General features: G+C 60.5%; 51 protein-coding genes, 2 tRNA genes, 2 rRNA genes and 4 pseudogenes (1 of these 59 running past the window's edge). 35 read left to right on the top strand and 24 right to left on the bottom strand.

Features of this window, described 5'->3' with window-relative positions:
* On the top strand, nucleotides 1-438 hold the end of the coding sequence (locus ABIE16_RS00295; RefSeq protein ID WP_057713328.1) for a uracil-xanthine permease family protein. 837 nt of this gene lie to the left of the window's left edge; the window shows 438 of its 1275 coding nt (coding positions 838-1275); its start codon lies off the left edge, out of view; its stop codon occupies nucleotides 436-438.
* A 178-nt stretch (nucleotides 439-616) separates the two neighbouring features.
* On the opposite strand, the gene hemH is transcribed toward ABIE16_RS00295, so the two are convergent.
* Entirely contained in the window at nucleotides 617-1639 is a 1023-nt protein-coding gene (gene hemH / locus ABIE16_RS00290) for a ferrochelatase (protein ID WP_429520372.1), read from the bottom strand.
* 13 nt (nucleotides 1640-1652) lie between these two features.
* Complete coding sequence (locus ABIE16_RS00285; RefSeq protein WP_429520371.1) at nucleotides 1653-2555, bottom strand: TIGR01777 family oxidoreductase; 903 nt, start codon at nucleotides 2553-2555, stop codon at nucleotides 1653-1655.
* Between the two features lie 196 nt (nucleotides 2556-2751).
* On the opposite strand from ABIE16_RS00285, the gene ABIE16_RS00280 reads away from it, so the two are divergent.
* From ABIE16_RS00280 to ABIE16_RS00250, 7 genes and pseudogenes are all read left to right on the top strand, one after another.
* Nucleotides 2752-3738, top strand: a complete 987-nt coding sequence (locus ABIE16_RS00280) for an NAD(P)/FAD-dependent oxidoreductase (protein ID WP_057713325.1) — start codon at nucleotides 2752-2754, stop codon at nucleotides 3736-3738.
* Between the two features lie 153 nt (nucleotides 3739-3891).
* On the top strand, nucleotides 3892-4851 hold the full coding sequence (locus ABIE16_RS00275; protein ID WP_429520370.1) for a YbgA family protein: 960 nt from the start codon (nucleotides 3892-3894) through the stop codon (nucleotides 4849-4851).
* Nucleotides 4851-5792, top strand: coding sequence for a MerR family transcriptional regulator (locus ABIE16_RS00270; protein WP_057713323.1), 942 nt, complete (start codon nucleotides 4851-4853; stop codon nucleotides 5790-5792). Before ABIE16_RS00275 ends, ABIE16_RS00270 begins: the two co-directional genes overlap by 1 nt.
* 21 nt (nucleotides 5793-5813) lie before the next feature.
* Nucleotides 5814-7256 (top strand): deoxyribodipyrimidine photo-lyase, encoded by a 1443-nt coding sequence (phrB, locus tag ABIE16_RS00265; RefSeq protein WP_429520369.1) that lies wholly within the window; start codon nucleotides 5814-5816, stop codon nucleotides 7254-7256.
* A gap of 2 nt (nucleotides 7257-7258) precedes the next feature.
* Nucleotides 7259-7358 (top strand): annotated as a pseudogene (locus ABIE16_RS00260) (nuclear transport factor 2 family protein); the annotation flags it as partial.
* Nucleotides 7355-8137, top strand: coding sequence for an SDR family NAD(P)-dependent oxidoreductase (locus ABIE16_RS00255; RefSeq protein WP_349736489.1), 783 nt, complete (start codon nucleotides 7355-7357; stop codon nucleotides 8135-8137). The pseudogene ABIE16_RS00260 and the gene ABIE16_RS00255, both read left to right, overlap by 4 nt.
* A gap of 99 nt (nucleotides 8138-8236) precedes the next feature.
* On the top strand, nucleotides 8237-8542 hold the full coding sequence (locus ABIE16_RS00250) for a YkgJ family cysteine cluster protein (protein WP_007981864.1): 306 nt from the start codon (nucleotides 8237-8239) through the stop codon (nucleotides 8540-8542).
* Between the two features lie 147 nt (nucleotides 8543-8689).
* Here the strand turns inward: ABIE16_RS00250 and ABIE16_RS00245 are convergent, their stop codons facing one another.
* From ABIE16_RS00245 to hemA, 6 genes are all read right to left on the bottom strand, one after another.
* Entirely contained in the window at nucleotides 8690-9208 is a 519-nt protein-coding gene (locus ABIE16_RS00245; protein WP_429520368.1) for an acyloxyacyl hydrolase, read from the bottom strand.
* A gap of 123 nt (nucleotides 9209-9331) precedes the next feature.
* The gene (gene murI / locus ABIE16_RS00240) at nucleotides 9332-10123 is read right to left on the bottom strand and encodes a glutamate racemase (protein WP_150814906.1); all 792 of its coding nucleotides are present in this window, start codon (nucleotides 10121-10123) and stop codon (nucleotides 9332-9334) included.
* Nucleotides 10116-10871 carry a molybdopterin-synthase adenylyltransferase MoeB gene (locus ABIE16_RS00235; protein WP_429520367.1) on the bottom strand — a complete coding sequence of 252 codons (756 nt, stop codon included), beginning with the start codon at nucleotides 10869-10871 and terminating at the stop codon, nucleotides 10116-10118. The genes murI and ABIE16_RS00235 overlap by 8 nt, the downstream gene beginning before the upstream one ends.
* A complete protein-coding gene (gene prmC / locus ABIE16_RS00230) occupies nucleotides 10865-11695 on the bottom strand; it encodes a peptide chain release factor N(5)-glutamine methyltransferase (protein WP_429520366.1) in 831 nt (276 codons plus the stop codon). The genes ABIE16_RS00235 and prmC overlap by 7 nt, the downstream gene beginning before the upstream one ends.
* Complete coding sequence (gene prfA / locus ABIE16_RS00225) at nucleotides 11696-12778, bottom strand: peptide chain release factor 1 (RefSeq protein WP_007981853.1); 1083 nt, start codon at nucleotides 12776-12778, stop codon at nucleotides 11696-11698.
* Nucleotides 12775-14064 carry a glutamyl-tRNA reductase gene (gene hemA, locus ABIE16_RS00220; protein ID WP_057713317.1) on the bottom strand — a complete coding sequence of 430 codons (1290 nt, stop codon included), beginning with the start codon at nucleotides 14062-14064 and terminating at the stop codon, nucleotides 12775-12777. Before hemA ends, prfA begins: the two co-directional genes overlap by 4 nt.
* 235 nt (nucleotides 14065-14299) lie before the next feature.
* On the opposite strand from hemA, the gene ABIE16_RS00215 reads away from it, so the two are divergent.
* The 8 genes from ABIE16_RS00215 (at nucleotide 14300) to ychF (ending at nucleotide 21217) form a co-directional block, all read left to right on the top strand.
* Nucleotides 14300-16024: a tetratricopeptide repeat protein gene (locus ABIE16_RS00215; protein WP_429520365.1), complete on the top strand. Its 1725-nt coding sequence runs from the start codon at nucleotides 14300-14302 to the stop codon at nucleotides 16022-16024.
* A 4-nt stretch (nucleotides 16025-16028) separates the two neighbouring features.
* On the top strand, nucleotides 16029-16646 hold the full coding sequence (lolB, locus tag ABIE16_RS00210) for a lipoprotein insertase outer membrane protein LolB (RefSeq protein ID WP_349736494.1): 618 nt from the start codon (nucleotides 16029-16031) through the stop codon (nucleotides 16644-16646).
* 1 nt (nucleotide 16647) lies between these two features.
* A complete protein-coding gene (ispE, locus tag ABIE16_RS00205; protein WP_057713314.1) occupies nucleotides 16648-17499 on the top strand; it encodes a 4-(cytidine 5'-diphospho)-2-C-methyl-D-erythritol kinase in 852 nt (283 codons plus the stop codon).
* 36 nt (nucleotides 17500-17535) lie between these two features.
* Nucleotides 17536-17610, top strand: a tRNA-Gln gene (locus ABIE16_RS00200).
* A gap of 46 nt (nucleotides 17611-17656) precedes the next feature.
* Entirely contained in the window at nucleotides 17657-18598 is a 942-nt protein-coding gene (locus tag ABIE16_RS00195; protein WP_003171603.1) for a ribose-phosphate pyrophosphokinase, read from the top strand.
* Nucleotides 18599-18740: 142 nt separating this feature from the next.
* Entirely contained in the window at nucleotides 18741-19340 is a 600-nt protein-coding gene (locus ABIE16_RS00190) for a 50S ribosomal protein L25/general stress protein Ctc (RefSeq protein ID WP_007973891.1), read from the top strand.
* A gap of 169 nt (nucleotides 19341-19509) precedes the next feature.
* Entirely contained in the window at nucleotides 19510-20094 is a 585-nt protein-coding gene (gene pth, locus ABIE16_RS00185) for an aminoacyl-tRNA hydrolase (RefSeq protein ID WP_007973893.1), read from the top strand.
* 22 nt (nucleotides 20095-20116) lie between these two features.
* Entirely contained in the window at nucleotides 20117-21217 is a 1101-nt protein-coding gene (gene ychF / locus ABIE16_RS00180) for a redox-regulated ATPase YchF (RefSeq protein ID WP_007981836.1), read from the top strand.
* Between the two features lie 171 nt (nucleotides 21218-21388).
* Here the strand turns inward: ychF and ABIE16_RS00175 are convergent, their stop codons facing one another.
* The gene (locus tag ABIE16_RS00175) at nucleotides 21389-22606 is read right to left on the bottom strand and encodes an MFS transporter (protein WP_057713312.1); all 1218 of its coding nucleotides are present in this window, start codon (nucleotides 22604-22606) and stop codon (nucleotides 21389-21391) included.
* A 333-nt stretch (nucleotides 22607-22939) separates the two neighbouring features.
* On the opposite strand from ABIE16_RS00175, the gene ABIE16_RS00170 reads away from it, so the two are divergent.
* Nucleotides 22940-24997: a methyl-accepting chemotaxis protein gene (locus ABIE16_RS00170; protein ID WP_429520364.1), complete on the top strand. Its 2058-nt coding sequence runs from the start codon at nucleotides 22940-22942 to the stop codon at nucleotides 24995-24997.
* 15 nt (nucleotides 24998-25012) lie between these two features.
* Here ABIE16_RS00170 and ABIE16_RS00165 read toward each other — a convergent pair whose 3' ends face one another.
* Nucleotides 25013-25918, bottom strand: a complete 906-nt coding sequence (locus ABIE16_RS00165) for a LysR substrate-binding domain-containing protein (RefSeq protein ID WP_057713310.1) — start codon at nucleotides 25916-25918, stop codon at nucleotides 25013-25015.
* A gap of 228 nt (nucleotides 25919-26146) precedes the next feature.
* Here ABIE16_RS00165 and ABIE16_RS00160 point away from each other — a divergent pair, with 228 nt between their 5' ends.
* From ABIE16_RS00160 to ABIE16_RS00135, 6 genes are all read left to right on the top strand, one after another.
* Entirely contained in the window at nucleotides 26147-27265 is a 1119-nt protein-coding gene (locus tag ABIE16_RS00160; RefSeq protein WP_218494205.1) for an ABC transporter ATP-binding protein, read from the top strand.
* Nucleotides 27266-27280: 15 nt separating this feature from the next.
* The gene (locus tag ABIE16_RS00155) at nucleotides 27281-28201 is read left to right on the top strand and encodes an ABC transporter permease (protein ID WP_007981819.1); all 921 of its coding nucleotides are present in this window, start codon (nucleotides 27281-27283) and stop codon (nucleotides 28199-28201) included.
* Nucleotides 28201-29007, top strand: a complete 807-nt coding sequence (locus ABIE16_RS00150; protein ID WP_057713307.1) for an ABC transporter permease — start codon at nucleotides 28201-28203, stop codon at nucleotides 29005-29007. The genes ABIE16_RS00155 and ABIE16_RS00150 overlap by 1 nt, the downstream gene beginning before the upstream one ends.
* 27 nt (nucleotides 29008-29034) lie before the next feature.
* On the top strand, nucleotides 29035-30081 hold the full coding sequence (locus ABIE16_RS00145) for an extracellular solute-binding protein (protein WP_090457671.1): 1047 nt from the start codon (nucleotides 29035-29037) through the stop codon (nucleotides 30079-30081).
* 60 nt (nucleotides 30082-30141) lie between these two features.
* Complete coding sequence (locus ABIE16_RS00140; protein ID WP_429520363.1) at nucleotides 30142-31596, top strand: amidase; 1455 nt, start codon at nucleotides 30142-30144, stop codon at nucleotides 31594-31596.
* Between the two features lie 87 nt (nucleotides 31597-31683).
* A tRNA-Met gene (locus tag ABIE16_RS00135) sits at nucleotides 31684-31760 on the top strand.
* 98 nt (nucleotides 31761-31858) lie between these two features.
* On the opposite strand, the gene ABIE16_RS00130 is transcribed toward ABIE16_RS00135, so the two are convergent.
* Complete coding sequence (locus tag ABIE16_RS00130; RefSeq protein WP_429520362.1) at nucleotides 31859-32968, bottom strand: DUF2817 domain-containing protein; 1110 nt, start codon at nucleotides 32966-32968, stop codon at nucleotides 31859-31861.
* 166 nt (nucleotides 32969-33134) lie between these two features.
* Between ABIE16_RS00130 and ggt the strand changes: the two genes are divergently transcribed.
* The 3 genes and pseudogenes from ggt (at nucleotide 33135) to ABIE16_RS00115 (ending at nucleotide 35545) form a co-directional block, all read left to right on the top strand.
* Nucleotides 33135-34967 (top strand): gamma-glutamyltransferase, encoded by a 1833-nt coding sequence (gene ggt / locus ABIE16_RS00125; protein WP_429520361.1) that lies wholly within the window; start codon nucleotides 33135-33137, stop codon nucleotides 34965-34967.
* A 122-nt stretch (nucleotides 34968-35089) separates the two neighbouring features.
* Nucleotides 35090-35170, top strand: a pseudogene (locus ABIE16_RS00120) (type II toxin-antitoxin system HigB family toxin); the annotation flags it as partial.
* 3 nt (nucleotides 35171-35173) lie between these two features.
* Nucleotides 35174-35545 (top strand): helix-turn-helix domain-containing protein, encoded by a 372-nt coding sequence (locus ABIE16_RS00115; RefSeq protein ID WP_057398063.1) that lies wholly within the window; start codon nucleotides 35174-35176, stop codon nucleotides 35543-35545.
* Between the two features lie 57 nt (nucleotides 35546-35602).
* On the opposite strand, the gene ddlA is transcribed toward ABIE16_RS00115, so the two are convergent.
* Nucleotides 35603-36697, bottom strand: a complete 1095-nt coding sequence (ddlA, locus tag ABIE16_RS00110) for a D-alanine--D-alanine ligase (protein WP_429520360.1) — start codon at nucleotides 36695-36697, stop codon at nucleotides 35603-35605.
* Nucleotides 36698-36863: 166 nt separating this feature from the next.
* Between ddlA and ABIE16_RS00105 the strand changes: the two genes are divergently transcribed.
* Both ABIE16_RS00105 and ABIE16_RS00100 read left to right on the top strand, forming a co-directional pair.
* Complete coding sequence (locus ABIE16_RS00105; RefSeq protein WP_429520606.1) at nucleotides 36864-37673, top strand: AraC family transcriptional regulator; 810 nt, start codon at nucleotides 36864-36866, stop codon at nucleotides 37671-37673.
* Between the two features lie 75 nt (nucleotides 37674-37748).
* Nucleotides 37749-38117 carry a cupin domain-containing protein gene (locus ABIE16_RS00100; protein ID WP_057716562.1) on the top strand — a complete coding sequence of 123 codons (369 nt, stop codon included), beginning with the start codon at nucleotides 37749-37751 and terminating at the stop codon, nucleotides 38115-38117.
* 12 nt (nucleotides 38118-38129) lie between these two features.
* Here ABIE16_RS00100 and ABIE16_RS00095 read toward each other — a convergent pair whose 3' ends face one another.
* The 4 genes and pseudogenes from ABIE16_RS00095 to ABIE16_RS00080 all read right to left on the bottom strand — a co-directional run bounded on the left by ABIE16_RS00095 (nucleotide 38130) and on the right by ABIE16_RS00080 (nucleotide 41644).
* Entirely contained in the window at nucleotides 38130-38729 is a 600-nt protein-coding gene (locus tag ABIE16_RS00095; protein WP_340312899.1) for a flavin reductase family protein, read from the bottom strand.
* A 169-nt stretch (nucleotides 38730-38898) separates the two neighbouring features.
* Nucleotides 38899-39336 (bottom strand): annotated as a pseudogene (locus tag ABIE16_RS00090) (methyl-accepting chemotaxis protein); the annotation flags it as partial.
* A gap of 150 nt (nucleotides 39337-39486) precedes the next feature.
* Nucleotides 39487-40125 (bottom strand): annotated as a pseudogene (locus tag ABIE16_RS00085) (PAS domain-containing protein); the annotation flags it as partial.
* Between the two features lie 208 nt (nucleotides 40126-40333).
* Complete coding sequence (locus ABIE16_RS00080; protein WP_328587071.1) at nucleotides 40334-41644, bottom strand: MFS transporter; 1311 nt, start codon at nucleotides 41642-41644, stop codon at nucleotides 40334-40336.
* 201 nt (nucleotides 41645-41845) lie between these two features.
* Between ABIE16_RS00080 and ABIE16_RS00075 the strand changes: the two genes are divergently transcribed.
* From ABIE16_RS00075 to ABIE16_RS00065, 3 genes are all read left to right on the top strand, one after another.
* Complete coding sequence (locus ABIE16_RS00075) at nucleotides 41846-43264, top strand: short-chain fatty acid transporter (RefSeq protein WP_057713298.1); 1419 nt, start codon at nucleotides 41846-41848, stop codon at nucleotides 43262-43264.
* A gap of 249 nt (nucleotides 43265-43513) precedes the next feature.
* Nucleotides 43514-44686, top strand: coding sequence for a hypothetical protein (locus ABIE16_RS00070; protein WP_057713297.1), 1173 nt, complete (start codon nucleotides 43514-43516; stop codon nucleotides 44684-44686).
* 145 nt (nucleotides 44687-44831) lie between these two features.
* A complete protein-coding gene (locus ABIE16_RS00065) occupies nucleotides 44832-45356 on the top strand; it encodes a lysine methyltransferase (RefSeq protein WP_340312896.1) in 525 nt (174 codons plus the stop codon).
* 6 nt (nucleotides 45357-45362) lie between these two features.
* On the opposite strand, the gene can is transcribed toward ABIE16_RS00065, so the two are convergent.
* Complete coding sequence (gene can, locus ABIE16_RS00060; protein ID WP_057713295.1) at nucleotides 45363-46007, bottom strand: carbonate dehydratase; 645 nt, start codon at nucleotides 46005-46007, stop codon at nucleotides 45363-45365.
* 169 nt (nucleotides 46008-46176) lie between these two features.
* On the opposite strand from can, the gene ABIE16_RS00055 reads away from it, so the two are divergent.
* Nucleotides 46177-46581: a serine kinase/phosphatase gene (locus tag ABIE16_RS00055; RefSeq protein WP_429520359.1), complete on the top strand. Its 405-nt coding sequence runs from the start codon at nucleotides 46177-46179 to the stop codon at nucleotides 46579-46581.
* A gap of 101 nt (nucleotides 46582-46682) precedes the next feature.
* Here ABIE16_RS00055 and rimI read toward each other — a convergent pair whose 3' ends face one another.
* Entirely contained in the window at nucleotides 46683-47135 is a 453-nt protein-coding gene (gene rimI / locus ABIE16_RS00050) for a ribosomal protein S18-alanine N-acetyltransferase (protein WP_007981794.1), read from the bottom strand.
* A complete protein-coding gene (locus ABIE16_RS00045) occupies nucleotides 47128-47874 on the bottom strand; it encodes an energy transducer TonB (protein WP_429520605.1) in 747 nt (248 codons plus the stop codon). The genes rimI and ABIE16_RS00045 overlap by 8 nt, the downstream gene beginning before the upstream one ends.
* Before the next feature lie 219 nt (nucleotides 47875-48093).
* On the opposite strand from ABIE16_RS00045, the gene mksB reads away from it, so the two are divergent.
* From mksB to mksF, 3 genes are read left to right on the top strand one after another with little or no spacing between them, the layout of a single operon-like run.
* Nucleotides 48094-49371, top strand: a complete 1278-nt coding sequence (gene mksB, locus ABIE16_RS00040; protein ID WP_429520358.1) for an Mks condensin complex protein MksB — start codon at nucleotides 48094-48096, stop codon at nucleotides 49369-49371.
* On the top strand, nucleotides 49361-50062 hold the full coding sequence (gene mksE, locus ABIE16_RS00035) for an Mks condensin complex protein MksE (RefSeq protein WP_057398076.1): 702 nt from the start codon (nucleotides 49361-49363) through the stop codon (nucleotides 50060-50062). The genes mksB and mksE overlap by 11 nt, the downstream gene beginning before the upstream one ends.
* Nucleotides 50059-52899: an Mks condensin complex protein MksF gene (gene mksF, locus ABIE16_RS00030; RefSeq protein WP_057713290.1), complete on the top strand. Its 2841-nt coding sequence runs from the start codon at nucleotides 50059-50061 to the stop codon at nucleotides 52897-52899. The genes mksE and mksF overlap by 4 nt, the downstream gene beginning before the upstream one ends.
* 213 nt (nucleotides 52900-53112) lie before the next feature.
* Here mksF and ABIE16_RS00025 read toward each other — a convergent pair whose 3' ends face one another.
* The 5 genes from ABIE16_RS00025 to ABIE16_RS00005 form a co-directional block, all read right to left on the bottom strand.
* A complete protein-coding gene (locus ABIE16_RS00025) occupies nucleotides 53113-55416 on the bottom strand; it encodes an intermembrane transport protein PqiB (protein ID WP_340312894.1) in 2304 nt (767 codons plus the stop codon).
* Nucleotides 55409-56032 (bottom strand): paraquat-inducible protein A, encoded by a 624-nt coding sequence (locus tag ABIE16_RS00020; protein WP_007997011.1) that lies wholly within the window; start codon nucleotides 56030-56032, stop codon nucleotides 55409-55411. The genes ABIE16_RS00025 and ABIE16_RS00020 overlap by 8 nt, the downstream gene beginning before the upstream one ends.
* Nucleotides 56019-56678, bottom strand: a complete 660-nt coding sequence (locus tag ABIE16_RS00015) for a paraquat-inducible protein A (protein ID WP_057713288.1) — start codon at nucleotides 56676-56678, stop codon at nucleotides 56019-56021. Before ABIE16_RS00015 ends, ABIE16_RS00020 begins: the two co-directional genes overlap by 14 nt.
* A 147-nt stretch (nucleotides 56679-56825) precedes the next feature.
* Nucleotides 56826-56941 (bottom strand): 5S ribosomal RNA (gene rrf, locus ABIE16_RS00010).
* A gap of 156 nt (nucleotides 56942-57097) precedes the next feature.
* Nucleotides 57098-57173 (bottom strand): 23S ribosomal RNA (locus ABIE16_RS00005); the annotation flags it as partial.

Below are 57173 nucleotides of genomic sequence, written 5' to 3'. Positions count from 1 at the left end.
GGCCCGCCCAACACCACCTACGCCGAAGTGACCGGCGCAGTCATGCTGACCAAGAACTACAACCCGAAAATCATGACCTGGGCGGCGATCTTCGCCATCAGCCTGGCGTTCATCGGTAAATTCGGCGCACTGCTGCAAAGCATTCCGGTGCCGGTGATGGGCGGGATTCTGTGCCTGTTGTTCGGTTCGATTGCGGCGGTGGGGATGAATACACTGATCCGCCACAAGATCGATCTGGGCGAGGCGCGTAATCTGGTGATTGTTTCGGTGACCCTGGTATTCGGGATCGGCGGCGTGCTGATCGGCACCGGCACCGGGCCGGACGATTTCGGCCTCAAGGGTATCGCGCTGTGCGCGGTGGTGGCGATCGGCTTGAACCTGATCCTGCCGGGCAATGACAGCTGGAAGCACAAGAAGGCGAATGAGCCGCTGATCTAAAGCCTCAGGCAATACCTTGTGGCGAGGGGGCTTGCCCCCGTTCGGCTGCGAAGCAGTCGTAAATCCAGCGAGCGCGGTCTGTCAGTTGACTCGCGGTTGAAGGATTCAGGGCCGCTCCGCGACCCAACGGGGGCAAGCCCCCTCGCCACAACAGCCCGTCAACCCACAGTTTGTATGCCTACAATGCAATCGGTGCCCTTTCACACAAGGTCGCCAACGCTTTCGCCCAATGCGGGTCATCGTTGAGGCACGGCACCAGCACCAGGTCCTCCCCCCCCGCTGTGCGGAATTGCTCCTTGCCGCGATCACCGATCTCTTCCAGGGTCTCGATGCAATCGGCTACGAACGCCGGGCACATCACCAGAATCTTTTTCACGCCGCTTTTGGCCAACTCATCGAGGCGCGCTTCGGTGTAGGGTTCGATCCATTTGGCGCGCCCCAACCGCGACTGAAACGACACCGACCACTTGCCCTCCGGCAATCCCATGCGCTTGGCGAACTCTGCCGCCGTACGCAGGCACTGGCCGCGATAACAGGTGGCGACCACCTCCGGCGGCGCACCGGCGCAGCAATCACCGCCACCCTCGAAGCTGTGACCGGGGTTGAGCTTCTTCAGATGCCGTTCCGGCAAGCCATGAAAGCTCATCAGCAAGTGATCGAAATCCTGCTGCAAATGCGGCCGGGTCGTGGCCACCAGCGCATCGAGGTATTCCGGTTGGTCGTAGAACGGCTGGAGCACCGACAACTGCACGTCGAGGTTTTTCTCGCGTACCACGCGCCTCGCCTCTTCTATGACCGTAGTCGTGGTGCTGTCGGCGAACTGTGGATAAAGCGGCGCCAGGGTGATTCGCTTGTGCCCCGCCGCGACCAGGCGCACCAGCGTCGATTCGATCGACGGCTCGCCGTAACGCATTGCCAGCTCGACCGGGCCGTGTTGCCACTGACTGGTCATCGCTTGTTGCAGGCGACGGCTGAGCACCACCAGCGGCGAGCCCTCGTCCCACCAGATCGAGGCATAAGCATGGGCCGACTGCTCGGGACGCTTGATCAGGATCAGCGACACCAGCAGCCGTCGAACCGGCCATGGCAGGTCGATCACGTACGGGTCCATCAGAAATTGATTGAGGTAGCTGCGCACATCCGCCACCGAGGTGGAGGCAGGTGAACCCAGGTTGACCAGAAGCAACGCGTGATCGGTCATGCAACGTCCTATTTCAAAGGCGACTGGACAGATCGTCCAAAGCCGCGCGCAAATCCGTGAACTTAAAAGTGAAACCAGCCTGTAACAAACGCACTGGAGTCGCGCGCTGGCCGCCCAGCAACAACGAAGACAATTCGCCCAGGCCCACTTTCAAGGCAAGGGTCGGCATCGGCATGAACGCCGGGCGATGCAGCACGCTACCCAGTGTTTTGGCAAACTCGCGATTACGCACGGGTTCGGGCGCGCACGCATTATAGGGACCGCTGGCCTCGTTGCGATGCAGAAGAAAATCAATCAGAGCGATTTGATCGTCGATATGAATCCACGGCATCCACTGCCGGCCGTTGCCGATCGGCCCTCCCAGGCCCAGTTTGAACGGCAGTAACAGCCGCGACAAAAAGCCGCCCTCTGCCGACAGCACCAACCCGGTTCGAATAAGGATGACGCGGATACCCAGAAACTCAGCTCGCTGTGCGGTCTCTTCCCAGGCGATGCATAACTGACTGGCAAAATCATCGATGACCGGTGGCGACTCTTCGGTCAACTCACGTTCGCCACCATCGCCATACCAACCGATTGCAGAACCGGAGATCAGCACCTGCGGTTTCTGTGCGCGGCTTTCAAGCCAGGCCAGAAGGGTTTCGGTCAGCGTGATGCGGCTACTCCACAACAGGGCTTTGCGTTTGTGCGTCCAGAGTCGGTCGGCGATCGGTGCCCCGGCAAGATTGATAATCGCATCGACAGGTTCTTGCCCCAGATCCTCCAGCCGTGCAACTCCACGCACTTGGGCACCACATATTTTCGCGACATTTTCAGGTTGGCGACTCCAGACCGTCAGGCGATATCCCTGACCCGACCAGTGCCGGCAAAGCTGACGTCCTATCAAACCAGTACCGCCGGTCAGCAATATGTGCATGACTTCTTCCTCGCGTGGCGTTTTACCTTGTCCATTAGTCTATTTTTATAAGCAGGGATCTTTGGTATCGAGCAGGCTCTATGTTTAACAATAGGCCAAGCTGTCAGATCGAGAACGCTAAAAGTTATACCAAAAAACAATATTGTACAGGTTTGAACCCCGGCGTAGTCTGTACAGAAAGGTAAACGAGGCCCCTATGACTGTACCTATCGCAATCATCGGCACCGGCATTGCCGGACTCTCCGCCGCCCAGGCCCTGACGGACCTCGGGCACGTGGTCCAACTGTTCGATAAAAGTCGCGGCAGCGGCGGGCGCATGTCGAGCAAGCGCAGCGATGCGGGTGCTCTGGACATGGGCGCGCAGTATTTCACTGCCCGCGACCGGCGTTTTGTCAACGAAGTCCAGCGCTGGCAAGCCAAGGGCTGGGTCGCCGAATGGACGCCGCAGCTGTACACCTACCATGGCGGCCAACTCAACCTGTCGCCGGACGAGCAGACCCGCTGGGTCGGCACGCCTCGCATGAGCGCCATCACCCGCGCCCTGCTCGGTGACCTCGAAGTGCATTTCGCCTGCCGGATCACCGAGGTCTATCGCGGTGAAGAACACTGGCACCTGCAGGACGCCGAAGGCTTCACCCACGGACCGTTCAGCCATGTGGTCATCGCCACGCCGGCCCCACAGGCCACGGCTCTGCTGGCATCTGCGCCGAAACTCGCCGGGGCCGCCGCCGGGGTGAAAATGGACCCGACCTGGGCCATCGCCCTGGCCTTCGAAACACCGCTGGAAACGCCCATGGAAGGCTGCTTCGTACAGGACAGCCCCCTCGACTGGCTGGCCCGAAACCGCAGCAAACCCGGACGCGACAACACCCTCGACACCTGGGTCTTGCATGCCACCAGCGCCTGGAGTCGCCAGCACATCGACCTGTCCAAGGAAGCGGTGATCGAACAGTTGCACGGCGCATTTGCCGAACTGCTGCACGATTCAATGCCCGCGCCGAGCTTCAGCCTCGCCCACCGCTGGCTCTACGCCCGCCCCGCCAGCAGTCACGAATGGGGCACCCTGGCCGATGCCGACCTGGGGCTGTACGCCTGTGGCGACTGGTGCCTGTCCGGACGCGTCGAAGGGGCCTGGCTCAGCGGTCAGGAGGCCGCCCGCCGCTTGCATGAGCACCTGCAGTAAAGAGCATCAACCCGAGCAAATCGCTGCTGTCGCCCTGACAGCAGCCCGTCAAAAACCTATACAAATAATTTGACTTGTACAACTTCGAATCTATGATGAAGTTATCTTGTACAGACCCGAATGTTTGTACAGGTTTAGATTCGAGGTGCTCCGATGTTCCACTCCCCCGCCAAACCGAAAATCGCCATCAGCGCCTGCCTGATGGGGCTCGACGTACGCTACAACGGCGGACACAAGGAATCGCGGTTGTGCAGCCGCACCCTCACTGACTACTTCGATTTCATCCCGGTCTGCCCGGAAGTGGCCATCGGCCTGGGCGTACCCCGCCAACCGATTCGGCTGGTGGGCAGTGCAGATCAACCCGAAGCCGTGGGCACCCTCGATCACAACCTTAACGTGACACAACCGCTGGCCACCTACGGCCAGGAAATGGCAGCGCAGCTGGGGGATATTTGCGGCTACATCTTCATGCAAAATTCCCCGTCCTGCGGCCTGGAGCGGGTCAAGGTCTACCACGCCAACGGCGCACGGGCGGACAGTGGCGGGCGCGGGATCTACGCCCGGGCCTTCTGCCTGCGGCACCCGGACTTGCCGGTGGAGGAAGACGGCCGGCTCAACGATCCGGTGCTGCGGGAAAACTTCCTCACCCGAGTGTTCGCCTACAGCGCCTGGCAGCAACTACGCCAAGAGGGCATGAGCCGGCGCGGTCTCACGGACTTTCATTCGCGCTACAAATACCTGCTGATGGCCCACAACCCGGTGCAATACAAAACCCTGGGCAACCTGCTGGGCAACATGGGCAAAACCGATCCACAGGAACTGGGCCCCCGATATTTCAGCGAACTGATGGCTGCGCTGAAAAAATGCGCCACACGTCGCACTCACACCAACGTCCTGCAACACCTCAGTGGCTACCTGAAACAGGCCATCAGCGGCGAAGACAAGCGGGAAGTGCAGCACGTGATCAGCCAGTACCGTCTGGGCATCGTGCCGCTGGTGGTGCCGCTGACACTGCTCAAACATCACTTTCGCCAACACCCCGATCCGTACATCGCACAGCAGGTTTACCTGCAACCGCACCCGGAAAACCTCAGCCTGCGAAACGCCATTTGATGAAAAAAGCACTCGACACCAGCGCCCGCGAAGACCTCGGCGATGACTTTAAAAAGGCGCTGGACGAAGGCTGGCTGCCGATCCGTGAGGTGGCGCGGCAGACCGGAGTCAATGCCGTGACCTTGCGTGCCTGGGAGCGGCGCTACGGTCTGATCGTGCCGCTACGCACGCCCAAGGGCCATCGGTTGTTCTCGGCCGACCACGTACAACGCATCCAGACCATCCTCACCTGGCTCAACCGTGGCGTTGCCGTCAGCCAGGTCAAACCATTGCTCGACACGCCGCAAGCCTTCAGCGAGTCCGTCGACAACGATTGGCACGCCTTGCTGCAAACGTTGCTGCAGGCAGTCAGCCGATTGCAGGAGCGCGCCCTGGATGACAGCGTCAATCAGGCGATGGCGCTGTATCCGCCGCGAACCCTGTGCGAGCAATTGCTGATGCCCTTGCTGGCCGCTCTGGAGCAACGCTGGCAAGGCCAGTTCGGGGCGCAGATGGAGCGGGGCTTTTTTTGTGCCTGGTTGCGCAGCAAGTTCGGTGCGCGCATCTACCATAACAATCGTCAGTTGCGCACCGCGCCGCTGCTGCTGGTCAACCACTCGGACCTGCCTGTGGAACCGCACCTGTGGCTCACGGCCTGGCTGATCAGCAGCGCGGATTGCCCGGTGGAGGTCTTCGACTGGCCGCTGCCTGTCGGAGAACTGGCATTGGCGGTCGAACTTCTGCAACCCCGAGGAGTTCTGCTGTACTCAAGCAAAGCCCTGAATCCGGCGCAGCTGCCGAAACTTTTCAAAGGCGTTAGTTGCCCAAAAATGATTGCCGGACCAACGGTATGCATCCACCACACCGAGTTGTCCGCAAGTACTGCCGTGATCGCTGATCTGTACCTGGCCGAAGATCCGTTGTCGGCACATCAGGCACTGGTTCAGCGCGGGCTGATTTAAATGAATCGCGTGGATACCAAAATGCAATTGATCTGGCTGCGCAGCGACTTGCGCCTACATGACAACACCGCCCTCTCGGTCGCCGCGGCTCGCGGCCCGTGCTTGGCGGTGTACCTGCTGAGTCTGGAACAATGGCTGGAACACGACGATGCGCCCTGCAAAGTGGACTTCTGGCTGCGCAACCTGCGCGAGTTGAGCCGCGAACTGGGTCAACTGAACATTCCCCTGCTGATCCGCCAGGCCCCTCGCTGGGATGACGCACCCAGCGTATTGCTGAACCTGTGCCGACAGTGGCAGGTCGATGCGTTGCACCTCAACGAGGAATACGGCATCCACGAGTCCCGTCGCGATGCAGCGGTCGCCCGGACGCTACAGGCTGAAGGGATCGAAGTTCGCCGCTACCTCGATCAATTGCTGTTCAAGCCCGGGAGCGTGCTGACCCGCACCGGCACTTTCTTTCAGGTCTTCAGCCAGTTCCGCAAAGTCTGCTACGAACGACTGCACCACTCGCTGCCCAGCCTGGTACGCGCGCCGCACAAACAAGCGCCGCTGAACATTGCCAGCGATACGATCCCCTTGAGTGTCGACGGCTTCGCAACACCCGCTGATAACCTGCGCAATCTGTGGCCGGCGGGCGAAGCCGAAGCCCGGCGTCGCCTCGACAGCTTTAGCGATGTGCAGATCGAGCACTATCAAAGCGAACGGGATTTCCCGGCGAAGCCCGGCACCAGTCAGCTCTCGGCCTATCTCACCGCCGGGGTGATTTCTGCGCGCCAATGCCTGCACGCGGCCTTGAACAGCAATCAAGGTGAATTCGAAAGCGGCAAGACCGGCGCCGTCACTTGGATCAACGAACTGCTGTGGCGCGAGTTCTACAAACACATCCTGGTGGGCTACCCGCGGGTTTCCCGGCACCGCGCGTTTCGTCCGGAAACCGAAGCGCTGGCCTGGCGCAACGCCCCAGAAGAACTGGCCGCCTGGCAACAGGCACGCACCGGCTTGCCGATCATCGACGCCGCCATGCGCCAACTGCTGGCAACCGGCTGGATGCACAACCGCCTGCGCATGGTGGTGGCGATGTTCCTGACCAAAAACCTGCTGATCGACTGGCGCGAAGGCGAACGCTTTTTCATGCGTCACCTGATCGATGGCGACCTGGCGGCGAACAATGGTGGCTGGCAGTGGAGTTCTTCCACCGGCACCGACTCGGCGCCTTACTTCCGGATTTTCAACCCGCTGAGCCAGTCGGAAAAATTCGACCCCGAAGGCGTATTCATCAAGCAGTGGTTGCCAGAACTGGCCGGGTTGAATAAAAAAGACGTGCACAACCCCGCCAATCTCGGCGGCCTTTTCGGTGTTGTGGATTACCCCTCACCGATCGTCGACCTGGGTACTTCCCGTACACGTGCGTTGACGGCATTCAAAAACCTGCCCTCACGGCAATACGCCGCCGCTGGGTCATGAATTACCGCCACCGGGATTACTTCGATGCCGGGGGCTTTGCTTTATGAACATTTACCCGTATTGGGCCGGGCAATTGCCTGGCTGAAAAGGAGATTGGGATGAGTCGGACACTCGCACGACGATACTGGCTGACCGGTGCAAGCAGCGGCATCGGTGCCGCCCTGGCCGAAGAAATCCTGAAAACCGGTGCGCACCTGGCCGTCAGTTCGCGCACCGTGGCCCCCCTGAAAGACTTGTCGCTACGTTATCCGGGGCAAGTGCTGGTAGTTCCCGGAGACCTGACCAACAGCCAGACCGTACGCGAGATCGGCGAGCAGATTGCCGAGGACTGGGGCTCGCTGGACACCGTGATACTGAACGCCGGCACCTGCGAGTACGTGGATGCCAAGCAGTTCGATGCGTCGATTGTCGAGCATGTGGTGCGCACTAACCTGTTGGCCAGCAGCTATTGCATCGACGCCGCCCTGCCATTGCTGCGTGCCGGCACCGCACCGCATATGGTGGCCATGGCCAGTACGGTGACCTACCTGCCGCTGCCCAAGGCAGAAGCCTACGGCACCTCGAAGGCCGGGCTACGTTACCTGTTCGAATCCCTGCGCATCGACCTGGCCCCGGAAGGCATAGAACTCACGGTAATCAGCCCCGGGTTTGTCGAGACGCCGCTGACGGCAAAAAACGACTCGCCCATGGCCTTGAGCTGGCCGGTGGAGAAAGCCGCGCGGCACATCTTCGAAAAACTCAAGGACCGCCCGTTGGAAATCGCTTTCCCCGCAGCGTTCATGACCGCCCTCTGGCCACTCTCCAAACGGCCGGACCAAATAAAACTGGAGATCGGCAAACGCATGGTGCGCAGCCAGCCGCCGATCAAGGATCAACCCTGAAAGTCGTCATCAATGGCGGCGGTGTCTCGGACGCTCAGATATTTGAGCGTCCGTCAGACCTTTCACACAGTACCCGGTGACTGCCTTACACTGCGCGCCATGAAAACCATCCCCCATACGCAAATCGCGGAACCCGCGGTCACCTGCTCGACCTGCGCAGCCTGCTGCTGCCAGCTCGAAGTCATGCTGATCACAGATACGGGCGTGCCTGAACGGTTCATCGATACCGATGACTGGGGCGGGGAAGTGATGTTGCGCCTGGATGACGGTTGGTGTGCCGCGCTGGATCGCAACACGATGATGTGCACGATCTACGAAAAACGCCCGCTGATCTGCCGGGAGTTCGAGATGGGCGCTCCGGAGTGCATCGACGAACGCCAGGGGATTTCAACGGCGTATCGCTGAACTGGAAAACCACGTGCCCCCCCCCTGTGGGGGCGAGCTTGCTCGCGATAGCGATTTCAGACTCAACATTGATGTTGAATGAAACATCGTCATCGCGAGTAAGCTCGCTCCCACAGAGGGATTTACAACCCGCTGAAACCGTGGTGCTTACAACGGCATCGTGTAATGCAATGCGTAACTTTCTACACCATCGTTCGGAGTGGTGATCCCGGCGTTGGAATAGTGCGTCGCACGAACCCCGACTTCATGTCCGCCGGCAAAGCGCAAACCGAAACCAAAGCGGTCTTCGAACTGAAAGGCGCTGCCCAGATCGTTGCTTTCGACTTCGGTGCTGGCAAACGCCGCCACGCCAACCCCAAACTCGATGTAGGGTTTGACGTTCTGGCCGGCAAATTCATAAACAAGCACGGGTGAGAACGACAGGCTGTGGTTACTGGATTTCTCGTCACCTTCCCAATAGGTATAGGCGCCGTCCCAGTAACCGGTCAGACGACCAACGTCGCTCTGCCACCAGCTCTGGTCCCAATCGAACTGCATCCCCAATCGATAGGTCATGGTCGACTCGCCGGTTTGCCCCACGGCAAATTCCACACCTGCCGCCTGCGCGGTAAAAGTGTGCCCCAAAAGTGCGGTCGCAATCGCGGCCAAGCAGAATAGTCGCTTCACTTGAAACTTCCTTTTCCGAACGATTTCGTATGGTTTTTTTTGTTACCAAGCCCTGCAAAACTATAGAAGTCAGCGATTGATCAGAAGTTTACCCCGACTCTTCGTATTCCCCCGGACAGCCATCTACCTGTTGAAGCTTCGCACAACACCAGAGGTATTCCACAGTATCGGCAAGATATTTCTGAAATGAAGCGGATCGGCGCTGGTCCAGAACTGTGCCTCACGGGAAGGTCCCTGGGCGAGCAGCTCGCCTTCGGCCAGCAGACGCTGAAGTTGTCGCGCGACGGCGGCGCCGGTGTCGATCAGGCTGATGTCCTCGGGGATCATCTGCCGCAGCATCGGCTTGAGAAAGGGGTAATGGGTGCAGCCGAGAATCAGAGTGTCCGCGCCAGCAGCCAGCAGCGGCTCGACATACCCGGCCAACAGCTGGCGCAACTCGGGGCTGCGCAGGTCGCCGTTTTCAATCAGCTCCACAAGCCCTGGACAGGGCTGGGTGATCACCTTCACGTCCGTGGCGAAGCGGTCGAGCAACGCGGCGAACTTGGCGCTCTGTAAAGTGCCGGTGGTGGCCAGCACCCCCACCACGCCGGAACGGGTTGCGGCGGCGGCCGGCTTGACTGCCGGCTCCATGCCAACGATGGGCCATTCCGGATAGTCGCGACGCAGGTCGGCGACCCCGGCAACCGTCGCCGTGTTGCACGCCAGCACCAAAGCCTTGGCGCCCTGTTGCCGAAAGAAGTCGGCCATCACGCTGCAACGTTGCTGGATAAATGCCGGGGATTTTTCGCCGTAGGGAACATTCCCGCAGTCGGCGACGTACAACAGAGACTCATTGGGCAGCAAACGCTGGATCTCGGCCAGTACCGAGAGCCCACCGACACCGGAGTCGAACACGCCAATCGGCGCTTCACGCATGTTTCGGCCCACAGACGCTGCAGCCCGGATCGCGCTTGACCCGCAGTTCACGGAAGCGCGTGCCCAAGGCATCGATCAACAACAGGCGCCCCACCAGCGGCTCGCCGAATCCGGCCAGCAACTTCAACGCTTCAAGCGCCTGCAGACTGCCGACCAGCCCCACCAGCGGACCGACCACGCCGGCCTCGCTACAGGTCAATTCGGCTTCGCTGCCGTGCCCGTATAAACAGTGGTAGCACGGACTCTCCGGTCGACGCGGATCGAACACCGACAGCTGCCCTTCGAGGCGAATCGCCGCGCCGCTGACCAGCGGTCTACCGGCCGCCACACAAGCGGCGTTGACCGCTTCACGGGTGGAAAAATTGTCAGAACAATCGAGGACCAGATCCACTCTGGCCACTACGGCGGCCAGGGAGTCTTCGTCCAGCGCCGCACGATGGGCGATCAGTCGAATCTCGGGGTTGATCGCCGTCAGGCGCTTGATTGCCGAATCGACCTTGGTCATGCCGACGCTGTCGGTGTCGTGAATGATCTGGCGTTGCAGGTTGGTCAGGTCGACCGTATCGAAGTCCGCCAGGTGCAACTCACCAACGCCGGCGGCCGCCAGATACAGCGCCACTGGCGCGCCAAGACCACCAAGACCGACGATCAATACGCGGCTTTCCTTGAGCCGCAACTGGCCGTCGATATCGATGTGTTGCAGCAGAATCTGCCGGCTGTAACGCAGCAATTCCTGATCATTCAGCACGGCAGGCGCCCCAGACTGATGCGTTGATGACCGCCCAGATCGGTGCGGCTGTGGACTTCTTCGAAACCCCGGGTCAGCAGCAAATCGCGAACCGCCTCGGCCTGATCATAGCCGTGTTCGAGCATCAGCCAACCGCCGGCGTCCAGATGGTCCGGTGCCTGGGCAACGATCAAGCGCAGATCGTCGAGCCCGTCGACACCCGCCACCAGGGCGCTGGCCGGTTCAAAGCGCACGTCGCCCTCGACCAGATGCGGATCGGCCACTGCGATGTAGGGCGGATTGCTGATGATCAGTTGAAAACGCTGACCTTCCAGGGCGCTGAACCAATGGCTGCTCAGCACGGTGGCGTTGTCCAGGTGCAGGCGCTGGCGATTGCGTTCGGCCAGGGCCACGGCTTCCAGGACACGATCCACGGCAGTGACGCTCCAGGCCGGACGCTCGCTGGCCAGGGCCAGGGCAATCGCGCCGCTGCCCGTGCCAAGGTCGAGTACCTTGGCCGGTGTGGCCGGCAACAGTTCCAGCGCGGCTTCCACCAGCAGTTCGGTGTCGGGGCGCGGGATCAGCGTGTGCGGTGCCACTTCCAGGTCCAGCTTCCAGAAACCCTGCTGGCCGAGGATATAGGCCACCGGCTCGCCGCTGCGGCGACGCTGCAAATACTCGGCGAACGTCAGCGCCGCTTCGCTCGGCACGATGCGCTCCGGCCAGGTATGCAGGAAACTGCGGGACTTGCCCAAGGCCGCCGCCAGCAGCAGTTCGGCATCCAGACGCGCCGTCGGCGAGTCGGGTAAATCGGCGGCGCGCAACAAACTGGCAATGATCGTCATTTACTCACCTATCGCTGCCAGTTGATCGGCCTGGTACTCGGCCAGCAACGGCTCGATCACCGCCTCGACGCCGCCGGCGAGGATCTCGTCGAGGGAATACAAGGTCAGGTTGACCCGATGATCGGTGACTCGGCCCTGGGCAAAATTATAGGTGCGGATACGCTCTGAGCGGTCGCCGGAACCGACCAGCAACTTGCGCTCGCTGGCGATGGCGTTGGCCGCGGCGGAGGTCTGCTGATCGTTCAGCTTGGCCGACAACCAGGACATCGCCCGGGCGCGGTTCTTGTGCTGTGAACGTTCTTCCTGGCACTCGACCACAATACCGGATGGCAAGTGCGTGATACGGATCGCCGAGTCGGTCTTGTTGACGTGCTGGCCACCGGCGCCGGAGGAGCGATAGGTATCGATGCGCAGATCGGCCGGGTTGATCTCGATGGCTTCCTGTTCGTCCGGCTCGGGCAATACCGCCACGGTGCAGGCCGACGTGTGAATGCGGCCTTGGGATTCGGTCGCCGGAACCCGCTGCACACGGTGCGCGCCGGATTCGAACTTCAGCTTGCCGTAGACGTTGTCGCCCTCGACCCGGGCAATCACCTCTTTATAGCCGCCGTGTTCACCCTCATTCTCCGAAAGGATCTCCACCCGCCAGCCACGACGCTCGGCGTAACGCGAATACATGCGGAACAGGTCGCCGGAGAAAATCGCCGCTTCGTCACCACCGGTACCGGCACGGATCTCGAGGAACACGTTGCGGCCGTCGTTCGGGTCCTTGGGCAGCAGCATGCGCTGCAGGTCGGCTTCGAGCGTGACCAGGCGTTCCTTGGCCTCGCGGACTTCTTCCACGGCCATTTCCCGCATGTCCGGGTCGCTGTCCTTGAGCAGTGCCTGGGCGCCTTCGAGGTCGTCCTGCACTTTCAGCAGTTCTTTATAGGCGCCCACGATCGGTTCAACTTCCGCGTACTCCTTGGAATAGGTACGGAACTTGTTCTGATCGGAAATGACCTCGCCATCGCCCAACAGGGCGGTCAATTCCTCGAAACGGTCCTGGAGGATATCCAGCTTATTGAGCAGTGACGCTTTCATTGCGGTTTTTTATCCGAAAAGCTATCCGATGAGCCCTCACCGAGGGCAAAGAGTTCCTGGGCCATCGCCAACGCATCCAGGCGACCTTCGGCAGAGAGCTTTTTCAACTGCACGCTCGGTGCGTGCAACAGTTTGTTGGTCAGCCCGCGGGCCAGTTGCACCAGCACCTCTTCGGCACTGGTGCCGTTGGCCAGCATGCGCTGGGCCTTTTGCAATTCTTCATCGCGCAGGCGTTCGCTCTGTTGACGATAGGCCTTGAGCACGTCCACCGCCGCCAATTCGCGCAGGCGGATCATGAAATCTTCGGCACCGATCGAGACCATCTCTTCGGCGGCCTGGGCTGCGCCCTGGCGGCTCTTGAGGTTCTCGGCAACCACTTCGTGGAGGTCGTCGACGCTATAGAGGTAAACGTCGTCCAGTTCGCCGACTTCTGGCTCGATGTCGCGGGGAACAGCGATATCCACCATGAAGATCGGTTTGTGCTTGCGCAGTTTCAAGGCGCTTTCCACCGCACCCTTGCCCAGAATCGGCAACTGGCTGGCGGTGGAACTGATGACGATATCGCTGCGCACCAGCTCTGCCGGAATATCCGACAGCAGCACCGCATGGGCACCGAACTGTTCGGCCAGGATGCTCGCGCGCTCCAGGGTGCGGTTGGCGACCACGATGCGCTTTACACCCAGGTCATGCAGATGGCGGGCGACCAGGGTGATGGTCTCGCCGGCGCCGATCAACAAGGCCTGGCTGCGTTGCAGGTCGCTGAAAATCTGCTTGGCCAGGCTTACCGCGGCAAACGCTACCGACACCGGGTTCTCGCCGATGGCCGTGTCGGTGCGCACCTGCTTGGCTGCATTGAACGTGGCCTGGAACAGCCTACCGAGCAACGGCCCGATGGTGCCGGCCTCGCGTGCCACGGCATAGGCCGATTTCATCTGGCCAAGAATCTGCGGTTCGCCCAACACCAGCGAGTCGAGCCCGGAAGCCACCCGCATCATGTGACGAACTGCCGCATCATCTTCATGCACATAGGCGCTTTCGCGCAGCTCGTCGTAGCTCAAATGATGATATTCGGCCAGCCAGCGCAGCACGACGTCCGCCGACAGGTGATCCTGTTCTATATAGAGTTCACTGCGATTGCAGGTGGAGAGGATCGCAGCTTCGCGGCTGTCGGTGAGTCGGCAGAGCTGCTGCAAGGCCTCAACCAGCTGCTCAGGGGTAAAAGCCACGCGCTCGCGGACGTCTACTGAAGCAGTCTTGTGGTTAATACCGAGTGCAAGGAAGGCCATTCAAAGTCGCTGATGGTGACGTGAAGCCGGCAATTGTCCTACTTCGACGGAATCAGAACAACTACTCGATATCTATCGCCCCATCAGGCGCCGCCGCGGGTTGCGAGCAGTTCTCGTTTACACAAGCATCAGGGCGACGCGGATCGGGCTGGCAGGTAAATTGCCGGGCCGGTTATGTTTGCTCGAAAGCTTGTGTCATGATGATCCGACCGCAGGTTAGTCGTCCTCTTCCTATATGAATAGATCCTCCGCGTTGCTCCTCGCTCTTGTCTTCCTCAGCGGCTGCCAGGCCTTGGCACCCGTTTCGTCGGACGGTGCGCCGCCGGTTGAAGACAGCACCCCGGCCCCTGAAAAGCCCAAGGTCTACAGCCCATTCAGCGAGGAAACCATCTTCAGCCTGTTGAGCGCCGAACTGGCCGGCCAGCGCAATCGTTTTGACATTGCCCTGGACAACTATGTGACCCAGGCCATCAACACCCAGGATCCGGGCATCTCCGAGCGGGCATTTCGTATCGCCGAATATCTGGGCGCCGACCAGGCAGCCCTGGATACTGCGCTGATCTGGGCCAGGAACGCCCCCGACGACCTCGAAGCGCAACGCGCCGCCGCCGTGCAACTGGCGCGCGCCGGGCGTTATGACGACTCCATGGTCTATATGGAGAAAGTCCTGCAAGGCAAAGGCGACACCCATTTCGACTTCCTTGCGCTGTCCGCGGCCGACACCGACCAGGACACCCGCAACGGCTTGATGAAAAGCTTCGATCGTTTGTTGCAGCGTCATCCGGACAACGGCCAGCTGATTTTCGGCAAGGCCTTGCTGATGCAACAGGATGGCGACGCCAAGGGCGCGCTGAAGCTGCTGGAAGACAATCCGCCGGAGGACGGCGAAATTGCGCCGATCCTGCTGCGCGCACGCCTGCTGCAAACCTTGAATCGCGGTGACGAAGCCCTGCCGCTGCTGCAGAAAAGCATCAAGAAATACCCGGACGACAAGCGCCTGCACCTGACTTACGCGAGGATGCTGGTTGAACAGGACCGCATGGACGACGCCAAGGCCGAGTTCTCGAGCCTGGTCCAGCAATACCCGGAAGACGACGAACTGCGTTACTCCCTGGCGCTGGTGTGCCTGGAAGCCAAGGACTGGAACGAGGCCAAGGGTCATCTTGAAGACCTGATCGCCCGGGAAAGCCACGTCGACTCGGCGCACCTGAACCTCGGCCGCATCGCCGAAGAACAAAACGACCCGCAAGGCGCACTGATCGAATACGCCAAGGTTGGCCCGGGCAACGACTTCCTGCCGGCGCAATTGCGTCAGACCGACATCCTGATCAACAACGGCAAGACCGCCGAAGCGCAACGCAAGCTGGCGGCAGAACGCGATGAGCAGCCGGATTACGCCATCCAGTTGTACCTGATCGAAGTCGAAACCCTGTCCGCCAACAATCAGGGCGACAAGGCCTGGAATGCTCTGCAACAGGCCTTGCAGAAATACCCGGACGACCTGAACCTGCTCTACACCCGCGCCATGCAGGCGGAAAAACGCAATGACCTGGCGCAGATGGAAAAAGACCTGCGTACGATCATCAAGCGCGACCCGGACAATGCCATGGCGTTGAATGCCCTGGGCTACACCCTGTCCGACCGCACCACGCGCTACGCCGAAGCCAAGGCCCTGATCGAACAGGCGCACCAGATCAGTCCGGAAGACCCGGCGGTACTCGACAGCCTTGGCTGGGTGAATTACCGCTTGGGCAATCTCGACGAAGCCGAGCGCCTGCTGCGCCAGGCCCTGGATCGCTTCCCCGATCAGGAAGTCGCCGCTCACTTGGGTGAAGTCCTGTGGGCCAACGGCAAACAGCGTGAAGCGAAACAAGTCTGGGGCAAGTTCCTCAAGGAACAGCCTGACAGCCCGACCCTGCGCGGCACCATCAAACGCCTGACCGGATCAGAGACTCTTTAAAATTATGTTTTTGCGCCATTTCATCGTTTTCAGCTTTATCGCCCTGCTCGCCGGTTGCGCGGGCCTGGGTCCCCGTGAGTCGGTCGAGGGCCATGGCAACGCCGCCCAATGGCGTCAGCACAAACAGCAACTGACCGGCCTCGATGGCTGGCAGATCGACGGCAAGATCGGCATCCGTGCCCCGAAAGACTCGGGCAGCGGCACGCTGTTCTGGTTGCAGCGCCAGGATTACTACGACATTCGCCTGTCGGGACCACTGGGCCGCGGCGCGGCTCGCCTGACCGGACGCCCGGGCAAGGTGTCGCTGGAAGTCGCCAACCAGGGACGTTACGACGCGCCGAATCCGGAAGTGCTGCTCGAAGAACAGCTTGGCTGGAAGCTGCCGGTGTCCAACCTGGCCTGGTGGGTGCGCGGGCTCCCGGCTCCCGACAGCAAAAGTCGCCTGACCCTGGACGGCGACAGCCGCCTGGCGAGCCTTGAACAGGATGGCTGGAAGGTCGACTACACCGCCTACACCCAGCAAAACGGTTTCTGGCTACCCGAGCGCATCAAGCTCAGCGGCACCGACCTTGATGTCACGCTGGTGATCAAGATCTGGCAACCGCGCAAACTGGGGTCGTGACATGCCGGCCAATCGCCTGACGCTGCCCTCGCCAGCCAAACTCAATTTGATGCTGCACATCCTGGGTCGCCGCGAAGACGGCTACCACGAACTGCAGACGATGTTTCAGTTTCTCGATTACGGCGACGAAATCACCTACGCCCTGCGCGATGACGGTGTCATTCATCTGCACACTGAGTTCGAAGGTGTTCCCCACGACAGCAACCTGATCGTCAAGGCCGCCAGAAAACTGCAGGAGCAATCCGCTTGCTCGCTGGGCGTCGATATCTGGATCGACAAGATCCTGCCCATGGGCGGCGGCATCGGTGGCGGCAGCTCGAATGCCGCAACAACATTGCTGGGCTTGAATCATCTGTGGCAATTGGGCTGGGATGAAGATCGCCTGGCCGGACTGGGGTTGACGCTGGGCGCCGACGTCCCGGTTTTCGTACGTGGCCACGCGGCTTTCGCCGAGGGCGTGGGGGAGAAACTGACCCCTGTGGACCCGGAAGAACCGTGGTATCTGGTGCTGGTGCCGCAAGTCTCTGTTAGTACGGCAGAAATTTTTTCAGATCCGTTGTTGACACGTAACACTCCTCCCATTAAAGTGCGCCCCGTTCCCAAGGGAAACAGTCGAAATGACTGCTTGCCGGTGGTAACAAGGCGTTATCCAGAGGTACGTAACGCTTTGAATTTGTTAGGTAAATTTACCGAAGCAAAACTCACCGGAACTGGAAGTTGTGTGTTTGGGGGCTTCCCAAGCAAAGCTGAAGCTGATAAAGTCTCGGCCCTTCTGACAGAGACCCTTACAGGATTTGTAGCAAAAGGAAGCAACGTTTCGATGTTGCATCGCAAGCTGCAAAGTCTGCTCTAAAGGAACCGATTACTGGGTAATCGTTGCAACAGATACAGGGGCGTCGCCAAGCGGTAAGGCAGCAGGTTTTGATCCTGCCATGCGTTGGTTCGAATCCAGCCGCCCCTGCCATTTTCCTATACTCATCCAGGTTACCCTCAGCCTTCAGGTACTGCGCGTGTCCAAGATGATGGTCTTTACGGGGAACGCTAACCCCGATCTGGCTCGGCGTGTCGTACGTCAGCTGCATATCCCTCTCGGTGACATCTCTGTCGGTAAATTCTCCGACGGCGAAATTACAGCCGAGATCAATGAAAACGTTCGCGGTAAAGACGTCTTCATTATTCAGCCGACTTGCGCTCCGACCAACGATAACCTGATGGAACTGGTAGTGATGGCTGATGCCTTCCGCCGCTCCTCGGCTACTCGTATCACTGCTGTTATTCCTTACTTTGGTTATGCCCGTCAGGATCGCCGTCCGCGTTCCGCACGTGTGGCTATCAGCGCGAAAGTCGTGGCTGACATGCTTACCGTAGTCGGCATCGACCGTGTTCTCACGGTTGATCTGCATGCTGACCAAATCCAGGGTTTCTTCGATATTCCGGTAGATAACATCTACGGCTCCCCGGTTCTGGTGGATGACATCGAAGATCAGCGCTTCGAAAACCTGATGATCGTGTCCCCGGACATTGGCGGCGTCGTGCGTGCACGTGCCGTTGCCAAATCCCTGGGCGTGGATCTCGGGATCATCGACAAACGCCGTGAGAAAGCCAATCACTCTGAAGTGATGCATATCATCGGTGATGTCGAAGGGCGTACCTGTATTCTGGTCGATGACATGGTCGATACCGCCGGCACCCTGTGCCACGCGGCCAAGGCCTTGAAAGAGCATGGCGCTGCCAAGGTTTTCGCCTACTGCACGCACCCTGTGCTGTCGGGTCGGGCGATCGAAAACATCGAAAATTCCGTGCTGGACGAGTTGGTGGTGACTAACACCATTCCTCTGTCCGCTGCAGCACAAGCCTGTGCGCGTATCCGCCAACTGGATATCGCACCGGTAGTTGCCGAGGCGGTCCGCCGCATCAGCAATGAAGAATCGATCAGCGCGATGTTCCGCTAAGGGCCCTGCCCTTCTCGAAATGTCTCGTTGACGAAAAGCGCCCCGCCCCGGCATTCCTGTCGGGGCGGGGCTTTTTTGCCCATATCGCCTTTAGCGCTGGTCGCAAACGCTGGGGCGAGTGTGGTTATTTTGGAGATACAACATGAACGATTTTACTCTGAATGCTGAAGTGCGTTCCGACCTGGGGAAAGGTGCGAGCCGCCGCCTGCGTCGTCTCGCAAGCCTGGTTCCAGCTGTAGTTTACGGTGGCGACAAAGCCCCTGAATCCATCAGCATGCTGGCCAAAGAAGTTGCCAAACTGCTCGAAAACGAAGCGGCTTACAGCCACATCATCGAGCTGAACGTTGGTGGCACCAAGCAGAACGTCGTGATCAAAGCCCTGCAGCGTCACCCGGCCAAAGGCCACGTGATGCACGCTGACTTCGTACGCGTAGTAGCCGGCCAGAAACTGACCGCTATCGTTCCAGTGCACTTCATCAACGAAGAAGCACCGACCAAGAAAGGCGGCGAAATCTCGCACGTTGTTGCCGAGATCGAAGTTTCCTGCCTGCCGAAAGATCTGCCTGAGTTCATCGAAGTCGACCTGGCTAACGCTGAAATCGGTTCGATCATTCACCTGTCGGACCTCAAGGCTCCTAAAGGCGTTGAGTTCGTGGCCCTGGCACACGGTGATGACAAGGCTGTTGCCAACGTCCACGCTCCACGTGTTGCTCCAGAAGCTGCAGAAGGCGCTGCAGAGTAATTTTACTCTGTACGCCGGAGTGACCGGAAACATCGCGGACTAGAGCATAGCGAGAAAGCGGGCGAGAACGCGGAGTTTACATCATGGTAAATGAGCAATTTTCGTCCACTTTCGCCGCTATCCCTGATTGCGGCGATGTTATCCACCACTCCAAGGAAGGGCCCCTATCGTGACTGCCATCAAACTGATCGTTGGCCTGGGAAATCCAGGCGCTGAATACGAACAGACCCGGCATAACGCAGGGGCCCTTTTTGTTGAGCGCATCGCGAACGCACAAGGCGTAAACCTTGTGGCGGACCGCAAATATTTCGGCCTGACCGGGCGCTATTCGCATCAGGGTCAGGATGTTCGTCTGCTGATTCCCACCACGTACATGAACCGCAGCGGCCAGGCCGTGGCGGCCCTTGCAGGTTTCTTCCGCATCAAGCCTGAAGAAATCCTCGTGGCACACGACGAACTCGACCTGCCACCCGGCGTCGCCAAACTCAAAGTGGGCGGTGGCCATGGCGGTCACAACGGGTTGCGCGACATCATTGCGCAACTGGGCAATCAGAACACTTTCCACCGCCTGCGGCTTGGCATCGGTCATCCGGGCGTCGCCAGCATGGTTTCAAATTTCGTCCTGGGTCGTGCGCCACGCGCCGAACAGGAAAAACTCGATGCCAGCATCGACTTTGCCCTCGGCGTGCTGCCGGATATCCTCGCCGGGGAATGGAACCGCGCGATGAAAAACCTGCACAGCCAGAAGGCCTGACTCTTATCCGAGGGGAAACACCATGGGATTCAATTGCGGCATCGTCGGCCTGCCTAACGTCGGCAAGTCCACCCTGTTCAACGCCCTGACCAAATCCGGGATCGCGGCCGAGAACTTCCCCTTCTGCACCATCGAGCCTAACAGCGGTATCGTGCCGATGCCGGATCCGCGCCTGGAAGCCCTGGCTGCCATCGTCAATCCAAAGCGCATCCTGCCGACCACCATGGAATTCGTCGACATCGCGGGCCTGGTTGCCGGCGCGTCGAAAGGTGAAGGCCTGGGCAACAAGTTCCTGGCCAACATCCGTGAAACCGATGCCATCGCCCACGTGGTCCGCTGCTTCGAAGACGAGAACGTGATTCACGTCTCCAACAGCGTCGACCCGAAACGCGACATCGAAATCATCGACCTGGAACTGATCTTCGCCGACCTCGACAGCTGCGAGAAGCAACTGCAGAAAGTCGCGCGCAACGCCAAGGGCGGTGACAAGGACGCAGTGGTCCAGAAAGGCCTGCTGGAGCAACTGATCGCTCACTTCACCGAAGGCAAGCCGGCGCGCAGCCTGATGAAGAACATGGGCACCGACGAGAAAGCGGTGATCAAGGGCTTCCACCTGCTGACCACCAAGCCGGTCATGTACATCGCCAACGTCGCTGAAGACGGTTTCGAGAACAACCCGCACCTGGACGTTGTACGCGCCATCGCCGAAGAAGAAGGCGCCGTGGTTGTTCCGGTGTGCAACAAGATCGAAGCGGAAATCGCCGAGCTCGATGACGGCGAAGAAAAAGACATGTTCCTCGAAGCCCTGGGCCTCGAAGAGCCTGGCCTGAACCGCGTGATCCGCGCCGGCTACGAAATGCTGCACCTGCAGACCTACTTCACCGCCGGTGTCGAAGAAGTCCGCGCCTGGACCGTCCGCGTCGGTGCCACCGCACCACAAGCCGCTGGCGTGATCCACACCGACTTCGAAAAAGGCTTCATCCGCGCCGAAGTGATCGCCTACAACGACTTCATCCAGTACAAGGGCGAAGCCGGTACCAAGGAAGCCGGTAAATGGCGTCTGGAAGGCAAGGATTACATCGTTAAAGACGGCGACGTGATGCACTTCCGTTTCAACGTGTAAGCCATACGCCCAAGAAAAAGCCGCGTTTGATACGCGGCTTTTTTTGTGCCTTGTTTTTGCTTTTCTGTGGGAGCGAGCTTGCTCGCGATAGCGGTGTGTCAGCCAACAAAGATACTGACTGACACTCCGTCATCGCGAGCAAGCTCGCTCCCACAGGGGATTTGTGTTGGATCAGGCCTTTTTGGTTCGCGGCAGGAAGATCGCCAGCACCCCAAACAGCGGCAGGAACGAACACAGGTAGTACACGTATTCGATGCCGTGAATATCCGCCAAATGGCCCAGCAACGCCGCGCCAATCCCGCCGAAGCCGAACATCAAACCGAAGAATATCCCGGCGATCATCCCGACATTACCCGGCACCAGTTCCTGGGCGTACACCACGATGGCCGAGAATGCCGAGGCGAGAATGAAGCCGATGACCACGCTGAGAATGCTGGTCCAGAACAGGTCGACATGGGGCAGCAGCAAGGTGAACGGCGCAACGCCGAGGATCGAGAACCAGATCACCGCCTTGCGCCCGATCCTGTCACCGATCGGCCCGCCAAAGAACGTCCCCGCCGCGACCGCGCCGAGAAACAGGAACAGGTGCAACTGCGAGCTGGCCACCGACAGGTCGAACTTCTCGATCAGATAAAACGTGAAGTAGCTGGTGAGGCTCGACATGTAGAAATACTTGGAGAACACCAGTAACCCGAGCACCACCAGCGCACTGGTCACTCGGCCCTTGGACAAACCGTGAGTCGCCGCCTGGCCTTGCTTGAGCTTGAACAGATTCAAGTGGTTGGCGTACCAGCGGCTGATCCGGTAGAGCACGAACAGCGCAAACACCGCGAACAGGCCGAACCAGGCCACCTGCCCTTGACCGTAGGGAATGATGATCGCCGCCGCCAGCAACGGGCCGAACGCCGAGCCTGCGTTACCGCCGACCTGGAAGGTCGATTGCGCCAGCCCGAAGCGTCCGCCCGAAGCCAGGCGCGCCACGCGGGACGCTTCCGGGTGGAAGGTCGATGAACCGATGCCGATCAGCCCCGCCGCCAACAGGATTAGCGGGAAGCTGCCGACCACCGACATCATCAGAATCCCGACCAGGGTGCAGACCGTACCCGCCGGCAACAACCAGGGCTTGGGATGACGATCGGTGTAGTAACCGACCCACGGCTGCAGCAGCGAGGCCGTCAACTGGAACGTCAGGGTGATCAGGCCGACCTGGGTGAAGGTCAGGCCATAGTTGGCCTTGAGCATCGGATAGATCGACGGCAGCACCGACTGGATCAGGTCGTTGATCAAATGCGCCAGCGCTACCGCGCCGATGATGCGCATCACCAGGGGACTGCTTTGGGGCGTAGCGGACGCCGGCACTGAGCCGGTCTGGGCGTTGCTGATAGCCATGGGAATTTCCAGACAACAGGAGGTACGAACGTGCAGGTGCGCCAATGTGCCATTTTTCGGTGCGGCAACGCCATCCCCTTAGCCTGCTAACGACCTCGTTTTTCATCACCACAACCTTGATGGCGCAAAGCCATGGTCTGAATCTTGCCTTCCTTGTCTGCTTGAACGCGGCCTCCTTACAAAGGAGACCGACAATGGGAAGTTTCGCTACAGAGTCGGCCTACAGAGCGGACAAGGGTGAACTTTCGAGGCCTTTTTAGAGGGCACGAGTCGGGGGGGCGACAACCTCCGTCGCACGCCAATAGTGCGTGGTGTCCAGAGGAGTCATGGGGCATGCAGGCTTTTTTATCACCGGGGATCGGGCTGCTGGGGCGTTTTGGCTTCGCACGTAAATTCCAGCTGTTGTTTCTGCTGTTTATCCTGCCGCTGGCCGGCAGCCTGTGGATGATCGGCCAGGACTATCGCGACAAACTCAGCCTGATCTCCGGCGAACGCGCCGGGGTGCGGCAACTGCTTGCGCTCGATGCGCTGGATGACCTGCTCGCCGCCCAGCGTGATCGCGCCGCCAGGTGGCGCGCCACGGAAACCAATCGCCAGCCAACGCCGGCCACCCTCGCCGCGATGGCCGCCTTCGATGGGGTTCAGCCCGCCGTCAGCCAGGCCACTGCCGAATTGGGCAATGCCCTGCAAAAAGAAAGCGCCGAGGGCGAAACCCTGTCGCGTTATCAGGCCCTGCAAACCGCCCTCGATGGCCTCGACTCAAAAAGCCTGAGCAATGTCGGTTGGTGGCCGGATGGATACGATCGCTTCACCAACGCTTTGAGCGCCCTGCAAGCCTTACGCGAGCAGATCGCCATGGACAATCGCCTGACGCTGGCACCGTGGTTGGAAACCTACTTGCTGACGCAGATCTCCACACAGCATGCGCCGGACCTGATCGAACGGGTCGGTCGTCTGGCTGCTGTGGGCCAGGCCTCGGTGGTGTCCGGACAGTTCACCCTGCAAAGCCGCCTGCAACTGCGCGACTTGCGCAGCCGCATCGGCGATGCGCGCGAGCAGCTGGTTAAAACCGCAGGCCTGCTCGAAGCGCGCTTGCCCAACGCCCTGCAAACCTGGGCCGGGCAATACCACGACAGCCTCAAGCGCCTCGATGCGGGCCTGAAGGTGCTGGATGACGGCGTGTTCGGTGGCAGCATCAACCTCAAGCCGGAGGACTTCGAACGCAGTCTCGATGCCCTGCTCTCTGACCTCGCCTCGTTGCGTCAGCAGTCGCTGGTGTCGCTGGATCAACGCCTGGATTACTACCACGACTCGGCGATCCGCCAGTTCGTTGTTGTGGCCGCCGTGTTGGGCTGCCTGCTGTTGGCCGCGCTGTATCTGTTCATCTGTTTGCAGGCCTCGATCCGCCGCAGCGCCAGCGGCATCACGGTACTGGCCGAGGCCCTGCGCGATGGCAATCTGAGCCTGCAAGTGCCGGTTCAAGGCCGGGACGAACTGGCGGTCATCAGCACCGCGCTGAACGTCGCCGTGGTGCAACTGCGCACCAGCCTGCAAGGGGTGGATCACGAAACCCTGCAACTGAGCAACGCGGTGCAAACCCTCAACCATCATTCCAGCGACGCCCTGGGCGAAGTCGAAGCCCAGCAGTTGCAGATCAGCCAGATTGCCGCTGCGGCGACGCAACTGGCCGCCACCTCACAAGGGGTGGCCCACAGCTGCGAACAGGCGTCCGGCAGCGCCCAGCACACCCGGCGCATTGCCGCCGACAGCAGCCGTGACAGCCAGCGCACCACCGCGAGTATCCAGCAGCTCAATCAACGTCTGAACGAGACCGCTGCGGCGCTGGGCCGGGTCAGTGAACAAGGACAGCAGATTCAACTGGTGGTCGACACCATTCGCGGCGTCGCCGAGCAGACCAACCTGCTGGCACTCAACGCCGCCATCGAGGCGGCTCGGGCGGGCGAGCAAGGGCGTGGCTTCGCGGTGGTGGCCGATGAAGTGCGCAGCCTGTCCCAACGCACGCAATCGTCGACCGCACAGATCGCCGGCACGGTCGACAGCCTGCGCAACACCGTGAATGAGGCCGTCAGCCTGATGCAAGCCGCGTGCAGTCAGGCAGAGAGCGATGCGCAAGCGGTCACCGGCCTCGGTGAACGGCTCGGGGAAATCGCCAGTGCGGTGCAGAGCGTCACCGATACCCTGGCGCAAATCGCCACGGCGGTGGAGGAACAGGCCAGTACCGCCGACGAGGTCAGCGGCAATATCCAGCAGGTCGATCAAGCGGCGGTGCGCTTGCTCGAAGGGGCTCGCGCGGTGAACCAGGCCGCGGACACCCTGAGCCACGGCAGCAAAGCCTTAAGCGACAACACCGGGCGCTTCCGTTTGAGTTGAACCCGCCAGGACTTCTCAGGCGCGGATCACCGCCTCCGGGAAGTCCTGCTCCAGTTCGCTCTTGAGCCAGTCGATAAACCACGCCGCGTCCGCCGAGAGCTCGGCGGACGGCGTCAGCACTCGATAGCTTTCCAGCTTCACTTGCGCGTCCACCACCCGCACCAGCTTGCCGCTATGGAGTTCGTCGCGCACCAGCACTTCGTTGGCCAGTGCGATGCCCTGCCCGCTCTCGGCCACCGACAGCGCGTGGTCGTTGTTGACGTAGAGCATGTCCGAATTGAGGTGCATGTCGAGGTCGTTGGCGGCGAACCACAGGTTCCACCACTCGCCGTCATCCACATGGATCAGGTTGTGTTTCACCAGGTCCGCGGGGCTGTCGATGGGCTCGACGCTGGCCAGATAGTCGGGGGAACAGATCGGAAACACCCGAGGACAAATCAGGCTGGTGCGCGAGTGCGCATATTGGCCGTCCAACCCGTAGACGATGCCCAGGTCAGCGCTTTTGCCATCCACTTCGGTGAAGGTGGAGTTGGGCTCGATGGCGAACTTCAAGCCCGGGCGCAGATGACGCATGGCCTCGATGCGCGGCATCAGCCAGCGCTTGGCAAACCCTGGCACCACCATGATGCGCAGCCAGCGTTCGGCGTGTTTTGGCTGCGCCTCTTTTCCAGCTTCGATGATCAGCTGCAAGGCGGCGGTGATCTTGCGGTGGTACTTCTCCCCCGCCGTCGTCAGGTTGACCCCGCGTGAGGTGCGCTCGAACAGTTGGATGCCCAGCCAGTCTTCCAGCAACTTCACATGGCGGCCGATGGCCGGCTGGGTCACGTGCAGGGCTTTGGAGGCTTCGACATAGCTGCCCAACCGGGCCGCGGCATCAAAGGCACGCACCGCGTTGAGCGGCGGCAAACGGTGGTCAGGCATGGTTTCCGGGCGCCTTCTGCTGTTAAATTTTTTAACAACCCCTATGTTAAAATTGAAGTTTCGCCCCCGCAACCCCTCGCTGATAATCGATCCACAGCAGAACAACAAAACAGCTGGTTACAACACCCGAACGCAATCTCGATCCTGCCCAGAAAAATAATATCCATGGCCCGACGACACAGCTGTTTTCAGCACGTGCGCAGGCGATGGGGGAATCGGAGGTAACGCATGAATGCCCTGCATTCGCTGCAAACGCTGGCGGTGTCCATCCGCTCAGTGCGCAAAGTCTACGGTGATCCAAAGACTGGCCCGGTGGCACTCAAAAGCATCGACCTGGACATTCGCGACAACGAGTTCTTCACCCTTCTCGGCCCTTCGGGCTGCGGCAAAACCACGCTCCTGCGGATGATCGCCGGGTTCGAATTCCCTACCGAAGGCGAAATTCTGCTCTACGGCGAAAACATCGCCGACCGCCCGCCCTTCCAGCGCCCGGTCAACACAGTGTTCCAGCATTACGCGCTGTTCCCGCACATGACCATCGCCGAGAACCTGGCCTTCGGCCTTGAGTCCCACCCGATGGGCAAAGTCCTGAACAAAACGCAAATGGCAGAACGGGTGCGCGAGATGCTCGCCCTGGTGCAGATGGAGCGCTTTGCCAACCGCAAGCCGGCGCAACTGTCTGGCGGTCAGCAACAGCGTGTCGCCCTCGCTCGTGCATTGGCGCCGCATCCCAAAGTCTTGCTGCTCGACGAACCGCTCTCGGCTCTGGACCTCAAGCTGCGCCAGGCCATGCGCGAAGAGCTGAAAACCATTCAGGCGCGCACCGGCATCACCTTCATCTTCGTCACCCACGACCAGGAAGAAGCCCTGACCATGTCCGACCGCATCGCCGTGTTGTCCGAAGGCGAGGTGCAGCAGGTCGGTCGTCCGGAAGACATCTACGAACGCCCGCGCAATCGCTTCGTGGCGGACTTCATCGGTGAAACCAACTTCATCGAAGGTACGGTCACCCGCGTTGCAGACGGCCTCGCCTGGTTCGCCGGTCCGGCCGGTCATCCATTGCCTGCACAGCCATGCAGCGATGTGCGAGTCGGTGCCAACGTCGCATTGTCCGTGCGCCCCGAGCGTTTGCATCTGGTGCCAGCCACCACTGAGAACGCTCTGCCGTGCCGGATCGAAGCGCAGATCTACCTCGGCACCGATCTGCAATACCAGGTCAGCCTGAGCGACGGTTCACGCCTCACCGTGCGCACCCCCAACTGCGTCGACCAGAGCAAACGCTTCGCCGTCGGCAGTCAGGCCGGTCTGTTGTTCGACCAGGGCAGCGCCAGCGTCCTGCACGATTGAGCACGAGGAATTGCCATGCACGCTTTACCGATTGCCAACACACTGGAACGTCGGCGGGCCTTCCAGAGCTTTCTCGGTGTCAGCCCCGCGCTGATCGCCATCGGCCTGTTTCTGATCGTGCCGATCCTGATCGTCATCGGTTACTCGCTGATGGAGGCCAACCCCTATGGCGGGGTGAACAAAGTATTCAGCAGTGACGCCTACACCTCCCTGCTGTTCGAGCGGCAACTGGACGACAGCCTGGCCTTCGCCGACTCCTACCTGATCATTGCCCTGCGCTCCATCGGCATCGCCGGGCTGACCACGCTCATCACCCTGTTGATCGGTTTTCCGGTGGCGGTATGGCTGGCCATGCAACCGGCCCATCGCCGTGGCTTGCTGATCTTCCTGATCACCGTGCCGTTCTGGGCCAACCTGTTGATCCGCACCTACGCCTGGATTCTGCTGCTGCGCAACACCGGGGTGATCAACAACAGCCTGATGGGCCTCGGGGTCATCGACCAGCCGCTGCAACTGCTCTACACCGACGGTGCGGTGCTGCTGGGGCTGGTTTACACCTATGCGCCCTTCGTCGTGCTGCCGATCTACGCCACCCTGGAAAAAATGGACATCCGCCTGCTCGAAGCCGCTCAAGACCTCTACGCCGGACGCGTTCGAACCTTGCGCAAGGTGGTGTTGCCGATTGCCAAACCGGGAATTCTCGCCGGCGCCATCCTCACTTTCGTGCCTTGCCTGGGCGCGATGATCGCTCCGGAACTGCTCGGTGGCGGCACGCGAATGATGCTCGGCAACCTGATCTTCCGCCAGTTCAGCGATGCGCGTAACTGGCCTTTCGGTGCGGCCCTGTCGCTGGTGCTGATGGCGGCGGTGATGTTGGTACTGACGGTTTATGCCTTGCGTGCCGAGCGCCAGCGCATCGCCAAAGGAGGTGCGTGATGATCGGCCTGTTCAAACGCAACACGCTGGGGGTGCAGGACTTCCCCGGCTTCGGCGGATTCAGTTTCCTGTTCTACCTGTACCTCTACGCGCCGATCGTGGTGCTGGTGGTGTTTTCGTTCAACGCCAACCAGTCGGCCACGGTGTGGACCGGTTTCAGCTTCGACTGGTATCGCGCGGCCTTCGCCAACCAGGCCCTGCGCCAGGCGGCTGGCAACAGCCTGTTGATCGCGGTCTGCGCCAGCATGGTCGCCACGGCCATCGCCACCCTCGCCGCTCTCGGCACTTCACGGGGTGCGAAGTTCAAGGGCCTGCAACTGTCCATGGGCGCGATCATGTTGCCCCTGGTGCTGCCGGAAATCGTGGTCGGCGTCGCCACCCTCGCGCTGTTCTCCACCATCGGTCTGTCCCTGGGCTACGGCAACCTGATCATCGCGCACACGGTGTTCTGTATCCCGTTCGCCTTTCTGCCGATACGGGCACGCCTGAACGACATGGACCTGTCCCTGGAGCAAGCCTCGGCCGACCTCTATGCCGGCCCGTGGCGGACCTTTCGCAAGGTCACGTTGCCGCTGCTGATGCCGGGGATTTTCTCCGGGTTGATGCTGGCCTTCATCGTGTCGCTGGATAACTTCGTGATCTCGATGATGGTCTCCCAGGCCGGCACCACCACCTTGCCGATCTTCATCTTCGGCCTGTTGCGCATGGGTGTGACACCGGACGTCAACGCTGTCTCGACCCTGATCCTGGGCGTCTCGGTGCTGTTCGTCACGCTCTCTTATCTGCTGGGCAAAAAGAAAACCTGAACCTTCTACGTACTGTGGGGAAATAGCATGAGCAAGTGGATTAAAAGCATCGGCACTTCGTTGTTCCTGACTTTACCGCTGACCATGGTCGGCAGCGTTCAGGCCGCGGAAAAACTCAACGTGGTGAGCTGGAGCGGCTACTTTTCGCCGGAGATTCTCGCCAAGTTCCAGAAGCAGACCGGCATCGAAGTTACAGTCGACTCCTACGATTCCAACGAAACCCTGCTGGCCAAATTGAAACAGGGCGGTGCCGGTTATGACGTGGCGATCCCTTCGCACCAGTTCGTGCCGATCCTGATCAAGGAAAAACTGCTGGAGCGCTTCGACCCGGTCAACCAGCCCTACTACGCCAGCGTCGTCGACAACCTGAAAAAACCCACCTGGGACCCGGAAGGTGCCTATTCCGTGCCGTTCATCTGGGGCACCACCAGCGTGGTGCTCAACACCGAGCGCTACAAGGGCCCCGCCGACAGCCTCAAGGTGCTTTACGAGCCACCGGCCGAGCTGCAAGGACGAATCAACATGTTCGACTCGGTCAGCGACGTGGTGGACATGGCCAGCCTGTATCTGAACATTCCACTGTGCAGCGAAGACCCGAAGCAGATGCAACAGATTCTGACCCTGCTCAAGGCGCAGAAACCCTTCGTCAAAACCTACAGTTCCAAGGCCGGTTCGATCCGCGAAAACCTCGCCTCCGGTGAAATCGACATGTCGACGTTCTGGGGCGGCTCGTCGATGCGCGCCCGAGAGATGAAACCGAGCCTGAAATACCTGTACCCGAAAGAAGGTGTGCTGGCCTGGGTCGACAACATGGTCATCCCGACCGGCAGCAAGAACCCGGCAAACGCCAAGGCCTTCATCGCGTTCCTCAGCCAGCCTGAAAACGCGGCGATGACCCAGAACTTCCTCAAGCACCAGAGCCCGATCAAGGGTGTGGAGCCGTTCCTCGACGCGGGCCTCAAGGATGCCCCGGAACTGCACATTCCCGAAGGCACCCAGGTGGTGTTCAGCAAGACCTGCGGCGAAGGCGCGATCCGCCTGGCCGACCGTCTCTGGACCAACCTGATGCGTTGATCTCTACCGCCCCGACGCGATGACGGGGCGTTTTTCCAGCCGTCTGAAAGGCCGCTTGCAATGAACTCTAATAACATCAGCGAACTGGTCCTGTTGCAGGCCCACGAGCTCGCCGAACGCATCCGCCTGCGCCAGGTTTCCTGCCGGGAAGTGATGCAGACTTATCTTGCCCATATCGAACGCTTCAATCCGAAGATCAATGCACTGGTGAGCCTGCAAGCGCCGCAAGACCTGCTGGCCCAGGCCGATATCCGCGACGCCGAACTGGCGAAAGGCCAATACCGTGGCTGGATGCACGGCCTGCCCCACGCCATCAAGGACTTGTCCCTGACCCGTGGCATCCGCACCACGCTGGGTTCGCCGCTGTACAAGGACTTCATCCCCGAGCGCGACGGCATCATGGTCGAGCGAATCAAAGCGGCGGGCGCGATCATCATCGGCAAGAGCAATACCCCGGAATTCGGCCTCGGTTCGCAAAGCTATAACCCGCTGTTCGGCGCGACCGGTTGCGCCTACGACCCGAGCAAGACCGCTGGCGGCAGCAGCGGCGGTGCGGCGGCGGCGCTGGCGATGCACCTGGTGCCGGTGGCCGACGGCAGCGACATGATGGGCTCGCTGCGCAACCCGGCCGCCTTCAACAATATCTTCGGGTTCCGTCCGTCCCAGGGCCGCGTGCCCTTCGATGACAGTGCCGATCTGTTTATCGACCAACTCGGCTACGAAGGCCCCATGGCTCGCAGCGTGCGCGATGCGGCGTTGCTGCTGTCAGTGCAGGCCGGGGCCGATGCACGGGCGCCGCTGTCGATTGCCGAGCCCGGCAGCGCCTTTGCGGCACCGCTGGATCGGGACTTCAAAGGCACGCGTCTGGGCTGGCTCGGCGACTTCAACGGCTACCTGCCGATGGAAAAAGGCATCCTCTCGTTGTGTGAAAAGGCCTTTGCCGATTTCGAAAGCCTGGGTTGCCACATCGAGCCCGTTCAATCCGGATTCGCGCCAGAGAAGCTGTGGAGCAGTTGGCGGACATTGCGCCACTGGATGGTCGCCGGCTCGTTGGGCGCGACCTATGCCGACCCGCAAAAACGTGCGCTGTTGAAACCGGAAGCCTGCTGGGAAGTGGAAAACGGCCTGAAACTCTCGGCCACCGACGTGTTTGCCGCCTCAGTGACGCGCAGCGACTGGTATCGGGCGATCTCCAGGTTGTTCGAAAAATACGACTACCTGCTGCTACCCAGCGCCCAGGTGTTCCCCTTCGATAAAACCCAACCGTGGCCCACCACCATCGAAGGCGTGACCATGGACACCTATCACCGCTGGATGGAGGTGGTGATTCCCGGCACCTTGTCCGGCTGCCCGGTAGCCAACGTACAGGTCGGCTTCAGCGCCAGCGGCCTGCCCATGGGCCTGCAAATCATCGGCAGACACCAGGCCGACTTCGCTGTCCTGCAACTGGCCCACGCCTACGAACAGGCCAGCCGCTGGTTCCATCGCTGCCCTTCACCGCTGCTCAGAGGATAGATTTTGATAAACGGTTGAAAGCGCAGAGAAATATTTTAGATTTATGCTTGACGCATCCCCATTACCGGTGAATAATGCGCGCCACTTGGCTACATAGCTCAGTTGGTTAGAGCATAGCATTCATAATGCTGGGGTCCGGGGTTCAAGTCCCTGTGTAGCCACCAAGTACTAAAAACGGCTTACCGAAAGGTAGGCCGTTTTTTTATGCCTTGAAAAAGTACGCTGCGGTTGCAGGAAATCCTCAACCGCATGCGCGCATCGATCAGACGCCAATGGTCGGCAATGCCGACAACGCCCGCTCCCAGATCTGCCACGTGCGCAACCAGACCATCGCCTGCCAATCGCTATCCGCCGGATAGAACTGCTCCAGCAGATTCAACTTGATCCCGCGCCCCGTTGCGTCGCTCGGGTTGCCATGCAAATGCAGCCAGTGATCATCGCGCAGATGCCGGTGAACGTCCGGCCCCGGGTAAGTCCCACACTCAATGACAAACGGCATCAGCCGTACCTGCGGCAGCGCATCGATCAATGCCTGCGAGGTATAGCCGGTGGCCGTTGCCGCCACGCCGGTTTCGCTCAGGGTATCGGCACCGGTTTGCAGGCTGTAGAGCCATGGGCCATAAATCGCCTGCGCATCCGCCAGCGCCGGATAGGCGGACTCGGTGATGGTCAACAACATCGGATGACCGTATTCGCCAGCGCCCGTGTGCAAGTCGAAACACATGGCGACCTCGGCATGGGCTACGTGCATTTGCACGATCTTGTGCAACGTGCGGTTCGACCAGCTCGGCGCCAGCCCGCCGAAAAACAGACCGTCGGGGTGAGCATGCTGACCGCCCTCGACAATCGACATGACTGCCGGCCAGCCGTGCAGGCGAATCTGTTCGTCGAGCAAGGCATCGGCACGATCACGCTCCGGACCTTGCAACTGTGGGCAGGCATAGATTTCATGCAGAGCGTCATAGGCCTGGTTGTCCGGCAGCGGTCGCTGGAAATCCAGGTGATTGCGGTTCAGGTCGATGTTGTCTTCGTTGACCCGGCGCAACCACGCCATGCCCCAAGGGTTGATGGCATGGATCATGACCACGGCGACATCCGCTGGCAGGGAGCGCTTGCCCAACTCCTGCAGCCATTTGATCTGGCAACCCGAGCCGTAGAAGCCTTCGACTCCGTGGGTGCCGCTCAGCGCGATCAACAGGCGCTTGGCGCCCGGATCACCCAATACCGCCACATCCGTGCTCAGGGACTCACCAAACGGCCCCTTGAGCGGGTGTGGATACTCCGTCAGCGTTGCGCCTGCCGTGGTCGCGGCGACCAGGAACTGTTCACGCTGGGTGCGATAGCTGGACTGGGTGGGGAACTCGGTTTGCATGTCTGCCTCTTGTTGATTTTCCGGCCTGCCTGTTGGCAACGACCCTACAGAAAATCCCGCTATTGATGAAGGACAAAAGCGTCAATGCCGTGGGACCTGGTTTGCGTCCCTCCCGGTCGGCCGATAAAGTCCACTGATCGTAGATCCAACGGACGGAGTACCCCACGTGTTCTCAACCTTTCCATTGCGCCGCTATCGCCTGCCAACCCTGATTCTGCTCGCCAGTGCCTTGACCCTGGCCGCGTGCCACAACGCTTCGGTGCCGACACTGCCGCTCGCACCGGAAAGCGCTTCCGGGTTCCGCACCGACCTGAAAACTCAACATGCCGAGAAATTCATGGCAGCGGCGGCCAATCCGCTGGCGGCCGAAGCCGGGCGGGAGATGCTGCGCCGGGGCGGCTCGGCCATCGACGCGGCGATTGCGATGCAAGCCGTGTTGACGCTAGTCGAGCCACAGTCTTCGGGCATCGGCGGCGGCGCATTGATCGTCCTCTGGGATGGCAAGGCCGTGCGCACCTACGACGGACGTGAAACTGCCCCGGCCGGCGCCACCGAAAAGCTTTTCCTGCAAGCCAACGGACAACCGATGGGGTTCACCCAGGCGCAGATTGGCGGTCGTTCGGTGGGCACACCCGGCGTGCTGCGCGCCCTGGAACTGGCCCATCAAAAACACGGACGCCTGCCCTGGGCGCAGCTGTTTGAACCGGCCATCCAGCTCGCCGAACAAGGCTTCGCCATTTCGCCACGCCTGCACCGGTTGATCGCCGCGGATTCGTCCATGCCTCGCTCGCCGGAAATGATGGCTTACTTTCGCAATGCCGATGGCAGCCCAAAAGCCGTCGGCACAAACTTGAAGAACCCGGCACTGGCCGCCGTGTTCAAGCGCATTGCCCATGAAGGCCCGGATGCCCTGTACAAAGGCCCGGTCGCCGAGGAAATCGCGGCCAAGGTGCAGGGGCACGACAACCCCGGCAGCCTGTCCCTGACCGATCTCGCCAACTACCAGGCCAAGGAGCGCGCGCCGCTGTGCACCGACTACAAGCGCTGGCAGGTCTGCGGCATGCCGCCGCCGTCGTCGGGCGGGATCGCCGTGGCGCAGATCCTCGGCACGCTGCAAGCCCTGGAGACCCGCGATAAACGCCTGGCGCTGGCACCGCTGCAACCGGTCAAGACCACGGCCCCGGCCGGCATCGAACCCGACCCGCAAGCCGTGCACCTGATCTCTGAGGCCGAACGCCTGGCCTACGCCGACCGCGCTCAATACTTAGCCGATACAGACTTCGTCCCCGTGCCGGTCAAGGGCCTGGTCGACCCGGCCTACCTCGCCAGCCGCGCCGCCCTGATTGGTGAACGCAGCATGGGCACGGCCAAACACGGCACTCCGCCGGGCATCCGTGTGGCCTATGCGCCGGACCGTTCGCCACTGCGGATTTCCACCTCGCAAGTGGTGGCCGTCGATGACGCGGGTGGCGCCGTGTCGATGACCACCACCATCGAGTCAGCGTTCGGCTCGCACATCATGGTTCAGGGTTTCATGCTCAACAACGAGATGACCGACTTCTCGTTCATCCCCGAGGAAAACGGGCAAAAAGTCGCCAACCGCGTCGAGCCCGGCAAACGCCCGCGTTCGTCCATGGCCCCAACCCTGATCTTCGACCGCCAGAGCGGCGAATTCCTCGCCACCGTCGGTTCCCCCGGCGGCTCGCAAATCATCGAATACGTGGCCAAATCCACCATCGGCCTGCTCGACTGGAACCTCGATGCACAAGCCGCCATCAACCTGCCCAACTTCGGCAGCCGCAACGGCCCGACCGAACTGGAACAGGGGCAGTTCAGCCCGACGCTGATTCAGGCGCTGAAAGACAAAGGGCACAGCGTGAGCGAGATCGACATGACCAGCGGGACCCAGGCGATTGTTCGGGTCAAGGACGCCCAAGGCAAAGCGTCGCTGACAGGCGGAGCCGATCCGCGGCGTGAAGGGCAAGCGCTGGGGGATTGAGTCGTACGCGGGGATGAGAAAGGGCTTACCGGTGGGTAGGCCCTTTTTATAAGCAAAGAGTCCAGCTCGCCTCTCTCCCGCTGCTTTTTCCTACCCGCAAATATTTGCGTCCTGGTTAGAGTTTCCACGCCACGTACATAAAATTTGTCGGCACTCACAAGCAGTACGACACGGTCGACGCTGATAACGTCGAAATGGAGTAACCCATGAACATTCGCCCGATTCACACAGAAGAGGATTACCGCGCCGCCCTCAAGAGCGTGTCGGCTCTGTTTGAGAATGAACCAGAGATTGGCACTCCCGAGGGAGATTACTTCGACATCATGATTACGCTGATCGAATCGTATGAGTCGAAGCACTTCCCGGTCGACTTACCCAATCCTATCGATGCGATCAAGTTCAGAATGGAGCAGTCCGGGTTGTCCGCCGCCGATCTTGCACCCGCCATCGGCCGCACAAATCGTGTTTATGAAGTACTCAATGGCAAGCGAGCGTTGACGCTTCCAATGATCTGGAAACTGCACGAGCTGTTCGGGATACCCGCCCAGAGCCTGATCAAACCGGTCAAACACGCTTGATCAGGGTCGGCTCATGCAAGCATACCTACCGATAATACGGACGATGCAGAACTCCGCTTATCGACTGATCTTCAACCCCTGCCGAACCTGGTGCTTTTCCAGCGCCAGCTCGATCAGTCGCGTCACCAGCTCGCTGTAGGTCATGCCGGTGGCCTGCCACAGTTTCGGGTACATGCTGATGCGGGTGAAGCCGGGCAGCGAGTTGATTTCGTTGATCAGCACTTCGCCGCTGTCGGTCAGGAACACGTCGACGCGAGCCAGGCCGGAGCAGCCCAGTATCTGGAACGCTTCGACGGCCAGGGCGCGAATGCGCTCGCTGGCTTCGACGCTGATATTGGCCGGCACCACCACTTCAGCCGCCTTGTCGTCGATGTACTTGCTGTCGTAGGAATAGAACCCGCTGCGCACCACGATCTCGCCGCAGCCACTGGCGATGGCGTCTTCATTGCCGAGCACTGCACATTCAATTTCGCGGCCGCTGACGGCAGATTCGATCAACACCTTGGTATCGAAACTCAAGGCCAGCTCCACCGCTGCGCTGTACTCAGCCTCGTCGGTGACCTTACTCACGCCCACGGAAGAGCCCTGATTCGCCGGTTTGACGAACAGCGGCAAACCCAACTTGCCACGCACCTCGGCAAACCCGGTGCGGGCCGCCGTGGCGCGGGTCAATGTCACGAACGGCGTCACGGCCAGGCCGGCATCGCGCAGCAGGCGCTTGCTGATGTCCTTGTCCATGCACACGGCCGAGCCCAGCACATCGGAGCCGACAAACGGCAAATCGGCCATGCGTAGCAAGCCTTGCAGGCAACCATCCTCACCAAGGGTGCCATGGACAATCGGGAAGATCACATCGACGTGGCCGAGCATTTCCTGGCTGGAAGTTTCCACCAGTTGCTGACTGGCCTTACCCGGCACCACGGCCAGTTCGCGGTTGGACTGGTTGAGGGCGATCAGCGCCGGATTTTCCTGATTCAGCAAAAAATCCGAAGGATCGTTGAGGTGCCAGTGGCCTTGTTTGTCGATGCCGATCAGCACCGGTTCGAAGCGTGAACGGTCCAGCGCATCGACGATGTTTTTCGCCGATTGCAGCGACACCTCATGCTCAGCCGAACGGCCCCCGAAAATGATCCCCACGCGCAGCTTGCTCATGACCTGGCCTCACCTGACGAATAGAAAAAACGACCTGCAGAGAATGCGCCACACAGTGCAGTATTTGCCCTTGGTTTTCTAGCGTACCTGTCGCCTTGCGATCAGAAGACAGGGAGTCGCTGACTGGGTTACCGTGTTGAGCATCGAGCTCAAGACAATCATCACCATGGCCAAGTACCCGCCTCGCAATGACTGGTTCCATCGCGCGCCCGATGTCGGCGGGCTACAGCGTTTCGAGGCGTTTTTTGCCGGCCATGGCTACGATCTTCACCGCCACGACACCTATGCCATCGGCCACACCCTGGCCGGGGTGCAGAGCTTTCAGTATCGCGGTGGCTGGCGTCACAGCCAGCCAGGCGCAACGATCGTGCTGCACCCGGACGAAGCCCACGATGGCGAGGCCGGCACCGAGTCCGGTTTCCAGTACCGGATGATGTACATCGAACCGGCGCTGATCCAGCAGATGCTCGGCGGCCAACCGCTGCCGTTCATCAAGACCGGACTGTCGAACGACCCCCGCCTGTTTGCCGCCACGGGAGCCTTGCTGCGCAGCCTTGATTACCCGCTCGATCCACTGGAAGAACAGGATGCGCTGTTCGATCTGGCGCAGGCCTTGAGCACCGTTTCCGGTGTGACAGCCAAACGCTCGGGTTTCGATTACGTGGCCGCGCAGCGCGCGCGGGAATACATCCACAGCGCCCTCGATCGCACCGTGACACTCGATGAGCTGGCGCAACACAGTGGCCGGGATCGCTGGAGCCTGTCCCGGGATTTTCGCCTGTTGTTCGGTACCAGTCCCTATCGCTACCTGACCATGCGACGCCTGGACATGGTTCGCGCGCTGCTGACTCAGGGGCAGACACTGGTCAGCGCCGCGCTGATCGCCGGCTTCACCGACCAGAGCCACATGACTCGGCAATTCAGCAAAACCTACGGCTTGCCACCGGCCCGCTGGCTGAACCTGCAGCGGCGCTGAGCCACGCACAATCGTTCAAGAATCGCGCCGGATTGCTGGCTATCGTGACCCAGGATCAACCACGAGAGCCCCATGATGAACGCCTACGAAAGCCTGAACTTCGCGGAAAAACTCGCCCGGATCGATTCGCACTGGTCGCCCCGGGTCATCGCCGAAATGAACGACTACCAGTTCAAGGTGGTGAAGCTGCTGGGGGACTTCATCTGGCACGACCACTTCGATACCGACGAAACCTTCATCGTTCTGGAAGGCCAGTTACGTATCGACTTTCGCGATGGCCATGTGCTGGTGAACGCCGGGGAGATGTATGTGGTGCCCAAAGGCGTCGAGCACAAACCCAGCGCGGGGCAGGAGGTAAAACTCCTGCTGATCGAACCCAAGGGCGTGCTCAATACCGGCCGCGAAGGTGGCGAGCGCACGGCCGAGAATGATGTCTGGATTTGAGCGCTGGCCGCCTCACGCCTGCAAGGTCTTGCCGTCCACTGGATCACCAATGGTCAAGAAGTGCCCGCCCGCCACGTGGTGCAAGGTGCGCAAGGCGTCTTGCCCTTCGAAGTGCCAGCGGCCTTCGCTGAACACGCGCTCGTCAGCCTGGGCGGCAATCACTTCAGCCAGGAACAGATCGTACTGCTGGTGGTTGTTCGGCTCCGGCAACAGGCGACACTCCAGCCAGGCCACGCAGCCTTCGAGCATCGGCGCATCAACCGACTGGCCGGTGAACGTCTGTAGATCGTAGGTCTCAAACTTGTCGCGCCCCTGGCCCTGGGTCAACTCCAGGCCGGAGGTCGAACCGACGGTCTGCACAATGTCGGCCTGTGCAGCGCATGGAACGTTCAGCACAAACGTGCCCGAGGCTTCCAGCAACTGGCGAGTCCAGGTGGACTTGTCCAGCACCACGGCAATTTTCGGTGGTTCGAAATCCAGCGGCATGGCCCAGGCTGCCGCCATGATATTGCGCTGACCACCGTGGGCTGCGCTGACCAGCACGGTCGGGCCATGATTGAGCAGACGATATGCCTTGGACAAGGGAACCGGACGGCGGTGGGGAACGCTCATGGAAGTCTGCTCCTGGGGGAAAAGAGCCGATTGTAGCGCCCACGTAACCCTGTGGGAGCGGGCTTGCTCGCGAAGGCGTCAATTCAGTCACCGCTGGGTTGAATGACACACCGCTTTCGTCGGAATGCCGCCCGGAGCAAGCCCGCTCCCACCAAGAGCTGATCTCAGGTCAGTTGGTGAGTTGATTGGCAAACTGCCCCACCGCGTTGACCACTTTCTGCGCGCCGTCCTGGATCTCGACAATCACCGTACCCGCTTCCGCCGCCAGTGCCAGGCCCTGCTCGGCCTGAAGCTTGCCGTCGGTCATCAGCGCTACGGCGTTGCGCGCCATGTCCTGGTTCTGCCGCACCACGAGGACGATTTCGTCGGTGGCCTGGCTGGTGCGCGAAGCCAGTTGCCGGACCTCATCAGCCACCACGGCGAACCCCCGCCCCTGCTCGCCCGCACGGGCCGCTTCGATGGCCGCGTTGAGCGCCAGCAGGTTGGTCTGCTCGGCAATGCCGCTGATGGTTTTGACAATGGTACCGATCACCAGCGACTGCTCGTTCAGCGCTTCGATGCCATCGCCGGCGGTTTGCATATGCCTGGCCAGGTCGCGCATCACGTCCACGGCCTGGGTCACCACGGCGTTGCCGCGCTGAGCGCTTTGGTCGGTTTGCTGCGAGGTGCTGTAGGCGATGTTGGCCGCCTCGGCGACGGCTTGCTCCTGATTGACCTGATCGGTAATCACCGTGGCGAACTTCACCACCTTGTAGAGATTATTGTTGGCATCGGCCACCGGGTTGTAGGACGCCTCAAGCCAGACCGCACGACCATGGCTGTCGACACGTTTGAAACGGTCGGCCACGTACTCGCCCGCATTCAGGCGACGCCAGAAGTTATGGTATGCGTCACTGTTGTATTCTTCCGGCAGGCAGAAGGTGCGGTGATGCTTGCCCTTGATCTGCGCCAGGCTGTAACCCATACCGCTGAGGAAGCGGTCGTTGGCGGTCAGCACGTTGCCGTTGAGGTCGAATTCGATCACCGCCGTGGAGCGCACCAGCGCGCCGATCAGGTTCTCGTGTTCGCGGGAGGCCTCGATGGTGCGGGTCAGGTCGCTGGAAAAGATCGAAAAACACTTGATCCGCCCGTCCGCCGAGCGCACCGGTTGCAGGATCGAACGCAACCACGCTTCCTGGCCGGTACCGCGCAACAGACGCACTGCGCCGGCGAAGTGCTCGCCACGGGTCAACGCGTTCTTGAAGCGCAGCTGGAATTCATCGGATTTCACTTGATCCGGGACCAGATCGTCGATGTGTCGGCCAATCAGGTCGCCGCTCTTGTAATGCATTTCGCCAAGGAAGTTCTGGTTGACCGACTGAACCCGCCCGCTGCTGTCGAGGGTCAGCACCAGCATTTCGCTTTCCAGACTTTCCTTCACTTGCTGGAGGCTGGAGAGTTCTTCACGAAGAGCCGACAGCTCCTGCTTCAAGCGTTTATTGAACATGGGAAAGCACCGATGGACAGGGGTAGAAAGCGATATGCAGCCTAACCATCGGCCTTGGAAACATTTTCTTAAGCGTGCTTCAGGCTTGTCCTACAAAAAATAGTTACGACATGCCCGATCAATGCGCGCCAGCCGCAGGACAGCCTGCGATTCTCGGCATCCGCGCACCGAAGTACGCCGCACTGCCCATGCCCACCGCGCCCATCACCGCACTGAACATCACGCAGATCCATGGGCTCCATGGCATCAGACCGATCAACAACAGCGGTGTGACACTCGCCCATGCGGCATAGGCAATGTTGTAGGTGAACGAGATCCCCGAAACGCGAATCCGCGCCGGGAACAGGCTGACCATCACCGATGGCACCGCGCCAACTACCCCGCAGGACAGCCCGGCCACCGCGTAGGCCAGGCCGATCCAGTCGCCGCCCATGATCAGGCAGGCATACAGCACGCCGATGCCCAGCGGCAGCAGCAGGCTATAGAGCATCACCGTGCGCCAGGCGCCGATGCGATCGACCAGCAGCCCGGCGAGCACGCAGCCGATGTTCAGGAACACGATGCCCAGCGCGCTCAAGGCGAAGGTACGACTGGCGGTCATACCAAAGGTTTTCTGCATCATGGTCGGGGTGATGACCACGAACACCACCACGGCCGAAGTCAGCACACAAGTGAGAATCATCGCCGGCAAAATGGCCAGGCGATGCTCGCGCAAGACCGTACGCAGCGGCAGTTCGCCAGCCGCCTCGCGCTGCGCCTGCATGGCCGTGAACACTGGGGTTTCGCTGAGCCAGCGACGCAGCCACACGCCAATCACCCCAAACACGCCGCCCAACAGGAAGGGATAACGCCAGGCGTAATCGAGAATTTCCGCCGCAGTGAACGCCTGCGCCAGGAAGGTCGCGGTCAATGCCCCGATCAAATAGCCGAAGGTCAGCCCCGCCTGCAAGAAGCCCAAGGCATAGCCGCGGTGGGCAATGGGTGCGTGCTCGGCGACGAATACCCAGGCACTGGGTACCTCACCGCCCACCGCCGCGCCCTGGAGGATGCGCAGGGCCAACAGCAGCAAGGGTGCGAAATAGCCGATTTGCGCGTAGGTCGGCATGATCCCGATCAGCAGACAGGGCAACGCCATCATCAGGATGCTCAGGCTGAAGACTTTCTTTCGCCCCAGACGGTCGGCGAAGTGCGCCATCAGGATGCCCCCCAACGGTCGCGCCAGGTAACCGGTGACGAAGATCCCGAAGCTTTGCAGTAATCGAAGCCACTCGGGCATTTCCGGCGGGAAGAACAACTGGCTGAGGGTCAGGGCGAAAAACACGAAGATGATGAAGTCGTAGATTTCCAGCGCCCCGCCGAGAGCGGCGAGCCCCAGGGTCTTGTAGTCCGAGCGGCTGAACGGCGTCGGGCGCGAATCGGTGTTAGTCATGAAAAGAACTCTGGCATAGGCAAAAACCAAGGCGCCCATGGTCTACGCAAATGCACCGGCGGACAACCCGTTAGACCAAAGTCCCATAGCCACGAAACAGCCCCGCAAAAGTCCTCGGCTTGAATTAATGTTGGCGCCTGTCCAGACGGGCGGTTACTGCCCCGAAGACCACTACAAACATAATAAATCCGAGGTACCCCCGTGGCCGCTGATATCGAAGATAGCCGCTCCGCCCGCTTTGCCCTGCGCTGTTCAAGTTTTGCCGAACGCTGGTTTCCCGACTCCTGGGTGTTTGCTGCCCTGGCGGTGATTATCGTGGCCCTGGCCACCATGGCGATGGGTGCCAAGCCCACCGATGCCGCGGTGGCGTTCGGTGACGGCTTCTGGAGCCTGATCCCGTTCACCATGCAGATGGCGTTCGTGGTAATCGGTGGTTACGTGGTCGCCAGTTCGCCACCGGCGGTGAAGCTGATCGACCGCCTGGCGAAAATCCCGAAAAACGGCCGCTCCGCCGTGGCCTGGGTGGCGCTGATTTCCATGGTTGCGTCGCTGCTGAACTGGGGTCTGTCGCTGGTGTTCGGCGGTTTGCTGGTGCGCGCTCTGGCCCGCAGAACCGATCTGAAGATGGACTACCGCGCCGCCGGTGCCGCTGTCTACCTGGGCCTCGGCGCGGTTTGGGCCCTGGGCCTGTCATCGTCCGCTGCGCAATTGCAGGCCAACCCGGCCAGCCTGCCGCCGTCGATCCTGTCGATCACCGGGGTGATCCCTTTCACCCAGACGATCTTTCTTTGGCAGTCCGGTGTGATGTTGCTGGCTCTGATCATCGTTTCACTGATCGTTGCCTACGCCACCGCCCCCGGCCCGAACTCCGCACGAGACGCCAACGCCTGCGGGATCGACCCAAGCTTCAACCTGCCACCGCTGCAACCACGCACCCGCCCCGGCGAATGGCTGGAACACAGCCCGCTGCTGACGATTCTGCTGGTGCTGCTGGCAGCCGGATGGCTGTTCCATGAGTTCTCGACCAAACCGGCCATCAGCGCGATTTCCGGGCTGAACACCTACAACTTCCTGTTCATCATGCTGGGTGCGCTGCTGCACTGGCGTCCGCGCAGCTTTCTGGATGCCGTGTCCCGTGCGGTACCGACCACCACCGGTGTGTTGATCCAGTTCCCGCTGTACGGCTCGATCGCCGCACTGATGACTACGGTCAAGGGTGCCGATGCGCAGACCCTGGCGCACCACATCTCGACCTTTTTCGTCAGCATTGCCTCCCACGACACCTATGCCCTGCTGATGGGGGTGTACTCGGCGATCCTCGGCTTCTTCATTCCGTCCGGCGGCGGCAAGTGGATCATCGAAGCGCCGTACGTGATGCAGGTGGCCAATGACCTGAACTATCACCTGGGCTGGGCCGTACAGATCTACAACGCCGCCGAAGCCTTGCCGAACCTGATCAACCCGTTCTACATGCTGCCGTTGCTGGGCGTACTGGGGTTGAAGGCGCGGGACCTGATCGGTTTCTCGTTCGTGCAGTTGCTGGTGCACACGCCACTGGTGCTGTTTTTGCTGTGGGCACTGGGCACGACGCTGACGTATACGCCGCCGGTGATGCCGTGAACCAAGCGGTGGTGATGACATAGAACCCTGTGGGAGCGAGCTTGCTCGCGATGACAATGTCACTGACATATTGATACTGAATGTGCCGACGCCATCGCGAGCAAACCCGCTCCCACTGTGGTTTCTCCCACATTGAGAGTGCACGTTGCCTGACAGCTTTTTACCTCCCCCCTCTAGACCAACCGCCGCCTGCGGTTTCAGTATGTAGCACCCACGCCAACGGGAAACCACGCTGAAAAGGATCTGAGCATGCTAAAACTTGCAGGACTGACTCTCGCGGCCCTCACCCTGAGCGCCGCTGCCCACGCCGATGTCGCCCTGAAACTGGGCAGTACCGAACGCGTTACCCGTCTCTTCGCCTATCCCAACAACTGCAACGTGATCTGCTTTCGCAACTGGACACTTGAACAGACCGTCGAGCATTACCTGACCCAAAGCGTGCAGCGTGATGGCTACACCGGAGCGAAGGTTCTGATCAAGACCGATAACAATCAGCTTTATGCCGAAATCAGCGGCGTACCCAACGGCTATGAAAAGCCTCTGGCCGCGCTGCTCGACGCCGGTGACCTGGCCTACAACGGCGCCAGCAAACTGAATGCCGATGGCAAGTGGGCGTATAGCTGGTACCTGTTCCTGCCGTTGGGTATGGCCCTGGAAAATCGCAAAAGCGTCGAACTGCTGCACTTCCCGCCAGACTATTCGCTGACCCAGGCCCAGGATTACCTGAGGTCCGCCACTACGGATCGCTGGGCCACGCTGCTGACTGCCAACGGCATCCCGGCCGGGCAGACACCGGGCTACCAGACAATCATCGACATCGCCCCGATTGCCGCGCCGTCCAACGCGGGCAAAGACCTCGAAGGCGTCTACGGCTACTTCAAGGATTACCAGACCACCATGGTCAAGGAAGTCAGCCTGAACGCCAGCGGCGCAGCCCTGCCGATGGTCGCCTTCGGCGCACCGGTGCGTAACTGGATCAAAGAGCAATACGGGCAGACGGTGAACGTGTTGGGCCTGGTCCAGATCACCCCGGACAACGGCGTGAAAGTCCCTGTGCTGGGCTCCAACCATCCGAGCTACATTTGGTATGCCGCCGATCCGGCAAGCTACACCGGCAGTGACGCCCAGGCCAAGGCCGATGCGGCAGGCCTGAAAGTCATGGGTCAGGATTTGAGTGCTGCGTGCTGGCAGGCCGCCATGGGCCGCCAACCGGACAGCAATCCGGACGTTGAGCTCAATACCTGCAGGCAAACCTGGCAAGTGGCCCAGAAAGAAAAAACCTGCGAGCTGTTCTACACCTCGATCCGCAACCTGTCGCCCCAACAGGCTGTGGGCAAATGCGCGACAGCTTCGATCGTGTCCCAGCTCAAGCAGCTCAAGGCCCCGGCACCCGCCACGGCGAAACCTGCTCCGCCGCTGTAACCCGATGAACGGCGAAAAAATCTGTCACTTATGACAGTAGACCGCCCGTGGTATCTGCGAGAGGCTTGGGCTGAACCCATGTGCTGCTGTGCTGACAGGACCGTCGGTGCAAGGAAGTAGCAGCACCCAGCAGACAGGGATTGTTATGAAAGCTCACGCCCCTCAACGAAAACGCCCACAACCGCCGCAAGGTGTTTACCCCTTTTCGGAGCTGCCCGTTCGCCTGGGATTTCCTTCCCTGGCCGACTTCGAAATCATTGAAAACGCCAAGGGCGAAGCCACGGGTATTGCCGCACGGCGCGAATTCCCGCGAATCACCCGTATCTGCCGGGCGTCGGGGCATTTGCTGCCCTACCGCTGCCGGCATACCCGCCAGCTCGCCCCGGGCATACACGTCTACGACCCGCGCTTCTGCGGACTGTTGCGACACTCCTGCGACCCCAATGTCTTTCTGGACTTGAGCGAGTTGTGGTTATGGGCGCTGAAGGACATCAGCAAGGGGGACTGGCTGACCATGGACTTCGCCGCCACCGAAGACAAACTGCAACGCCAATTTGCCTGCCAGTGCGGCTCATACGAGTGCCGTGGCTGGATTACCGGCTACAACGAGTCGCCAAACGCCGACGGCCAGGCGTTTCTGCAACGCTGGCGTCGGCAACGTCATTATTGACGGGTATTACTGAGGGTCGACCGGACGCAGGCGGTACTGCGGCGGCAGTTGCTCGAAGCCGCTGATGGTGGTGTTCAGGCTTTTCCAGCGACCGTCCTTGATGCCGTAGATGCAACCGTGGACCGACAGGCTCTGCCCGCGATGCCAGGCATTTTGCACAATGCTGGTATGGGCGACGTTGGCCACTTGCTGAATCACGTTGAGTTCGCAGAGGCGGTCGACCTGTTCCTCTTCGGTGGCCAGTTTGGCCAGTTCTTCGCGCTTCTCGTAGTAGAGATCTCGAATCGAACGCAGCCAGCCGTCGATCAGGCCGAACTGGCGATCCTGCATCGAAGCGCGCACACCGCCGCAACCATAGTGGCCGGTGACAAGGATGTGTTTGACCTTGAGCACATCGACCGCGTACTGAATCACCGACAGGCAGTTGAGGTCAGTGTGCAGCACGACGTTGGCCACATTACGGTGTACGAACAGATCGCCCGGCAGCATGCCGACGATCTCGTTGGCCGGCACCCGGGCGTCGGAACAACCGATCCACAGGAACTCTGGGGTCTGTTGGCGAGCCAGCTTGGCGAAGAAGTCAGGATCTTCCTCCTTGATCGCAGCGGCCCAACGCTCGTTGTTATCAATCAGATCTTGTAATTCGTTCATGCTTTGAAGCCTCAAGAATGATGCGCAGCTTTGACTGACAACCGTCCGTCGGGGTCACGCGCGAAAATGCAGATGCTCTCCTGATCCGGAATACGGGGCTCCATGCCGGTGGAATTCTCGGTAGCCACGGGGGTCAACCGTAGTAGGGACTACAGTATGAGGAATTGCCATGAATGATTCACGACGTCCGTACGATGCGGTGCAACCGGAACCCGTCGATGACAACGAAGACCGCATGGGCTCGGTGCGTGAGTTGGATTTCGACGAAGAAGAACCCGGCACCAGAATCGGTGACGAACTGCCGGAAAAGGAGCGCGAGCGACTGCTGCCGCGCAAGCGCGGAAGTGAAGCGGGCCTGACCGCTGCCTCGACCGGTGACCATCAACCTACCGATGACGACTTGAGCCCGGAAACCCTGATCCGTGAGGACGGCGCCCGGGATGCCCATGAGGCGGGCAATGATAGCCGTGCGGATTGGGACCTGAGCATCGTCGATGAGGACGATATCGGCGGTGGCAATGGCCTGGATGAGGCTGAACTGGCTCAGCGCGATCCGATGGACGGCAAGCGATAATTTTTTAGTGCCTGTTCAGCCGCCTTCGCGAGCAAGCCCGCTCCCACAGGGGGAATGCATTCCAAATGTGGGAGCGGGCTTGCTCGCGAAGCTTTTGAGGCTCAATCCACCAAAGTGCAGGCCATGACCACTGCATCTTCGCGCCCGCCCACCGCCGGGTAGTAATCCCGACGCCGGCCGATCTCGTTGAAACCATATCGCTCATACAGCTTGAACGCCGCGGTATTGCTGTCGCGCACTTCCAGGAAACACTCCCGGGCGTCGGCCTTGTAGGCAATCGACATCAAATGCTCAAGCAATGTCAGCCCCAGGCCCCGGCCCTGGTTTTCCGGCTTGACCGTAATGTTGAGCAGGTGCGCCTCGTCGAGGATGATCTGCACCACACCGTGGCCGACCTGTTGCTGACCTTCGAACATCAGCCAGATCTGATACTTGCCCAGGCCATCGAGGAAAATCCCGCGGGTCCAGGGATGGCTATAGGCCGCATATTCGATTTTCAGTACAGCTTCCAGGTCCGCCTCGGTCATCGGGCGAAACGATACAGCGTCACTCATTCGATTCTTTCCAGCGCGCCATCAGCCGACGCATGGCTTGCCAGACATCAGCCTTACGCTGTGGCTCTTCCATTAATAATTCCAGGCCCGGCACCGCCCAGGCCGAGCCCAGGCCTTCGATCTGCAATTCGCGATTGAACGCCTCGGCATCCGCTTCGCCGGCAAATCGCACCGCAGGCAAGCCGATCAGCCACAAGCAGGCGCAGGGCGTTTCTTCCATGCGCACCGAGAGAAAACCTTGCACGAAGTCGCGGGCCGCTTCCGGGCCCTGATCCATCGTGCCACGCACCAACAACGGCCAATGCACCGGCTCACCGACGATCTGCGGACTGTCCGGCAGACCGGCGGCGCGCAGCATGTCCTTGAGCAGCAGGTAGGCAGGATCGCGAGTCTGGAAGGATTCACCTGTGGGTAACTCCACCAGCAGCAGGCAACGCCCGGCCCGCAATAATTGCAGGGCGAAACGCGGGGGCGGCACGATGGGTGCCTTGACCACGGCTGGCGTCTCTTCGGCCTCTTCCACCGGTTTCGCGCCGGTGCGGGTGCTGGCCAGCGATGGCCGTGGCACCTCGATCTTCACCCGCTCGGCCGGCTTGGCCACAGGCGCCACGGGCGTATCGGCCACAACAGCGGGCACGACAGGCGCGACCACAACCGGCTCGGGAATCTCGAGCAGCTCGGGCCGCGACGGCGCGGCAAAGGGCAATTCGGTGCGCGGCAGCCAGTTGACCACCTGCATGGCGGCCAGATAAGCGCGACGACGGGACTCGATAAGCAAAGGTCGGCCACTTGTGGATAACTAAAGTGCGCTGATTCTACCGCCGTTCGCTGAAGATCGCCCGCAGTTGATCGATGCACCTTACCGAAAAGAAGGCGACAGTCCGTCCCGAGAGTGAATCGCATTGCCCCCGATGCAGTACAATCGCGGCTTTTAATCGCCAACCAGCCGGCCATTCCGATGATCGAACCCAAGCGCGTCTTGCGCGCCCTCGCTGAACACTGGGCACTTCTGGAGCCACTGTGCGAGCACTTCGACCAAGGCACACTGAGCCTGAACGAACTGCGCACGCAACTGGCCGCCCAGCAACTCGACAGTACGCCGCAGGACATCACCAGCCTGCTGGATGTGTGGATTCGCCTCGACATCCTGGTTCCCGTGGCCAAAAGCCCGAACCGTTTCGAGCTCAATGCGCAGATTCACGACTTCCTCGCCTATCTGCGCCGTGAACACCGTCTGGGCCTGTGCCTGGAGATCGAAGCCTACCTGCGCCACCTCGAGCGTCTGGCCGGTTATATCCAGGACGCATTCGATATCCGCGACGGCAACGACCTCGCCCGCCAATTGCGCCTGCTCGACATGCGCGTGCGTGACGTGCTGAAAAAACTCGATAACGACGAACAGGCACTGGTGGCCGTCGCCGAACGGGCGAAAACCAGCGACCGGCAGATTCCGTTGCGCCAGCGTTACGCCGAAGTGCTGGCGACCTGGGACGAATACGTCGAGCCGATGATTGATCTGGTGAACGCCGACGGCGCCTTCGAACAAGGCGTGCGCAAGGTCGAAACCGTCCTGCTGAAGATGCTCAGCGAACAGCAGCGCCTCGGCCACCTGGTCGACGACGACATGTTGGTGCGCACCCACGCGCGCATCCTCGAAATGCAGACCAGCGCCCAGCTGACCCTGCGTCACGCCCGCGAGCTGCTGCTGCCGCTGCGCGAAGAGGCGCGCCGGCACAACGCCGTGACCCGTGGCGCCGCATTGGCCCTGTCGATGATCCGCCGCAAAGGCATCGACGCCGTGCCGCAAGCGGCGATGCCGATGTTCACTCGCCCACAGAGCACCTTCCTCGGCAGTGCCAGCCAGGTCGAAGCCTACGTTTATGCCCTGGCTCGCTTCGAACCGAAACCGGCGCGCTTCCCCAAGGCTCACAAGACCCAGAAAGGCGAAGCGCCACGGGCGCCACGCACCGTTCGGGAAATGCTCGAACGCTGCGAAGACGCCCTGCCGATGCCGGACCTGATGACCTGGCTGCTGGAGCAGGAACCGGACGGTGCCACCGACGAACTGTTGTACTGGTTCTCGCGCCTGTCGCGGGAAAAACGCTTCAAGCGCGAGCGCCTGGAACGTCGCGAATACCATACTCACGAGCACCAGGTCAGCCTGCGCTCCTTCGCCCTGCTCTCGGTCAGCGACACCGCCGCCGAGGATTCTGCGAGCACTCCCTATGCATCTTGATCTATCCGAACTGTCCCAGCTGGCGCCGATCTTTCGCGAGCTGTTCAAGGGTTATCACGTCAGCCGCCGCGATCCGGAGCTGTACGCGCAGTTGTCGAACTTCCAGGACCAGTACCGCACGCTGTTCAAGGCCCTGGGCTTTGAACTGGTCTGCGACACCCGTGGCTTCTACTACTTCGTGCCGGACCTCGCAGCGGCGGCGGTGAACAAGACCGCCCAGCGTCTGGCGCTGTTCACCTTTATCCTCGTCGAGCACCTGGCCGATCAGGGCCGCGACCCGATCGCCGTGCTCGACGGCGGCAGCCTCGGTCGCGATGAATTGCCGTCGCTGCTGGAAAAGTACCGCGACCTGTTCATCCAGGCCGAAGTGCAGACCCAGGACGAGCTCGAAGAAAAGATCATGCGCCGCATGACTCAGCTCGGTTTCGCCAGCGAAGAGAACGGCGTCTACCGTTTCCTGCCGCCGATGCACCGCTTCCTCGATGTGTGCCTGTCGGTGCAGCAGGACCGCGACCTGGCCGCCAGCCTGCACAGTGTCCTGCCGTTGCCGGTGCCGGTCCTGATCGACGAAGACAGCGACGAAAAGCTGTTGCAGACCGATGACCCGCTCGACCTCGCGGAATTTGAAGACGAGAGCGAAGAAGACGCCTTAGCCCGCGCCATCGCCGAAGAACAGGAGCTCGACGCATGAGCAAGGAACGTTACGGCATCCGCCGCTTTGCCCTTTTGAACACCGCCGGCTACAGCCTCGGCCTGTTCCCGCTGGAAGAGCCGCTATCGGTATACGGCGCCAACAACCTGGGTAAATCCGCCTCGATCAACGCCCTGCAGTTCCCGATCCTGGCGCGCATGTCGGACATGAGCTTCGGCAAGTACAGCCTGGAGCAGTCCCGGCGCTTCTACTTCGCCTCGGACACCAGCTACATCCTGGTAGAGGTGAACCTGCCCCACGGCCCCCACGTGATCGGTGTGGTCGGTCGCGGCCCGGGCGGCGGCTTCGGTCACCAGTTCTTTGCCTATGCCGGCAAACTGGACCTGGCCCACTACCAGAAAAACGACACCTGCCTGCGCCAGAAAGAACTGTTCACCAACCTTGAGCGCGAAGGCTTGAAAGCCTACGAACTCAAGCCGGACGAACTGCGCCGCCTGCTGGTTGGAGGTCACACTTCGATCCCGCTGGACCTGACGCTGATCCCGCTGCGTTCCACCAGCGAGCAGAGCCTGAAGACCTTCCGCGCCCTGTTCATCAACCTGCTGCACATGCGCGAAATCACCGCGGCCAAGCTCAAGCAGCTGTTCCTCGATGCCTTCGAGCACAGCCTGCGTTCCGGCAGCGTCGACTACATCGCCGCGTGTGAAGAAGCGTTCCGCGATGTACGACGCATGGAGCAGGACTACAACTCGCTGGTCGCCGCCGGCCCGCTGGTCGAAGCCCTGGCCAACGGCGTGAAGCAACGCGACATCCTGCGTGGCAAGCTGCACCGGATCTCGCCCCTGCTCGATTCGCTGCTCGGCACCTGGTCGGACTACGCCAGTGCGCGCAAGGAAGAGCTGACCATTCAGGCCGAACACTACCGCAATGAGCAGGATGCCCTGCAAAACGACCAGCGCGGCGGTACTCAGGAACTGATGCGCCTGGAGCGGGAAATCACCGGCATCCAGCGCTGGCTCGGCGAATTGTCCGTACTCAAGCATCGCTTTGCCCTGGTCGATGACGTCAAGGTGCTGGAACAGCAACTGCTGGCCGCGAAGGACGCCCACGACGAACTGGCCGGTGCGCTGGCACAATCGCGCCAGTTCAGCGCCGAAGACCTGGACGAACGCCTGCGCGACCTGGAAAAACGCCTGAAGTCGGTCAAGCAGCAACTCGATCACGCCGATAACAACAGCTACGCCCGCCTGCGCGAAGAATTCTCGCAGCAAGACGTCGAACGCCTGATGCGCCTGTTCAACAGCGCACTGTTCAGCCTGCCGCTGGGTGAACACGGGATCACCCTCGACGACGACGGCGAGTGGGTCAAATCCGTGGAGCTGATCCTCGACGGTTTCAAAGGCGAACGCTTCGAAGTGCCGGGCCTGTCCATCGACATCTCGCACATCGAACCACCGGCGCTGCAGGCCTTGGCTGACCGCGCAGCCCTGCGCGACCAGAAGGAGCGCCTGGACAAAGAACTCAAGCAACTGAAGACCCAGCAGGCCGTGGCGGCCGACCGCGCCGCGAGCAAGACCCAGACTGAAGTGCTGTACCAGCAAGTGCTGGATGCGCAGAAAGCCCTGGAGGATTTCCGTCGCGCGCAAACCCTGAGCGCCGAGGAAGGCGACAAGCTGGAACAGATGGCACAGATGGAAGCCGCACAGGACGAATTGAAGCGTTCCAGCGATGCCTTTACCGAGCGCGTCCAGCAACTGTCGGCCAAACTGCAGCTGGTCGGCCGGCAGATCGGCGACATGGAAGCCAAGCAACGCACCCTCGATGACGCCCTGCGCCGCCGTCAGTTGCTGCCCGCGGACCTGCCGTTCGGCACACCGTTCATGGACCCGATCGACGATTCCATGGACAACCTGCTGCCACTGCTCAACGACTATCAGGACAGCTGGCAAGGCCTGCTGCGGGCCGACGGCCAGATCGAAGCGCTGTACGCTCAGGTACGCCTCAAGGGCGTGGCCAAGTTCGACAGCGAAGACGATATGGAGCGGCGCCTGCAACTGCTGATCAACGCCTATGCGCACCGTACCGACGAAGCCCTGACCCTGGGCAAGGCTCGCCGTGCCGCCGTGACGGACATTGCCCGGACCCTGCGCAACATCCGCAGCGACTATGACAGCCTCGAACACCAACTGGCACTGTTCAACCGCGAGATCAACAAACGCCAGGTCTCCAACCTGCAAAGCTTCCGCATCGTGCTCGCACCGAACAAGGAAGCGCTCAAGCACATCGACCAGATCATTCACAGCGCAGGTCAGTACGAAGAAGGCGAAACCCTGTCGGTCTTCGATCTGAGCCAAAGTGCCGAGCAGGACAACAAGAACGAAGAGGCCAAGGAATACCTGGCGCGGCTGGTGGCGGCCAACCACAACCAGCTCGGCCTCAAGGACTTGTTCGAACTGGCGTTCGAGATCACCAAGGTCAACGGCCAACCGGTGATCCACACCGACATCGACGGCGCGGCGTCCAACGGCACCACCATGACCATCAAGGCGCTGACCAACATGTACTTGTTGCTGCACTTGATGGACCGTGACCAGGCCGGTCGCGTGCGCCTGCCGTACTACCTCGACGAGGCGGCGGACATCGATGAGAAGAACCAGGCCGCATTGCTGGAAACCAGCCTGCAACTGGGCTTCGTGCCGATCCTGGCGAGCGTGAAGCCGCAGGTCTGCGCCAGTGTTGCCATCGACCTGGAAGGTGGCAGCGGCCCGGCCGGTATCTACATCGATGAGGCGGACTGGAAGTACATCCGTCGTCACGATCAGGTAAGGGCGACGATCAACGAACAAGCGGATGAACCGGAGCTGGATGCGGTCTGAGGCTTGAATCGAAGGCAATAAAAAGGCCGCGGTCCAATGGATCGCGGCCTTTTTTCATAGGTGTGTCATTTAGCTTTGCAGTGAACTTCAGGGCCTCTTCGCGGGCAAGCCCGCTCTTACATTTGTTCGCATATCTTCAGGAACAACCCAGCCCCCCTGTGGGAGCGGGCTTGCCCGCGAAGGCGTCATCACTGACGCCACATAACCCTCCGACTATTTACCGAGGGAAATCTTCGGCGCCCAGCCCAGCCACTCCTCTTCGAACTTGTCGAACAGCGCGAACGTCTGCTCCGGTCGCGCCGGGCTACCCATGCGCTCGCCATCCGGCGTGGCAAAGGCGACACCGCCCTGAATCATCGTCTCCAGTGATTCAGTACGCACCGTTGCACCTTTGAACAGGCCGACATCGAAGTCGAAACCGCTGGTGTTCCAGAATCGTGTACCGCTGCGTACCAATGGCGCGTACTTCGGTTCGATCAGGATATGGATCAGCACGCGATCAGCGGTCTGGCCCAGTTCATAGCTGGTCACCTTGCCCACGGTGATTTCGCGATACGTCACCGGCACGCCGGCCTTCAGCGAACCGCGACGTGCCGCGCTCAGCACCAGACTCAATCCCGCTTCCTGCTTGGCAGTTTCGGGCGCGGCGGCCAAAACGACAAAGTTCTTCTGCGGTCCCAGGTTCTTCGGCGCCGGTTGTACCTCGATGTATTGCCCGGTCACCAGGGTTTCGAGGTTGGACGTCTTGATCAGGCCCAGTTCAGGCTTGACCACCCAGAACTGACTGCCGACCCGGGCAATGCGCTCTGGCACTTCGGTAATCCGCGCGGTCAACAGCACCGATTGCAGGTCCTCGCTGAGATCAACATCCTCCACCTTGCCGACATCCAGCCCCTTGAAACGAATCGGAGTGCCGGTACGCAGGCCATCAGCGCGATCGAGCTTGAGCGTGATGACTTCGCCCTTCTGCGTAGCGTCTTCATGGTTCGCGAACAGACGGAAACGTGGAATACGCTTCTGCAACGGGGCGTTGTCCTGCGGGGTCTCGAAGGCAATGCCGCCGGCCATCAAGCTTTGCAATGACTCGCTTTTAACCTGGACCCCGCCGGTCAGTCCGCCCGTGAGGGTGATGCCACTGGCGTTCCAGAAGCGCGTCGAGGCGTTGACCAGGCCTTCATATTCCTTCTCGATGTGCACGCCAATGATCAGTTGTTTCTTTTTGCGGGAGAACTGATAACTCTGTACGGAGCCGACTTTGACCTGCTTGTAGAGAACCGGGCTGCCGACTTCCAGCGAACCGAGGTTTTCCGTGAACAAAACAAGGTGCAGGCCCGGTGCACGCAGATCCAGCGGCGGTGCCTTGGCCCGGGCTACAAACTCCCGCTGTGGCGCCGAACCCTTGTCGCCAGGCCGCACAGCGATGTAGTTGCCTTTGACCAACGCTTCGAGGCCGGTAATCCCCGCCAGGGAAATCGACGGCTTGACCACCCAGAACTGGGTGCCTTCGACCAGGTAATCCTCGGCCAATGGGTCCATCGTCAACTCGGCGGTTGCGCCAGACAGATCCGCATCGACCTTCAGCGTTTTCAGGCTGCCCACCTGAATACCCTTGTACATCACCGGTGTGCGACCGGCCTGCAAGCCGTCGAAATCACTGAGCTTGACCTTCACCCGGATACCGGCGGCGGCGGCGTCAAAGTCTTCATAGAGTCTGAACGGCAGGCTCGGATCGGTAGGCGGACTGTCCTTGCGGTTTTCGGGTGTGGCGAACGCAATACCACCGGCGACGATGCTGGCCAGGGACTCACTGCGGACCTTCACACCCGACAGATTGGCGTCGATGCTGATGCCGCTGGCATTCCAGAAACGTGTGTGTTTGCGCACCAGTTTGGCGTAAGTCGGCTCAATGAAGACCTTGAGCTCGACAGTGTTCTGGTCCTCGGACAATACATAGCTTTTGATCTGGCCCACTTTGATCTGTTTGTAAAACACCGGACTGCCACGGTTCAGCGAGCCCAGGCGGTCGGCCTTGATAGTCAAGTGCAGACCGGGCTGGGCATCGGAGAGCGGCGGTTCCTGGGCCAGGGCCTTGAACTTGCGGACCGGCTCGCCTTCCCCCGGGCTGATGGCGACATAGTTACCTGAAACCAGCGTCTCGAGACCGGTAATCCCTGCCAGCGTCACGCTCGGCTTGACCAGCCAGAAACGCGTGCTGGTTCGCAGGTATGGCTCTACGTCCTTGTTCATTTCGATGCTGGCGATCACGCCTTTGGAACTGCCTTCGTCATCGAGCTTGAGACTTTTGACCTTACCGACCGACATGCCTTTATAGACAACTTCGGTCTTGTTGGCCTGAATGCCCTCGCCGCTCTCGAAACGCACCTGAATCTCGATACCGGTCTCGTTATAGGCACGCCAGCCGAGCCAGCCGCCGATGATCAAGGCGATCAGGGGCAACACCCAAATGGCAGACCAGTTCGAAGCCGGTCGGGTTTTCGCTACAGGCAAATCAGTCATGGTCGTCGTCCGACTCCGTGTTATCCCAAATCAGTCGGGGATCAAAAGTTACCGCGGCAAGCATCGTCAGAATCACCACCGTGGCGAAAGCGATGGCGCCAAGATTGGCTTCGATGCTGGCAAGCCGCCCAAAATTCACGACCGCCACGAGGATGGCAATCACAAAGATATCGAGCATCGACCAGCGGCCGATGAATTCAATGAAACGGTACATCCAGATACGCTGACGAGCCGAAAGGGGCTGACGGCGCTGCACGGAAAACAGCAGCAGAGCGATACCCACCAGTTTGAACGTGGGCACCACGATACTGGCGATAAACACCACGGCCGCAATGGGGAACATTCCGTAGTGCATCAGTTCGATCACACCTGCCATGATCGTGCTCGGCGCACCTTTGCCCAAGGAGTTCACGGTCATGATCGGCAGCAAATTGGCCGGTATGTAAAGAATGGCGGCGGTAATCAGCAATGCCCAGGTGCGCACCAGGCTATTCGGGCTGCGGGCGTGTACCAGCGCCCCGCAGCGCGTACAGACTTGCTCATCGGTATCAGCTTCCTGCCTGTTCAATTCATGACATTCCTTGCAAATCAGAATGCCCGCATCAATCGCCCGCATGGGCATCCTCTCCTGATAACGCCTGCCAGATCTGGTGTGGAGACATTACGACCTCCAGCCAGACTTGAATCAGCAACAAACCAATGAAGCACACCAAGCCGAGGCCTACGGTGATGGCTGCCATATCTGCCAGTTTTACGATCGCCACCAGTACGCCCATGAAGTAAACCTCGAGCATCCCCCATTCGCGTATATGGTGATAAATGCGATAGAGCAGCAAGCCGTAGCTGCGTCCGACATCAAAACGGATACTCAACAATACGGTCAGTTGGCACAGCAGCTTGAGCAGCGGGATCCCCATGCTGCACAGGAATACAATCACTGAAACGCTTTGCATACCCGTGTCAAAAAGGGCAACAACGCCGCTCCAGACAGTGTCTTGCGAAGACTGCCCGAGTAGATTGAGCTGCATGATGGGTAAAAAGTTCGCCGGAATAAACAACAACAAAGCGGCTATGACAAGGGCGAGACTGCGCTGTACGACGTTGTACCGATTGGCATAAAGCTCGTAGCCACAGCGCGGGCACATGGCTTTTTCGCCATGGGCGAGTTCGGGTTTACGCATGAGCAAGTCGCACTCATGGCAGGCAACCAGATTTTCCAGTGGTATTTCTGACAGCTCTTTGGCGTCAACCGAATCCGGCATAAGCGCTCTGACTCTGAAAAAGTTGGACCTATTCTAGTGTCCCGGGACAAAAATAACTGCGCCAATTTGTGCTTGATTGATCGTGCTTTTTCTACGACAAAAACAAAACCCCTACCTGCATACGCAGATAGGGGTTTCGGAATTTAATCTTGACGATGACCTACTCTCACATGGGGAAACCCCACACTACCATCGGCGATGCATCGTTTCACTGCTGAGTTCGGGATGGGATCAGGTGGTTCCAACGCTCTATGGTCGTCAAGAAATTCGGGTACTGAGTCGTGGCCGGTCGGCCTCGCTTCAGCAAATTGGGTATGTGACAGCTTTCGGTGTTTTGCAAGAGTCGAACTTTCGGTTCTTTCGTCTTCACACACCGCAATCTGATGCTCTTTCGAGTAGTCAAATTGCTTGGGTGTTATATGGTCAAGCCTCACGGGCAATTAGTATTGGTTAGCTCAACGCCTCACAGCGCTTACACACCCAACCTATCAACGT

The organism is Pseudomonas sp. 2725, assembly GCF_050434585.1.
Lineage (GTDB): Bacteria > Pseudomonadota > Gammaproteobacteria > Pseudomonadales > Pseudomonadaceae > Aquipseudomonas > Aquipseudomonas jessenii.
This window is presented reverse-complemented; position numbering and strand designations above follow the sequence as displayed.

Bases quoted from the DNA above. Each gene is read 5' to 3' on its own strand.
- hemH (WP_429520372.1), bottom strand. From the start codon at position 1,639: ATGACCGATCACGCGTTGCTTCTGGTCAACCTGGGTTCACCTGCCTCC.
- ABIE16_RS00285 (WP_429520371.1), bottom strand. From the start codon at position 2,555: ATGCACATATTGCTGACCGGCGGTACTGGTTTGATAGGACGTCAGCTT.
- ABIE16_RS00280 (WP_057713325.1), top strand. From the start codon at position 2,752: ATGACTGTACCTATCGCAATCATCGGCACCGGCATTGCCGGACTCTCC.
- ABIE16_RS00275 (WP_429520370.1), top strand. From the start codon at position 3,892: ATGTTCCACTCCCCCGCCAAACCGAAAATCGCCATCAGCGCCTGCCTG.
- ABIE16_RS00270 (WP_057713323.1), top strand. From the start codon at position 4,851: ATGAAAAAAGCACTCGACACCAGCGCCCGCGAAGACCTCGGCGATGAC.
- phrB (WP_429520369.1), top strand. From the start codon at position 5,814: ATGCAATTGATCTGGCTGCGCAGCGACTTGCGCCTACATGACAACACC.
- ABIE16_RS00255 (WP_349736489.1), top strand. From the start codon at position 7,355: ATGAGTCGGACACTCGCACGACGATACTGGCTGACCGGTGCAAGCAGC.
- ABIE16_RS00250 (WP_007981864.1), top strand. From the start codon at position 8,237: ATGAAAACCATCCCCCATACGCAAATCGCGGAACCCGCGGTCACCTGC.
- murI (WP_150814906.1), bottom strand. From the start codon at position 10,123: ATGCGTGAAGCGCCGATTGGCGTGTTCGACTCCGGTGTCGGTGGGCTC.
- prmC (WP_429520366.1), bottom strand. From the start codon at position 11,695: ATGACGATCATTGCCAGTTTGTTGCGCGCCGCCGATTTACCCGACTCG.
- prfA (WP_007981853.1), bottom strand. From the start codon at position 12,778: ATGAAAGCGTCACTGCTCAATAAGCTGGATATCCTCCAGGACCGTTTC.
- hemA (WP_057713317.1), bottom strand. From the start codon at position 14,064: ATGGCCTTCCTTGCACTCGGTATTAACCACAAGACTGCTTCAGTAGAC.
- ABIE16_RS00215 (WP_429520365.1), top strand. From the start codon at position 14,300: ATGAATAGATCCTCCGCGTTGCTCCTCGCTCTTGTCTTCCTCAGCGGC.
- lolB (WP_349736494.1), top strand. From the start codon at position 16,029: ATGTTTTTGCGCCATTTCATCGTTTTCAGCTTTATCGCCCTGCTCGCC.
- ispE (WP_057713314.1), top strand. From the start codon at position 16,648: ATGCCGGCCAATCGCCTGACGCTGCCCTCGCCAGCCAAACTCAATTTG.
- ABIE16_RS00190 (WP_007973891.1), top strand. From the start codon at position 18,741: ATGAACGATTTTACTCTGAATGCTGAAGTGCGTTCCGACCTGGGGAAA.
- ychF (WP_007981836.1), top strand. From the start codon at position 20,117: ATGGGATTCAATTGCGGCATCGTCGGCCTGCCTAACGTCGGCAAGTCC.
- ABIE16_RS00175 (WP_057713312.1), bottom strand. From the start codon at position 22,606: ATGGCTATCAGCAACGCCCAGACCGGCTCAGTGCCGGCGTCCGCTACG.
- ABIE16_RS00170 (WP_429520364.1), top strand. From the start codon at position 22,940: ATGCAGGCTTTTTTATCACCGGGGATCGGGCTGCTGGGGCGTTTTGGC.
- ABIE16_RS00165 (WP_057713310.1), bottom strand. From the start codon at position 25,918: ATGCCTGACCACCGTTTGCCGCCGCTCAACGCGGTGCGTGCCTTTGAT.
- ABIE16_RS00160 (WP_218494205.1), top strand. From the start codon at position 26,147: ATGAATGCCCTGCATTCGCTGCAAACGCTGGCGGTGTCCATCCGCTCA.
- ABIE16_RS00155 (WP_007981819.1), top strand. From the start codon at position 27,281: ATGCACGCTTTACCGATTGCCAACACACTGGAACGTCGGCGGGCCTTC.
- ABIE16_RS00150 (WP_057713307.1), top strand. From the start codon at position 28,201: ATGATCGGCCTGTTCAAACGCAACACGCTGGGGGTGCAGGACTTCCCC.
- ABIE16_RS00145 (WP_090457671.1), top strand. From the start codon at position 29,035: ATGAGCAAGTGGATTAAAAGCATCGGCACTTCGTTGTTCCTGACTTTA.
- ABIE16_RS00140 (WP_429520363.1), top strand. From the start codon at position 30,142: ATGAACTCTAATAACATCAGCGAACTGGTCCTGTTGCAGGCCCACGAG.
- ABIE16_RS00130 (WP_429520362.1), bottom strand. From the start codon at position 32,968: ATGCAAACCGAGTTCCCCACCCAGTCCAGCTATCGCACCCAGCGTGAA.
- ABIE16_RS00115 (WP_057398063.1), top strand. From the start codon at position 35,174: ATGAACATTCGCCCGATTCACACAGAAGAGGATTACCGCGCCGCCCTC.
- ddlA (WP_429520360.1), bottom strand. From the start codon at position 36,697: ATGAGCAAGCTGCGCGTGGGGATCATTTTCGGGGGCCGTTCGGCTGAG.
- ABIE16_RS00105 (WP_429520606.1), top strand. From the start codon at position 36,864: ATGGCCAAGTACCCGCCTCGCAATGACTGGTTCCATCGCGCGCCCGAT.
- ABIE16_RS00100 (WP_057716562.1), top strand. From the start codon at position 37,749: ATGAACGCCTACGAAAGCCTGAACTTCGCGGAAAAACTCGCCCGGATC.
- ABIE16_RS00095 (WP_340312899.1), bottom strand. From the start codon at position 38,729: ATGAGCGTTCCCCACCGCCGTCCGGTTCCCTTGTCCAAGGCATATCGT.
- ABIE16_RS00080 (WP_328587071.1), bottom strand. From the start codon at position 41,644: ATGACTAACACCGATTCGCGCCCGACGCCGTTCAGCCGCTCGGACTAC.
- ABIE16_RS00070 (WP_057713297.1), top strand. From the start codon at position 43,514: ATGCTAAAACTTGCAGGACTGACTCTCGCGGCCCTCACCCTGAGCGCC.
- ABIE16_RS00065 (WP_340312896.1), top strand. From the start codon at position 44,832: ATGAAAGCTCACGCCCCTCAACGAAAACGCCCACAACCGCCGCAAGGT.
- can (WP_057713295.1), bottom strand. From the start codon at position 46,007: ATGAACGAATTACAAGATCTGATTGATAACAACGAGCGTTGGGCCGCT.
- ABIE16_RS00055 (WP_429520359.1), top strand. From the start codon at position 46,177: ATGAATGATTCACGACGTCCGTACGATGCGGTGCAACCGGAACCCGTC.
- rimI (WP_007981794.1), bottom strand. From the start codon at position 47,135: ATGAGTGACGCTGTATCGTTTCGCCCGATGACCGAGGCGGACCTGGAA.
- ABIE16_RS00045 (WP_429520605.1), bottom strand. From the start codon at position 47,874: ATGCAGGTGGTCAACTGGCTGCCGCGCACCGAATTGCCCTTTGCCGCG.
- mksB (WP_429520358.1), top strand. From the start codon at position 48,094: ATGATCGAACCCAAGCGCGTCTTGCGCGCCCTCGCTGAACACTGGGCA.
- mksE (WP_057398076.1), top strand. From the start codon at position 49,361: ATGCATCTTGATCTATCCGAACTGTCCCAGCTGGCGCCGATCTTTCGC.
- mksF (WP_057713290.1), top strand. From the start codon at position 50,059: ATGAGCAAGGAACGTTACGGCATCCGCCGCTTTGCCCTTTTGAACACC.
- ABIE16_RS00025 (WP_340312894.1), bottom strand. From the start codon at position 55,416: ATGACTGATTTGCCTGTAGCGAAAACCCGACCGGCTTCGAACTGGTCT.
- ABIE16_RS00020 (WP_007997011.1), bottom strand. From the start codon at position 56,032: ATGCGGGCGATTGATGCGGGCATTCTGATTTGCAAGGAATGTCATGAA.
- ABIE16_RS00015 (WP_057713288.1), bottom strand. From the start codon at position 56,678: ATGCCGGATTCGGTTGACGCCAAAGAGCTGTCAGAAATACCACTGGAA.